The 55,544-nt window shown below is 60.9% G+C and carries 57 protein-coding genes and 1 tRNA gene (2 of these 58 only partly in view); 14 read left to right on the forward strand and 44 right to left on the reverse strand.

The window, feature by feature from the left end; genetic code table 11:
• The 17 genes from fliF to ACODTY_RS06735 form a co-directional block, all read right to left on the reverse strand.
• A protein-coding gene (gene fliF, locus ACODTY_RS06655) for a flagellar basal-body MS-ring/collar protein FliF (RefSeq protein WP_488993506.1) crosses the window boundary here: on the reverse strand, positions 1 to 783 show its 5' end (the start). The gene continues 876 nt to the left of window position 1, outside the view; 783 of the gene's 1,659 nt are visible here — the first part of the coding sequence; its start codon is at positions 781 to 783; the stop codon falls past the left edge of the window.
• A gap of 123 nt (positions 784 to 906) precedes the next feature.
• Positions 907 to 1,977, reverse strand: a complete 1,071-nt coding sequence (locus ACODTY_RS06660; RefSeq protein ID WP_488993507.1) for a flagellin N-terminal helical domain-containing protein — start codon at positions 1,975 to 1,977, stop codon at positions 907 to 909.
• A gap of 257 nt (positions 1,978 to 2,234) precedes the next feature.
• Positions 2,235 to 3,206 carry a flagellin N-terminal helical domain-containing protein gene (locus tag ACODTY_RS06665; RefSeq protein WP_488993508.1) on the reverse strand — a complete coding sequence of 324 codons (972 nt, stop codon included), beginning with the start codon at positions 3,204 to 3,206 and terminating at the stop codon, positions 2,235 to 2,237.
• A 296-nt stretch (positions 3,207 to 3,502) separates the two neighbouring features.
• The gene (locus ACODTY_RS06670) at positions 3,503 to 4,585 is read right to left on the reverse strand and encodes a flagellin N-terminal helical domain-containing protein (protein WP_488993509.1); all 1,083 of its coding nucleotides are present in this window, start codon (positions 4,583 to 4,585) and stop codon (positions 3,503 to 3,505) included.
• A gap of 194 nt (positions 4,586 to 4,779) precedes the next feature.
• Complete coding sequence (gene fliP / locus ACODTY_RS06675; RefSeq protein ID WP_488993510.1) at positions 4,780 to 5,511, reverse strand: flagellar type III secretion system pore protein FliP; 732 nt, start codon at positions 5,509 to 5,511, stop codon at positions 4,780 to 4,782.
• Entirely contained in the window at positions 5,508 to 5,996 is a 489-nt protein-coding gene (locus ACODTY_RS06680; protein ID WP_488993511.1) for a flagellar basal body-associated FliL family protein, read from the reverse strand. Before ACODTY_RS06680 ends, fliP begins: the two co-directional genes overlap by 4 nt.
• Positions 5,997 to 6,017: 21 nt before the next feature.
• Positions 6,018 to 6,722 (reverse strand): flagellar basal body L-ring protein FlgH, encoded by a 705-nt coding sequence (gene flgH, locus ACODTY_RS06685; RefSeq protein ID WP_488993512.1) that lies wholly within the window; start codon positions 6,720 to 6,722, stop codon positions 6,018 to 6,020.
• Positions 6,719 to 7,258, reverse strand: coding sequence for a MotE family protein (locus tag ACODTY_RS06690; RefSeq protein ID WP_488993565.1), 540 nt, complete (start codon positions 7,256 to 7,258; stop codon positions 6,719 to 6,721). Before ACODTY_RS06690 ends, flgH begins: the two co-directional genes overlap by 4 nt.
• Positions 7,259 to 7,309: 51 nt before the next feature.
• The gene (locus ACODTY_RS06695) at positions 7,310 to 8,548 is read right to left on the reverse strand and encodes a flagellar basal body P-ring protein FlgI (RefSeq protein ID WP_488993513.1); all 1,239 of its coding nucleotides are present in this window, start codon (positions 8,546 to 8,548) and stop codon (positions 7,310 to 7,312) included.
• Complete coding sequence (gene flgA / locus ACODTY_RS06700; protein ID WP_488993514.1) at positions 8,545 to 9,015, reverse strand: flagellar basal body P-ring formation chaperone FlgA; 471 nt, start codon at positions 9,013 to 9,015, stop codon at positions 8,545 to 8,547. The genes ACODTY_RS06695 and flgA overlap by 4 nt, the downstream gene beginning before the upstream one ends.
• A 5-nt stretch (positions 9,016 to 9,020) precedes the next feature.
• Positions 9,021 to 9,809, reverse strand: a complete 789-nt coding sequence (flgG, locus tag ACODTY_RS06705; protein ID WP_488993515.1) for a flagellar basal-body rod protein FlgG — start codon at positions 9,807 to 9,809, stop codon at positions 9,021 to 9,023.
• Positions 9,810 to 9,820: 11 nt separating this feature from the next.
• The gene (gene fliE, locus ACODTY_RS06710; RefSeq protein ID WP_488993516.1) at positions 9,821 to 10,147 is read right to left on the reverse strand and encodes a flagellar hook-basal body complex protein FliE; all 327 of its coding nucleotides are present in this window, start codon (positions 10,145 to 10,147) and stop codon (positions 9,821 to 9,823) included.
• Positions 10,148 to 10,149: 2 nt separating this feature from the next.
• Complete coding sequence (gene flgC / locus ACODTY_RS06715) at positions 10,150 to 10,563, reverse strand: flagellar basal body rod protein FlgC (RefSeq protein ID WP_488993517.1); 414 nt, start codon at positions 10,561 to 10,563, stop codon at positions 10,150 to 10,152.
• A gap of 6 nt (positions 10,564 to 10,569) precedes the next feature.
• Positions 10,570 to 10,950: a flagellar basal body rod protein FlgB gene (gene flgB / locus ACODTY_RS06720; protein ID WP_488993518.1), complete on the reverse strand. Its 381-nt coding sequence runs from the start codon at positions 10,948 to 10,950 to the stop codon at positions 10,570 to 10,572.
• 134 nt (positions 10,951 to 11,084) lie between these two features.
• Positions 11,085 to 12,599 carry an L-piperidine-6-carboxylate dehydrogenase gene (amaB, locus tag ACODTY_RS06725; protein WP_488993519.1) on the reverse strand — a complete coding sequence of 505 codons (1,515 nt, stop codon included), beginning with the start codon at positions 12,597 to 12,599 and terminating at the stop codon, positions 11,085 to 11,087.
• Positions 12,600 to 12,766: 167 nt separating this feature from the next.
• Positions 12,767 to 14,047, reverse strand: coding sequence for an RNA polymerase sigma factor (locus tag ACODTY_RS06730; protein WP_488993520.1), 1,281 nt, complete (start codon positions 14,045 to 14,047; stop codon positions 12,767 to 12,769).
• Positions 14,044 to 14,418: a YciI family protein gene (locus tag ACODTY_RS06735; RefSeq protein ID WP_488993521.1), complete on the reverse strand. Its 375-nt coding sequence runs from the start codon at positions 14,416 to 14,418 to the stop codon at positions 14,044 to 14,046. The genes ACODTY_RS06730 and ACODTY_RS06735 overlap by 4 nt, the downstream gene beginning before the upstream one ends.
• A 450-nt stretch (positions 14,419 to 14,868) precedes the next feature.
• Between ACODTY_RS06735 and ACODTY_RS06740 the strand changes: the two genes are divergently transcribed.
• A complete protein-coding gene (locus ACODTY_RS06740) occupies positions 14,869 to 15,579 on the forward strand; it encodes a helix-turn-helix transcriptional regulator (RefSeq protein WP_488993522.1) in 711 nt (236 codons plus the stop codon).
• A gap of 65 nt (positions 15,580 to 15,644) precedes the next feature.
• On the opposite strand, the gene ACODTY_RS06745 is transcribed toward ACODTY_RS06740, so the two are convergent.
• Complete coding sequence (locus tag ACODTY_RS06745) at positions 15,645 to 15,860, reverse strand: hypothetical protein (protein ID WP_488993523.1); 216 nt, start codon at positions 15,858 to 15,860, stop codon at positions 15,645 to 15,647.
• A 54-nt stretch (positions 15,861 to 15,914) separates the two neighbouring features.
• Here ACODTY_RS06745 and ACODTY_RS06750 point away from each other — a divergent pair, with 54 nt between their 5' ends.
• Positions 15,915 to 16,340, forward strand: coding sequence for a helix-turn-helix transcriptional regulator (locus ACODTY_RS06750; RefSeq protein ID WP_488993524.1), 426 nt, complete (start codon positions 15,915 to 15,917; stop codon positions 16,338 to 16,340).
• Here ACODTY_RS06750 and ACODTY_RS06755 read toward each other — a convergent pair.
• Genes ACODTY_RS06755 through motA form a run of 6 tightly spaced genes read right to left on the reverse strand, consistent with a single transcriptional unit; the run spans position 16,330 to position 21,185 of the window.
• Positions 16,330 to 16,770: a hypothetical protein gene (locus ACODTY_RS06755; protein WP_488993525.1), complete on the reverse strand. Its 441-nt coding sequence runs from the start codon at positions 16,768 to 16,770 to the stop codon at positions 16,330 to 16,332. The genes ACODTY_RS06750 and ACODTY_RS06755 overlap by 11 nt on opposite strands.
• Positions 16,767 to 17,849: a flagellar biosynthesis protein FlhB gene (flhB, locus tag ACODTY_RS06760; RefSeq protein WP_488993526.1), complete on the reverse strand. Its 1,083-nt coding sequence runs from the start codon at positions 17,847 to 17,849 to the stop codon at positions 16,767 to 16,769. The genes ACODTY_RS06755 and flhB overlap by 4 nt, the downstream gene beginning before the upstream one ends.
• Before the next feature lie 13 nt (positions 17,850 to 17,862).
• Complete coding sequence (locus ACODTY_RS06765; protein ID WP_488993527.1) at positions 17,863 to 18,879, reverse strand: flagellar motor switch protein FliG; 1,017 nt, start codon at positions 18,877 to 18,879, stop codon at positions 17,863 to 17,865.
• A gap of 46 nt (positions 18,880 to 18,925) precedes the next feature.
• Positions 18,926 to 19,312: a flagellar motor switch protein FliN gene (gene fliN / locus ACODTY_RS06770; protein WP_488993528.1), complete on the reverse strand. Its 387-nt coding sequence runs from the start codon at positions 19,310 to 19,312 to the stop codon at positions 18,926 to 18,928.
• 38 nt (positions 19,313 to 19,350) lie between these two features.
• The gene (locus ACODTY_RS06775; protein ID WP_488993529.1) at positions 19,351 to 20,274 is read right to left on the reverse strand and encodes a FliM/FliN family flagellar motor switch protein; all 924 of its coding nucleotides are present in this window, start codon (positions 20,272 to 20,274) and stop codon (positions 19,351 to 19,353) included.
• A 35-nt stretch (positions 20,275 to 20,309) separates the two neighbouring features.
• A complete protein-coding gene (gene motA / locus ACODTY_RS06780; RefSeq protein ID WP_488993530.1) occupies positions 20,310 to 21,185 on the reverse strand; it encodes a flagellar motor stator protein MotA in 876 nt (291 codons plus the stop codon).
• A gap of 140 nt (positions 21,186 to 21,325) precedes the next feature.
• Here motA and ACODTY_RS06785 point away from each other — a divergent pair, with 140 nt between their 5' ends.
• From ACODTY_RS06785 to ACODTY_RS06800, 4 genes are all read left to right on the forward strand, one after another.
• Positions 21,326 to 23,137, forward strand: a complete 1,812-nt coding sequence (locus ACODTY_RS06785) for a DUF1217 domain-containing protein (RefSeq protein ID WP_488993531.1) — start codon at positions 21,326 to 21,328, stop codon at positions 23,135 to 23,137.
• A 5-nt stretch (positions 23,138 to 23,142) separates the two neighbouring features.
• Positions 23,143 to 23,865 carry a flagellar basal-body rod protein FlgF gene (flgF, locus tag ACODTY_RS06790; protein ID WP_488993532.1) on the forward strand — a complete coding sequence of 241 codons (723 nt, stop codon included), beginning with the start codon at positions 23,143 to 23,145 and terminating at the stop codon, positions 23,863 to 23,865.
• A 13-nt stretch (positions 23,866 to 23,878) separates the two neighbouring features.
• Positions 23,879 to 25,282, forward strand: coding sequence for a flagellar protein export ATPase FliI (fliI, locus tag ACODTY_RS06795; protein ID WP_488993533.1), 1,404 nt, complete (start codon positions 23,879 to 23,881; stop codon positions 25,280 to 25,282).
• 94 nt (positions 25,283 to 25,376) lie between these two features.
• Positions 25,377 to 25,961 carry a hypothetical protein gene (locus ACODTY_RS06800; protein ID WP_488993534.1) on the forward strand — a complete coding sequence of 195 codons (585 nt, stop codon included), beginning with the start codon at positions 25,377 to 25,379 and terminating at the stop codon, positions 25,959 to 25,961.
• A gap of 40 nt (positions 25,962 to 26,001) precedes the next feature.
• Here the strand turns inward: ACODTY_RS06800 and ACODTY_RS06805 are convergent, their stop codons facing one another.
• From ACODTY_RS06805 to ACODTY_RS06820, 4 genes are all read right to left on the reverse strand, one after another.
• Entirely contained in the window at positions 26,002 to 29,151 is a 3,150-nt protein-coding gene (locus tag ACODTY_RS06805) for an efflux RND transporter permease subunit (protein ID WP_488993535.1), read from the reverse strand.
• 34 nt (positions 29,152 to 29,185) lie between these two features.
• Complete coding sequence (locus ACODTY_RS06810) at positions 29,186 to 30,343, reverse strand: efflux RND transporter periplasmic adaptor subunit (RefSeq protein WP_488993536.1); 1,158 nt, start codon at positions 30,341 to 30,343, stop codon at positions 29,186 to 29,188.
• Between the two features lie 48 nt (positions 30,344 to 30,391).
• Complete coding sequence (locus ACODTY_RS06815; RefSeq protein WP_488993537.1) at positions 30,392 to 30,994, reverse strand: TetR/AcrR family transcriptional regulator; 603 nt, start codon at positions 30,992 to 30,994, stop codon at positions 30,392 to 30,394.
• Between the two features lie 514 nt (positions 30,995 to 31,508).
• A tRNA-Met gene (locus ACODTY_RS06820) sits at positions 31,509 to 31,585 on the reverse strand.
• 232 nt (positions 31,586 to 31,817) lie between these two features.
• Between ACODTY_RS06820 and ACODTY_RS06825 the strand changes: the two genes are divergently transcribed.
• Entirely contained in the window at positions 31,818 to 32,783 is a 966-nt protein-coding gene (locus ACODTY_RS06825; RefSeq protein ID WP_488993538.1) for a Gfo/Idh/MocA family protein, read from the forward strand.
• Between the two features lie 9 nt (positions 32,784 to 32,792).
• Here the strand turns inward: ACODTY_RS06825 and mnmA are convergent, their stop codons facing one another.
• Positions 32,793 to 33,983, reverse strand: a complete 1,191-nt coding sequence (mnmA, locus tag ACODTY_RS06830) for a tRNA 2-thiouridine(34) synthase MnmA (protein ID WP_488993539.1) — start codon at positions 33,981 to 33,983, stop codon at positions 32,793 to 32,795.
• Between the two features lie 271 nt (positions 33,984 to 34,254).
• Between mnmA and sciP the strand changes: the two genes are divergently transcribed.
• Both sciP and ACODTY_RS06840 read left to right on the forward strand, forming a co-directional pair.
• A complete protein-coding gene (gene sciP / locus ACODTY_RS06835) occupies positions 34,255 to 34,530 on the forward strand; it encodes a CtrA inhibitor SciP (protein ID WP_013529904.1) in 276 nt (91 codons plus the stop codon).
• 913 nt (positions 34,531 to 35,443) lie between these two features.
• Entirely contained in the window at positions 35,444 to 36,169 is a 726-nt protein-coding gene (locus tag ACODTY_RS06840; RefSeq protein ID WP_488993540.1) for a type 1 glutamine amidotransferase, read from the forward strand.
• A gap of 150 nt (positions 36,170 to 36,319) precedes the next feature.
• Here ACODTY_RS06840 and ACODTY_RS06845 read toward each other — a convergent pair whose 3' ends face one another.
• A complete protein-coding gene (locus ACODTY_RS06845; protein ID WP_488993541.1) occupies positions 36,320 to 36,697 on the reverse strand; it encodes a flagellar export protein FliJ in 378 nt (125 codons plus the stop codon).
• A 451-nt stretch (positions 36,698 to 37,148) separates the two neighbouring features.
• On the opposite strand from ACODTY_RS06845, the gene ctrA reads away from it, so the two are divergent.
• Positions 37,149 to 37,844 carry a response regulator transcription factor CtrA gene (gene ctrA / locus ACODTY_RS06850; RefSeq protein WP_056105582.1) on the forward strand — a complete coding sequence of 232 codons (696 nt, stop codon included), beginning with the start codon at positions 37,149 to 37,151 and terminating at the stop codon, positions 37,842 to 37,844.
• Positions 37,845 to 37,917: 73 nt separating this feature from the next.
• Here ctrA and ACODTY_RS06855 read toward each other — a convergent pair whose 3' ends face one another.
• Both ACODTY_RS06855 and chpT read right to left on the reverse strand, forming a co-directional pair.
• Complete coding sequence (locus ACODTY_RS06855) at positions 37,918 to 38,286, reverse strand: response regulator (RefSeq protein ID WP_488993542.1); 369 nt, start codon at positions 38,284 to 38,286, stop codon at positions 37,918 to 37,920.
• Positions 38,287 to 38,496: 210 nt separating this feature from the next.
• Positions 38,497 to 39,126, reverse strand: coding sequence for a histidine phosphotransferase ChpT (gene chpT, locus ACODTY_RS06860; RefSeq protein WP_488993543.1), 630 nt, complete (start codon positions 39,124 to 39,126; stop codon positions 38,497 to 38,499).
• A gap of 335 nt (positions 39,127 to 39,461) precedes the next feature.
• Between chpT and ACODTY_RS06865 the strand changes: the two genes are divergently transcribed.
• Positions 39,462 to 40,043 carry a DUF1134 domain-containing protein gene (locus tag ACODTY_RS06865; RefSeq protein WP_488993544.1) on the forward strand — a complete coding sequence of 194 codons (582 nt, stop codon included), beginning with the start codon at positions 39,462 to 39,464 and terminating at the stop codon, positions 40,041 to 40,043.
• Between the two features lie 111 nt (positions 40,044 to 40,154).
• Positions 40,155 to 41,384, forward strand: coding sequence for a coiled-coil domain-containing protein (locus ACODTY_RS06870; RefSeq protein WP_488993545.1), 1,230 nt, complete (start codon positions 40,155 to 40,157; stop codon positions 41,382 to 41,384).
• 51 nt (positions 41,385 to 41,435) lie between these two features.
• Here the strand turns inward: ACODTY_RS06870 and ACODTY_RS06875 are convergent, their stop codons facing one another.
• The 6 genes from ACODTY_RS06875 to ACODTY_RS06900 form a co-directional block, all read right to left on the reverse strand.
• Entirely contained in the window at positions 41,436 to 42,239 is an 804-nt protein-coding gene (locus ACODTY_RS06875; RefSeq protein WP_488993546.1) for a TrmH family RNA methyltransferase, read from the reverse strand.
• Between the two features lie 82 nt (positions 42,240 to 42,321).
• Entirely contained in the window at positions 42,322 to 42,657 is a 336-nt protein-coding gene (locus tag ACODTY_RS06880; RefSeq protein WP_488993547.1) for an ArsR/SmtB family transcription factor, read from the reverse strand.
• Between the two features lie 209 nt (positions 42,658 to 42,866).
• The gene (locus ACODTY_RS06885; protein WP_488993548.1) at positions 42,867 to 43,625 is read right to left on the reverse strand and encodes a HugZ family pyridoxamine 5'-phosphate oxidase; all 759 of its coding nucleotides are present in this window, start codon (positions 43,623 to 43,625) and stop codon (positions 42,867 to 42,869) included.
• A gap of 51 nt (positions 43,626 to 43,676) precedes the next feature.
• Entirely contained in the window at positions 43,677 to 44,852 is a 1,176-nt protein-coding gene (locus ACODTY_RS06890; RefSeq protein ID WP_488993549.1) for a CaiB/BaiF CoA transferase family protein, read from the reverse strand.
• A gap of 9 nt (positions 44,853 to 44,861) precedes the next feature.
• Positions 44,862 to 45,623: a 3-hydroxyacyl-CoA dehydrogenase gene (locus ACODTY_RS06895; protein WP_488993550.1), complete on the reverse strand. Its 762-nt coding sequence runs from the start codon at positions 45,621 to 45,623 to the stop codon at positions 44,862 to 44,864.
• Positions 45,624 to 45,805: 182 nt separating this feature from the next.
• Entirely contained in the window at positions 45,806 to 46,324 is a 519-nt protein-coding gene (locus ACODTY_RS06900; RefSeq protein WP_488993551.1) for a GNAT family N-acetyltransferase, read from the reverse strand.
• 408 nt (positions 46,325 to 46,732) lie between these two features.
• On the opposite strand from ACODTY_RS06900, the gene ACODTY_RS06905 reads away from it, so the two are divergent.
• Positions 46,733 to 47,719: a glutathione S-transferase family protein gene (locus tag ACODTY_RS06905; RefSeq protein ID WP_488993552.1), complete on the forward strand. Its 987-nt coding sequence runs from the start codon at positions 46,733 to 46,735 to the stop codon at positions 47,717 to 47,719.
• A gap of 1 nt (position 47,720) precedes the next feature.
• On the opposite strand, the gene ACODTY_RS06910 is transcribed toward ACODTY_RS06905, so the two are convergent.
• The gene (locus tag ACODTY_RS06910) at positions 47,721 to 48,221 is read right to left on the reverse strand and encodes an NUDIX domain-containing protein (RefSeq protein ID WP_488993553.1); all 501 of its coding nucleotides are present in this window, start codon (positions 48,219 to 48,221) and stop codon (positions 47,721 to 47,723) included.
• Between the two features lie 66 nt (positions 48,222 to 48,287).
• Between ACODTY_RS06910 and ACODTY_RS06915 the strand changes: the two genes are divergently transcribed.
• Positions 48,288 to 49,223: a metallophosphoesterase family protein gene (locus ACODTY_RS06915; RefSeq protein WP_488993554.1), complete on the forward strand. Its 936-nt coding sequence runs from the start codon at positions 48,288 to 48,290 to the stop codon at positions 49,221 to 49,223.
• On the opposite strand, the gene ACODTY_RS06920 is transcribed toward ACODTY_RS06915, so the two are convergent.
• The 5 genes from ACODTY_RS06920 to ACODTY_RS06940 form a co-directional block, all read right to left on the reverse strand.
• Positions 49,213 to 49,830, reverse strand: coding sequence for a hypothetical protein (locus ACODTY_RS06920; RefSeq protein ID WP_488993555.1), 618 nt, complete (start codon positions 49,828 to 49,830; stop codon positions 49,213 to 49,215). The genes ACODTY_RS06915 and ACODTY_RS06920 overlap by 11 nt on opposite strands.
• Before the next feature lie 79 nt (positions 49,831 to 49,909).
• Complete coding sequence (locus ACODTY_RS06925) at positions 49,910 to 50,698, reverse strand: alpha/beta fold hydrolase (RefSeq protein ID WP_488993556.1); 789 nt, start codon at positions 50,696 to 50,698, stop codon at positions 49,910 to 49,912.
• A 7-nt stretch (positions 50,699 to 50,705) separates the two neighbouring features.
• Positions 50,706 to 52,421 carry a tetratricopeptide repeat protein gene (locus tag ACODTY_RS06930; protein WP_488993557.1) on the reverse strand — a complete coding sequence of 572 codons (1,716 nt, stop codon included), beginning with the start codon at positions 52,419 to 52,421 and terminating at the stop codon, positions 50,706 to 50,708.
• A gap of 128 nt (positions 52,422 to 52,549) precedes the next feature.
• Positions 52,550 to 54,226: a 2-isopropylmalate synthase gene (gene leuA, locus ACODTY_RS06935; RefSeq protein WP_488993566.1), complete on the reverse strand. Its 1,677-nt coding sequence runs from the start codon at positions 54,224 to 54,226 to the stop codon at positions 52,550 to 52,552.
• A gap of 357 nt (positions 54,227 to 54,583) precedes the next feature.
• On the reverse strand, positions 54,584 to 55,544 hold the 3' portion of the coding sequence (locus tag ACODTY_RS06940; protein WP_488993558.1) for an AbrB family transcriptional regulator. Its footprint extends 128 nt past the window's final position; only the last 961 of its 1,089 coding nucleotides appear in the window; its start codon lies off the right edge, out of view — the gene reads right to left on this strand; it ends in the stop codon at positions 54,584 to 54,586.

A 55,544-nucleotide genomic window follows, 5' to 3' on the forward strand; every position in this document is an offset into this window, starting at 1 on the left:
CTTGACGCTGGCGCGGAAATTGTCGGGACCAAGATACGGGGCGAGAGCGCGGCGGATATTTTCCTCGATCTGTGCTTCCACGGACTGCTCGACGCCGAGGGTTCGGGCGGCGCTGGTGTTGGAGGGATCGTCGCCTGCTGCCAGCAGGTTGCCGGCGGAATCCAGCACCGTGACCTTGTCTGCTCCCAGTCCGGGGACAGCCGCTGCCACGAGGTGACGGATGGACATGGCCGTCTTTTCGCCGTCGATCCCGGCATAGCGGATAACGACGGACGCCGAGGGCTGCTGCTCGTCGCGGCGGAAGTTGGCGCGCTCGGACATGACGATGTGGACGCGCGCGGCCTTGATGCCGGACAGCGACTGAATGGTGCGGGAGATTTCGCCTTCGAGAGCGCGTACGCGGGTGATCTGCTGCATGAACGAAGTCAACCCGAGCGAGCCGACATTGTCGAAAAGCTCGTAGCCGGCATTGGCGCTGGTCGGCAGGCCTTTTTCCGCCAGCAACATGCGCGCTTGCGCCGTGGTACCAGCAGCGACCAGCACGCTGCTGCCATCCGAGCCGACATCGAAACTGATGCCGGCTTCTCCGAGCACCATGCCGATTTGGTTCACGTCGGAACGTTCAAGCCCGACATAGAGCGTCTCATAAGCCGGCCGGTTGAGATAGATCGAAGCGACCGCGATGATGGCCATGACCAGCACGGCTATGCCCGCCAGCATGGCCAGGCGCTTGGCGCCAAACCCCTTGAGGTTGTTGACGATACCCTGAATCTGTTCCGGCACTGCCCCACGGCCCCCGCATAATTGCCCGCTCAGAGTCTAGCTGGCGAAGCTTGTGCGAAAATGAAATCGGGCCGCGTTTTGGCGCGGCCCGATTGGAATTGGCATGGCGTCAGGAGAGGTCGATCAGCCCTTGAACAGTGCCAGGATGTTCTGCGAGTTGGCATTGGCAATCGACAGGGACTGGATGCCGAGTTGCTGCTGAACCTGCAATGCCTGAAGCCGGGTCGATTCCTTGTTCATGTCTGCGTCGACGAGCTGGCCGACACCGCGGTCGATGGAGTCCATCAGCTTGGAGACAAAATCCTTCTGCAGGTCGATCTGCTTCTTGGCGGAGCCGAGGATGGTGGCGGTGTCAGTCAGTTCCTTCATGACATCGTCTACCTTTGAGATCATCTGCGTTATGATGTCGTCAGTGATGCCAGTGGCGGTGATGTCGAGATTGTAGACGGAAATGTTGTCGATCTTGGCTGGAACGGGTGCGGTGACGGCCGCTTGAGCCGCGGTATTGGCGGCAATGTCCGTCGCACCGCCGGCTATCGCTGCCTTGTATGCGGTGTCGTATTCGGACTGCGCCGCCGCCGTTGCGTAGATGGAAGTCTGGCGATCGAGCAGTCCCTGGTTTTTCACGTCGGCTGCGAGGCCAGAATCGAACAGCTTGACGCTTTCGACGTTGATATCGATCGTGCTCAGGATGACCGAGCCGTCCGAGCTGCGGTTGAACGACGAGACGATCTTCACATCCTGCTGGATGCCGTCGTTGGCGGCGCTGACTTGCTTGGAAATCACCGAGAGGAAATTGGTGCCGGAGAAAGTCGCCGCGTCGGCATATGACTTCATCTGGCCCTGAAGTGCCTTGATTTCAGTCTGGATCTTGGCCTTGTCCGAGTCGCTCGCGCCGTAGGCTGCAACCAGTTTCTGCTTGATCTGGTCAACCGTTTCCAGTGCCTTGTTCATGCCGGTGTACGCGGTGTCGACCTTGGAAGCGCCGAGCCCCAACGCATCTTGCACGGTGGACAAGGACTGATTGTCGGAGCGCATCGTGGTGGCGATCGACCAGTAGGCGGCATTGTCTACTGCTTCGGCAACCCGGTAGCCGGTCGAAATCCTGCTCTGGGTCTGCTCCAGCGCCCTGGTGGTTGCGCTCAGACTTTGAAGTGCTGTCAACGCCGAAGCGTTTGTCATGATGCTGGCCAACGAACTCACCCCTCTTAAATTCCGGCCCATACACAGGCTGGATCGACCTTCCAGGTTGGCGGTGACGTGGCACCTGCCAGCCCGCCCTAAAGCTGTGGTTAACCATAACTAGAGCGATATGGTTAATGGCCGATTAAAGAGATTTGTTCTGAAAACCAAATTGGGTGAATGCAGGTGCGCTGCGAGAATATCGTGCACTGGAATGTAAAAAGGGCCGCGCTTTTGGCGCGGCCCCGATTGGTGAAGTTCAGCCTGGTTTAGCGGAACAGCGATAGGATCGACTGCGAGCCAGAGTTGGCGATCGACAGCGCCTGGATGCCGAGCTGCTGCTGAACCTGCAGCGCCTGGAGGCGGGTCGATTCCTTGTTCATGTCGGCGTCGACGAGCTGGCCGACACCGCGGTCAATGGAGTCCATCAGGCTCTGCGTGAAGGTCTTCTGCAGATCGATGCGGCTCTTCGATGCGCCGAGATTGGTCGCAGCAGTGGTCATATCCTTGAGTGCGGCGTCAACGACGTTCATCTGCTGGGCGATCTGGGCATCGCTGTGGCCCTTCACGGTGAGCGACGACAGCGAATAGGTGTCGCCGGCTGCCGGTGCCGCGCCGGCCGTCGGAACCTGTGCAGTTCCTGTGATCGCGCCAGTCGTGCCAAGGCGGGCTGCGTCGAGAATGCCCTTCTTGGTCGGTGCCGCGCCAGCGTCGTAAAGCTTGATGTCGTCCACCTTGATGTCGATGGTGGAGATTGACGCCGCGCCGGCGGAGCTGCGATTGAAGGCAGACACGACCTTGACGTCAGCCGAAGCGCCAGTGGCGTTCGAAACCGACAACATGTTGGTGCCGGAGAAAGTCGCAGCATCGGCATAAGACTTCATCTGCGCCTGAAGCGATGCGATTTCCGTCTGGATCTTTTCCTTGTCGGCGTCGGTTGCACCGTAGGCCGCCACCAGCTTGACCTTGATCTGGTTAACAGTGTCGATGGCTTTGTTCATGCCGGTGTAGGCAGTGTCGACCTTGGAAGCGCCGAGGCCGAGTGCGTCCTGCACCGTCGTCATTGCCTGGTTGTCGGAACGCATCGTGGTGGCGATCGACCAATAAGCGGCGTTGTCGCTGGCGTCGTTGACGCGGTAGCCGGTCGAGATGCGCGACTGGGTCGATTCGAGGTTCTTGTTGGTTGCATTCAGGCTCTGCAGAGCCGTCAACGCCGAAGCGTTGGTCATGATACTGGCCATGTACTCGTACCTTTACACGTATTGCTGTGACATACCGGCTTGTCCGGTATGACGGTACGGCATCATGCCAATGATCGCTCAAACCCGATCACCCGCCATTGCCTGCAACGTGGCAGAGACTTCCTAGGAAACCGATAAGCGCCGTGGTTAACAGTGTGTTTTACGTAACATTGTGCGGTTGAAAATCTGAATCAAGAAGCTGATTTCTTGATTCCAGTAATCCGGTCAAGACTCTGATTTTAAAAAGAAAAGGGCCGCGCTTTTAGCGCGGCCCCAGTTGGCGAAGTTTGGTCGGTTTACCGGAACAGCGACAGGATCGACTGCGAACCAGAGTTGGCGATCGACAGCGCCTGAATGCCGAGCTGCTGCTGAACCTGCAGCGCCTGGAGGCGGGTCGATTCCTTGTTCATGTCGGCATCGACGAGCTGGCCGACACCGCGGTCGATGGAGTCCATCAAGCTCTGCGTAAAGGTCTTCTGCAGGTCGATGCGGCTCTTGGCAGCGCCGAGGTTGGTCGCTGCTGTCGTCATCTGCTTGAGCACCGAGTCGACCTTGCTGAGCATTGCGCCGATCGTGCCATCAGCAGCAGCGGTGATGTCGAGATTGAAAACGGACTTTGTCGCGATGACAGTTGCGGTACCATCTGCTGCCGTGGCCGCAGTCGCCGCAGCCGTCTTGGCTGCCGTGTCGGTAGCGCCGCCGGCAATCTGCGTGGCGAAGGTCGACTCGAAAGCGTCTTGTGCTTTCGCCGTGCTGTAGATGGCCGTTTCCCGATCAAGAACGCCGGCATTCTTGAGGTTCGCGGCCGTGCCGGAATCAAACAGCTTTGTGCCTTCGACCTTGATGTCGATGGTGGAGATCGACGCAGCGCCGGCAGAATTACGATTGAAGGCCGATACGACCTTGACGTCCTGCTGGACGCCCGTGTCGGCCGCGGCAGCCGCACCGGCGGCATCCTTGGTCGATGTCACCGACAACATGTTGGTGCCGGAGAAGGTTGCGGCCTCGGCATAAGACTTCATCTGCGCCTGAAGCGACGCAATTTCGGTCTGGATCTTGGCCTTGTCGGCGTCGGTCGCACCGTAGGCCGCCACCAGCTTGACCTTGATCTGGTTGACGGTGTCGATGGCCTTGTTCATGCCGGTGTAGGCAGTGTCGACCTTGGAAGCGCCGAGGCCGAGTGCATCCTGAACCGTCGTCATGGCCTGATTGTCGGAACGCATCGTGGTGGCGATCGACCAATACGCAGCGTTGTCGCTGGCGTCGTTGACGCGGTAGCCGGTCGAGATGCGCGACTGGGTGGCTTCGAGGTTCTTGTTGGTTGAATTCAGGCTCTGAAGAGCCGTCAACGCCGAGGCGTTGGTCATGATGCTGGCCATGTACTCGTACCTTTACACGTTTACACGCATTACTGTGACATACCGGCTTGCCCGGTATGACGGTACGGCATCATGCCAATGATCGCTCAAACCCAATCACCCGCCATCACCACGACCATGACAGGCAGTCCCTGCAAATTGGATAAGGGTTATGGTTAGCGAAATCTAAATCGTCGTCGATCGACGAATTCTTGTCAGGTGAAGGAGCGCACGAGGCTGCCGACAAGCAGGTTCCAGCCGTCTATCAGGACGAAGAACATGATCTTGAATGGCAACGACACCACTGTCGGCGGCAGCATCATCATGCCCATCGCCATGGTGATGGTGGCAACGATGAGATCGATGACCAGAAATGGCAGCACGATCAGGAAGCCGATCTCGAAACCGCGCCTGATTTCCGAGATCATGAAGGCCGGGACAAGAATGCGCAGGTCCACCGTGTCGCGCGAGACGGTCTGCCCGCGCTCGCGAGCAAGGTCGGCAAACAGGTCGAAATCCTTGTCGCGGACGTTGCGCAGCATGAAGGTCCGGAACGGATCGGCGATCTTTTCCATCGCCTCGGTCTGGTTGATCTGGTTGTCCATCAGCGGCTTTACGCCGTTATTCCATGCCTGATCGAAGGTCGGGGCCATGACGTAGAACGTCATGAACAAGGACAGCGAGATCAGGATCAGGTTCGCAGGCGTCGATTGCAAGCCGATGCCCGCACGCAGGATCGAGAAGGCAATGATGAAGCGCGTGAAGCTCGTCACCATAATCAGCAGGCCGGGCGCCACCGATAGCACGGTGAGAAGGCCGAACATCTGGATGATGTAGCCTACGGTCGTGTTGTTCATCTGGCCGATGCCGCCAAGATCGATCTGCTGGGCAGATGCGGCGGTGACGGTGGCCACAACAATGGCAATTGAGACGAGGAACGCTCTCATTCGTACAACAGCGTCCTGATCAGCACGTCTTTCACGTGCCCGTCGCCGCGCATTGCGGCGCGCTCCTGCAAATCAGCCTTGAGATGAAGGAAGCCGCTTGCGCCCTCGACCTGATGCATCTTCACCGTGCGCATGAAGGTCAGCAGGTCCTGATGGATCGCCTCGACTGTTTCGGTTGGCAGAGGTGCATCGAGCAGAAGGGAAACGTCCATGCGCACCCAGGTTTCCACCGGGGCGGCCAGATTGGTCGTGATCGAGGGAAGTTCCGCCACGACAAAGGCTGCGGCTTCCGGGTTCGATGGTTCGGCCGTGGCGTGCTCGCCGCCTTCAGCGGCAGGACCCTTTGCCGGTGCTTCCGAGCTTTTCAGGTAGGAGCCCGACGCCCAACCGATCCCGAGTGCCGCCACGGTCATCCCAAGCAGCATCGCAGCCTGGATGACCAAGGATGGCCCCTTGACGACTGGGATCTGCTCGGCGTTCGCCATGTAACTCCTCGTTGCGATCGCCTAGAAAGGCAGGACCTTGTCAAGCACCTGTTGGCCATAGGCCGGCTGCTGAATTTCCGAGATGCGGCCGCGTCCGCCGTATGAGATGCGGGCCTCGGCGATGCGCTCGTAAGAGATCGTGTTTTCGGCGCCGATATCGGATGGGCGAACCATGCCGGCGATGTTCAGGACGCGCAGTTCGGCGTTGACGCGCACCTCTTGCGACCCCTTGATCATCAGGTTTCCGTTGGGAAGGACCTCGGTGACCACGGCTGCAACGTTGAGCGCGATGGTTTCCGAGCGCTCGGTTGCACCATCCGCATTGGTTTCGGTCTTGGATTTCAGGCTGCCTTCGCCGGAACCGCCGGTCGAGGCTCCGTCCCAACCGATATCCGCGTCGAAACCCAACGACCTGCTCGCCGTGCGGCTACGGTCATTCTGGTTCTTGAAGCGAGCCTTGTCGTTGATCTTGATGTTGACGGTGAGGATGTCGCCGGCACGCAGCGCGCGCGGGTCCGTGAAAAGGCGGCTCTGCCGGTCGTCCCACAGCGAGAACTGCTTGACCGGCTTGGCTGGTGTTTCGGGATATTGATAGACGGAGGCGCTGCCACCTGCGACGCCCGAGCCAACAGGTGAAAGGGCGGGCTCCTTGCCGACCTCCCTCAGGTCGCTGGCGCAGCCGGCGAGCAGGGTAAAGGCGAGAAGAGTGGTAAGCTTGCGGATCATGACGGGTCCGTTCTGCGGGCTGCGCTCGCCATGATGCCGGTCAGTTTGGCGGCGGCCTTCTGGTCCATCTCGTTCAAGATGACGCCAGCCTTGCGGGATTCGAGTTTCATCAGGATTGCGGCCGCGAGATTGACGTCGACAATGGCCAAGCGTTCGGCGGCGGCATCTGGCTTCATGCCGGCGTAGATATTTACAACGCCTTCTTCGGCGCGGGCTAGGAAGACTTCCCGGCGCTTCAGCCAGGTTTCATACTCGTTGCGCTTTTCCTCCAGAGCCTTGATCCGGTTGTCGACCTCGGTCTGCAACTGCTTCAATTCGGCTGACTGCAGGGCATAGCGCCGGTCGCGGGCGGCATCGGCGATGTTTGAGCAAAAGCGCTCAACCTCGCTTTGACTGCCTGACACGGCTGGTGCCGGCTCGCGCGCCAATTTCTGCGGCTCGGGTGCCGCCGGCGCGCCAGGCAGCACCTGCCTGACCGTTTCGGCGTGGGCGGAAGACAGCACGGCAATACCGCCAATTGCACCGCATGAAATCATGGCGGTTGCGGCGAAAGCAGCGAGATGGCGAGGCTTCAACATCGTCATGACCTATTGCAGAACCAGATCGGCCTGGAGGGCTCCGGCCGACTTGATGCCTTGAAGAATGGCGATGATCCCATCCGGCTTTACACCAAGCCGGTTGAGGCCTGCGACCAGCGTCTCGAGATCTGGCCCGTCGAGCACCGCAACGCGTGCGTCAGGTTGCTTCACGTCAATTGCGGTGTTGGGCTCGACAGCTGTTACGCCCTTCGAGAACGGTTCGGGCTGGACCACGCGCGGAGCTTCGGTGATGCGCACCGTCAAAGTGCCGTGGCTGATGGCGACGCGTGAAATCTTGACCTGATTGCCGATAACAATCGTTCCGGTCCGCTCATCGATCACGACCTTTGCCGGTGTGTCGGACTGGATGACCAGATTTTCGATTTCGGCGTAGAAGCGGGCGGCAGAGATGCTCTTCGGCTTCTTGATTGAAACGGTGCGGGCGTCGCGCTCTGCTGCTACCCGTACGCCAAAGCGCTGGCGCGTGTAGTCGTTGATGGCGTCGGCGATGCGCACGGCGGTGGAGAAATCCGGATTGCGTAGTTGCAGGGTCAGGATCGACTGGTCCCCGAACTCGGCTTCGACTGCGCGTTCGACGATGGCCCCGTTTGGAACCCGGCCTGAAGTTGGCACGCCTTGGGTTACCTGCTCGGCCTGACCCTGAGCATTGAAACCGGACACGATGACCGGGCCTTGACCGACCGCATAAATCTCGCCGTTAGCGGCTTTTAGCGGCGTCATGATGAGCGTGCCGCCGGCCAGCGATGTCGCATCACCCATGGAGGAGACGGTGATGTCGATGCGAGCGCCCGACTGCACGAAGGGCGGCATGTTCGCGGTGACGATGACTGCGGCCACGTTCTTGGCACGGGCGCTGCCGCCTTCGGTGGCGATGCCGAGATTCTCCAGCATGGCGCGGATCGACTGTTCGGTGAACGGCGAATTGCGCAGGCTGTCGCCGGAACCGGACAATCCGATCACAAGGCCGTAGCCGACAAGCTGGTTGTCGCGGGCGCTCTGCAGCTGCGCCACGTCCTTGATGCGTGAAGCGACCTGGCCGGGTGGCAGCGAACTCGGCGCGGATGCCACCTCGAACATGCGCTCGGTGGCAGCCGGGGTGTAGTCTGTATCAGCGACGCCGCCATTCTTGGCCGCGAGCTCGCGCTTTGCCTTGGCCGACAGGCCATCAGCGAGCGCCGGCGGCATCGCAACCGCTGTTGCCAGCAAGAGGAGCATTAGCCGCCTCATGCGCCGACCCTGATGGTGCCGTCTGCCATGACCGTGCCGGAGAAGACCTTGCCGCTGTCGATGTTGCGGACCTTGACGAGGTCGCCTGCCGACCCGGATTGCAGCGTAACGGCGGTCGCAGAAATAGTGAGGCCGCCGGCTGCGAAATAGACCTGGACCGCCGCGCCTTGCTCGACCAGCCAGGCATTCCGGATCGAGTTCACGGTAATGTAGCGGCCGGGAAGGAGCGTGCGCTTGGCCACTTTGCCGTCAAGTTCGTCAAGTTTGGTCGCTGCGGCATCCGGAACTTGCTTGCCGGGCACGAGCGTTACTTGCCGAAGTGCTTCCGGGACGATGGTTTCGCCGGGATAGATGACCCGGTTGGGAATAAGCACGACCTCCTGGGCAAGCGCCGGCGCGCCGCCTGCAAGCAGGGCCAGCGCAACAGTTGCGCCGCGCCAGCCGATGCGGGAGGTCCATGCAAACATCCGTGCTACCTGATGTTCTTCGAGACGACGGCGGCCATTTCGTCTGCCGCCTGGATAACTTTGGAATTCATCTCGTAGGCTCGCTGAGCCGAGATCAGTTCGGTAATTTCCTTGACCGGATCGACGTTGGAGCTTTCGAGATAGCCTTGTTCGACGGTGGCGAAACCGGGATCGCCGGGAACGCCGACGGTTGCCGGACCCGAAGCTGCCGTTTCCTGGAACAGGTTGTCACCCAAGGGAGCAAGGCCTGCTTCATTGGCGAAATTGGCCAGAGTCAGTTGACCGAGGTCCTGTAGCTCGACCTGGCCGTCGATGCGGGCAAAAACCTGTCCGGTCTTGTTGACGATCACTTCCACCGCGTCGGCGGGCACGGTGATCGCGGGAATGACGTTGGCACCGTCCACCGTGACGAGTTGGCCGGTCGCATTGGTATTGAAGGCGCCGGCGCGGCTGTAGAGCGTGCCGCCGTCAGCGCTTTCGATCTGGAACCAGCCTTTGCCAGTCAGCGCGAGATCGAAACTGTTGCCCGTGTTGGTAAGCGAGCCTTGCGTGTGGACATTGCGTACAGCCGTCGTCTTGACGCCAAGACCAACGGAAATGCCTTCCGGCACAATCGAGGCGTTCGAGCGGTTGGGGACGCCCTGCGCGCGGTCAACCTGATAGAGCAGATCGGAGAACTCGGCGCGGGCCCGCTTGTAGCCTGTGGTATTGATGTTGGCGATGTTGTTGGCAATGACTTCCAAATTGGTCTGCTGGGCGTTCATGCCGGTGGCGGCTATGGCGAGTGCTCTCATGATGCGGCTCCTCAGATACTCATACGACTGACTTCGAGATAGGCGCTTACGATCTTGTCGCGAATTGCGACGGCAGCCTGGAGGGTCTGCTGCGCGCTCATCACCGCATCCACGACCTGACGCGTGTCGGCATTGCCCTTGAGCGCTTCTATTGACAGCGTCTCCGCGCTCTCCAGGTTGTTCACTGTCTTCGTCGCGGCCTGGGACAGCGCTTCGGAAAACGAGGTTTCGCCTACGTCCTTGGCACCCGCTATCGCATTGCCTTGAAAAAGTTCAGCGCCCTGTTCAGTGGCACCGACAGAGGGCTTGAAATGGATGGAACCGATCCCGTCGATCATCTTCAGTTCCTCATCAGGTCGATGGTCATCGATATCAGGTCGCGAGCCTGCTTGATGACCTGCAAGTTGGCTTCATAGGAGCGGTTGGCCTCGGACATGTCGGCCATCTCGATCAATACGTTGACGTTCGGCGTCTTGACGTAGCCGTTTTCATCCGCGGCAACATTTCCCGGCTGGAATTCCATTGGAAACGCGGAAGGATCGCGGTCGATCGAGCTTACCTCGACGAGGCTGACGCCGGACGTGCGGTCGAGTTCGGAGGCAAAGCTTATGGTCTTGCGCTGATATGGATCGGCGCCTGCCGCGTTGCCGGTGGATTGCGCGTTGGCGAGGTTTTCCGAGACAACGCGCAGCCGCTCCGACTGTGCGCCGAGACCCGATGCTGCGACTTTGAGTGCGGCTGTGAGGGCGTCCATTGCGCGTCAAGCCTTCGTCACGGTCATCAGCATAGAATGGAATGCCTTGACGATTGCGGTGTTGAGCTCGAACGAACGCCTGACTTCGCCGGCCTTCATCAACTCGTTTTCCATCACCACGGTGTTCTTCGAGGGCATCAGCACGCCGTCGAATTCCTGTGGCTTGGTGGTGAGGCCCGCATTGGTCGCCCCGAAGCCGAGATGGCCTTCTTGCGTGGCGCTCAGCGAAACGGAGGTGCGATCAAGAACCTTGTCGAATGGCTCAACGTCGTTGGCCGTATAGCCGGGCGTGTTGACGTTGGCGATGTTGCCGGCAATAGCCGTCTGGCGCACGGCCAGCCATTGTGACTGTCGCGTCGCAAGATCGAAAAGACTGACGGGCTCCATGAGACTTCTCCGGGCAGGTTTCCAGAGAATAGGCGTCGAGTCTTGCGCGGGCCTTGCGCGAGACGAGGAGCATTATTTGGCTGAAAGGTCGGGCAGCGCGCGCGGGTTACTGTCTCCCGCGCGCGCTGGAATTGTCAGTCGATGTCGAAGCTGACGCCTTGGGCGAGAGGCAAGGCCTTCGAATAGTTCACCGTGTTGGTGGCGCGGCGCATATACGCTTTCCACGCATCAGAGCCGGATTCGCGGCCGCCGCCGGTTTCCTTCTCGCCACCGAAGGCTCCGCCGATCTCAGCGCCTGAGGTCCCGATATTGACGTTGGCGATGCCGCAGTCGGAGCCGTCCGCACCGAGGAAGCGTTCCGATTCCTGCAGGTCGCGCGTGAAAATCGACGACGAAAGGCCGGCGCCGACTGCATTGTGCAGTTCAAGCGCGGTATCGAAGTCGGTGTACTTCATCACGTAAAGGATCGGCGCGAAGGTTTCTTCCGTCACCGGGGCGACCTGTTCAGGCATTTCGACCAGTGCCGGATGCACGTAGTAGGCGTCGGGGTGGCCGTTCTCGACCCGCTTGCCGCCGGTGGTCTTGCCGCCGTGGGCGGCTGCTTCCTTCAGCGCCTTCTGCATGTGATCGAAGGCTGCCTTGTCGATCAGCGGACCGACGAGCGCCTTGCCTTCCAGCGGGTTGCCGACCGATACGCTCTCGTAGGCCTTCTTCAGGCGCGGCACTATCTGGTCGTAGACGCTCTCATGGACGAAAAGGCGGCGCAACGTGGTGCAGCGCTGGCCGGCTGTGCCCATGGCTCCGAAGGCGATGGCACGAAGCGCCATGTCGAGGTCGGCCGAAGGGCAAACGATGCCGGCGTTGTTGCCGCCCAGTTCCAGCACGGCGCGCGCGAAACGCTTGGCAAGGCGCGGTCCGACTTCACGACCCATGCGGGTGGAGCCGGTGGCCGACACCAGCGCCACCTTGGGATGGTCGACAAGAACTTCGCCAACCGCGCGGTCGCCGATCAGGACCTGAAGCAAACCTTGTGGTGCATCAGCGCCGAAGCGTTTGACGGCACGCTCGAAGATGGCTTGGCAGGCGAGCGCGGTAAGCGGGGTCTTTTCAGAGGGTTTCCAAACGACGGAATCGCCGCAAACCAGCGCCAGCGCCGAATTCCACGACCAGACTGCGACCGGGAAATTGAAAGCCGAGATGACGCCGACGACGCCCAGCGGATGCCAGGTTTCCATCATGCGGTGGCCGGGACGCTCAGTGGCGATAGTAAGACCATAAAGCTGCCGCGAAAGACCGACTGCGAAGTCGCAAATGTCGATCATTTCCTGCACTTCGCCCAGCCCCTCGGACGGGATCTTGCCAACCTCGATCGACACCAGCCGGCCAAGCTCGGCCTTGTGGGCGCGCAATTCCTCGCCGAGCAGCCGGACCAGTTCGCCGCGGCGCGGCCCGGGCACCAGACGCCATGCCTGGAATGCGGTGTGAGCGGCCTCTATCGCCTTGCCGGCATCGGCCGGCGAAATCTGCTTCAGTGCTGCTACCTGTTCGCCGGTCACGGGGCTGCGAACAGTCAGATCGCCACCCGACAATGCGCCCTTGGCAACGCCCAGTTTCGAAAGAAGCTCGGCGGTCTCGTTCGATATCGACATCTATCTTCCCTTTCGGAATCGAGTGCCGGCGGCGGCATGGGTCGCGCCAGGTTCTCGTGTGCGAGGTTTGACGATGCCTTACCCTTTTCGGCAGCCGACCGCCACCCCGGCATGGCCCCAGCGAACCCTGGTCGATTGAACCAGATATAGACGTTTTGATGTGAAAATCAGTGTGGAACGGCGGAATGCTGAACGCGATGGGCGTCCGCTTCCTTCGTCAACCTGTCGATGTGCTGGCGAATGTGCGCTGCTTCGGCAGCGGTGTTGGCAAGCGCAATCGCCTGGTCGAATGCCGTGTGCGCTTCTTCGCTGCGGCCAAGCTGCATCAACAGGCCACCCTTGAGGCCGAAGAAATGGAAGTAACCGGACAGGCGCTCTTCCAGCGGTTCGATCACGCTAAGTGCCGCTTCCGGCCCTCGCACCTTGGCCACGGCCACGGCCCTGTTCAGCGTCACCACGGGTGAAGGCTGCATCCGTTCGAGCATCGCATAGAGGAGCTCGATTTCCTGCCAGTCAGTGTCCTCGGCTCTTGCCGCGCGGGCGTGAAGGGCAGCAATCGCTGCCTGCACCTGGTAGGGTCCGGGCTTGCGATGCCTCAGTGCCTTGTCCACAAGCGCCAGTCCCTCATCGATCATCTTGCGGCTCCACAGGGTTCGATCCTGATCTTCCAGCAGCACGATCTCGCCATCGGCATCGAAGCGGGCCGGGGCGCGGGCGTGTTGCAGCAGCATCAGGGCGGTCAGGCCCATGATTTCCGGTTCGGTCTGGAACAGCCGCAGCAGCAATCTTGCCAGCCTGATCGCCTCGTCGCAAAGAGGGCCCCGGGCCACAGCTTCACTGGTCGTGGTCGAGTAGCCTTCGTTGAAGACGAGGTAGAGCATGGCGGCAACCGCGGCGAGCCGCTCCGACCGTTCGACCGGTCCCGGTGTCTCGAATGGCACGCCGGCATTGGCAATGCGTGCCTTGGCGCGGGTGATGCGCTGTTCCATGGCGCTTTCGCCGACCAGAAAGGCGCGGGCAATCTGCTTGACGCTGAGACCCGACACGATGCGCAGCGCAAGTGCGATCTGCTGCGTTGCGGGCAAATCGGGATGGCAGCAAACGAACAGCAGCCGCAGGATGTCGTCGCGGTAGTGAGCACCGTCGAGCCGGTCTGCGATATCGCCCTCGACATCTTCAAGATCGGAAATCTGGTCTTCGTCCGGCATCGCCGTTTGCCGGCTGCGTTTTCGTACGGCATCGATGCCGCTGTTGCGCCCGACAAAGATCAGCCATGCCGCCGGATCTCGCGGTGGGCCGTTCTGCGGCCAGTTCTTCAGGGCCCGCAGGCACGCATCCTGAAACGCCTCTTCCGCGGTATCGAGGTCGCGGAAGTAGCGCAGCAGCGCGCCCATTGCCTGGGGACGCGCGGCATTCAACGCAGAACTGATCCAGGCAGGATCGGTCATATGGTTGCCTTCACCGGGTTGAGGACGCCGACAGGACGGATTTCATACGAGCCGCCACTCGGATTCACGTCGGAAAGCTCGCGCGCGAACTGGACGGCTTCGTCCAGATCGGTGCAATCGACCGTGTAGAAGCCGAGAAATTGCTCCTTCGTCTCGGCGAAAGGGCCGTCGATCACGAGCGACTCGCCCTTGACCCTGCGCAAGGTTGTCGCGGCCGTTGTTGGCAACAGCCGTGCTACGGGGCCAAGCTTACCGGCCTTGGCGTATTTTTCCTGCACGGCGGCGAGCTTGCCCATCACGGCATCGTCCTGTTCCTTGGTCCAGGACGAGACGACGTCTTCCGAGGCGTAGCATAGGATGGCGTAGAGCATGAGTACCCTTTCTTGTCACTTCCAAGGACGGAAAAGGTAGGGTGGCGCCGACATCGCGTCGACAAAATTATTTCAGCCCCAAGCCGAAAAGAGACCTGCCGCTGTTAGGCCAACTTCGCGGGGTTTTGACAATCGCAAGAAGGTCTCGTGCGAGTCGCCAGACGGACTCCAATCTCAGATTTTGTCAATTCGCGTTTGATGTCGGATTCGACAGCGGTTAAATTGAACCCGAATCAGCTGATCCCTTGGGGGGCGAGGCGGGCATTCTCAAGTCAGACGCTCCGGTTTTGGCCGGCGTATGACAGGATGGCTTTGACGTTCCCCAACGGATCGTCCGATCCGGCGCTTGTCTGCGCCGAGTGAGTTCCAACGTGAAAGTGATGCGTATCGAACCAGCCGCTGGCCGAGCCGGCGATGGTACGTGGATCGATTCTGACCAAAAAGAACACGATGACCGCTTCCGCAGCGCTTCTCAGGGCCGATACAGTAAGCACGAGGCTTGCCTCGCGAGGTGATCTTACCAGCTTTCTCATGGAGCTTACGGCCGAAGTCGGCGGCGACAGCTACATGCTTGTCGCGATCGGGCACGGCGAAGTGAAGAACGATGCCCGCATCGTTGCCTCAAACTGGATATTCGACGCCATCGAACTTATCGGCAGGCGCCTGATCGCTTCATTGGCGCAAGGCCCGCTCACTGCTGTTCCGGGTAGCCGCCCATCGGCCTTGGTTACCGGCGAAGCGCCTTGCGCGCGTGACTTCCTGAGTGGTGAAGAAGCGACCCTGCTGGATGTGCTTGGCCACGGCGAGATCTACTCGCTGGCCCTGAACGTCGGGCGGCAGCGCTTTTTCATTTTGATGTCGGCAAGCCAGGCCGGCCAAATCGAGCAATCGGCGCTGATGAAGGCGCAGTTGAAATGCTGCTATGCCCTTTGTCAGGTTCCCCAACTCCTGGCAGACACGGCAGCCCAAGACCCGCTCTCCGATAGGGAGCGGGAGTGTCTGTTCTGGGTTTCTGAAGGCAAGACCACCGATGAAGTGGCCGTCATCCTTGGCGTGTCGTCCAATACGGTCAACAGCTACATTACCCATGCCATCCAGAAATTCTCGGCCAGCAACAGGGCCATGGCAATCGCGACAGCGATCAGGAGCGGCATAATTTGACGCGCCCCGCCGCCAGACAAGACGACGAAGCTTCCGTCAATGACCAACGGAACCCATTCGGGTCATCAACTGCTGGAGTGGAGGCGCGACAGGCGGTTTCCATCGCAGATGCCGTGCGACGCTGCCGGTGGATCGCTATCGATCTCAACGCAGCGTCTTTCGGACTTTTCATGGTCGGGCCTTCGCCGGATCGTCTCGTTCCATGTTTCGATTCCGCCTATCCAGATTTCGGCATTGGCAAGCTCATAGCGGCGCGCGATTGCGAAGAGATTGTTCGCCATGTCCGTTTGTCGACCCAGCCGCGCTGGTGGGTGAACGATTGCGGCGATGGGGCCATGCGCGCGAGGTTTGAAGCGCTTTCCTGGGCGGCGTCTACTGCACCTCTCGTGGATGCCAGTACGGGCCTTGCGTTTCCGGTTCATGCCGAGCGTGGACGTTGCGGACTGGTGGTATTTACGGGCGGCGAAATGACCTTGGAGCAGGACGCGCTCTACGACATCCACGCCCGCTGCTTTTCGTTGTTTTCCGCCGTTTCCCGCATTCGCCCCGGTGACACCGGTCTGACGCGTGCGATCTCCAGACGTGAGCTCGAATGTCTCAAATTGACGGCGAACGGATACACCAGTGAAGAGATCGCGGGGTTGCTGAAGCTTTCCGTGCATACCGCCAACCAGTATCTTACGCAGTCCGCGCAAAAATTGAATGCCGTCAGCCGCATGCAGGCGGTTGCCAAGGCCCTGAGGTTGGGACTTATCGAGTGATGGCGACTGCGGCGGTTCGCCGGATTCTCGCCTGATCGATTGCCGCTTGCAGCAAATCGGTATTGCGCCGCGGGTCCTCGTGGGGCTTCTCGAACGAAACGTAGTTCACGACCACTGAAGCTTCGTTTTCCATCAGCGTGAGTTGGAAATATATCGTTGCCCCCCGTGGGCGAAGTTCGAGATCCAGCACGATGCGTGGGCAGCCGCCCCAGTCGACATGTGCTTCCCCGCCATGGCCAAGCTTTAGCGTTCCCGGCATGAAGTAAAGTTCGGCCGCTGAATCCACCAGATCGGAAAGGCAGGCAAAGTGCTCGAGCCGGATGAATGCGATGTAGTCCGCAACGTCAACGAGCCTCAGTTCGCCAACCACCTCGCCAATTGCGTTGGCGACGATGCTTTCGCGGGTATCTGCATGCGGTTGCCTGTTCATGACACCTGCCGGCGCGAAGCCTTGTTCGAGTATACGATCCGCACCAACTCGGCGACGGCCTGATAGAATTGCGACGGGATCACGCTATCGACTGAAACTTGCTTGTACATGGAGCGCGCGAGCGCGACGTCCTCAAAGACTGGAATGTTGTGCTCGCGGGCGATCTCGCGGATGCGAAGCGCGACCAGATCCTGGCCCTTGGCCAGCACGACGGGCGCGGAATCCTCCTCGCGGACATATCTGAGCGCGATGGAAAAGTGCGTCGGGTTGGCGATGATCAGCGTTGCCTGCGGAACCGCCGCCATCATGCGCCGCCGCGCCCTGTCGCGCGCCACCGACCGGATGCGGGATTTGACAATCGGATCGCCTTCCGACTGCTTCATCTCGTCCTTCACTTCCTGCTTGCTCATCCTCAAGTCCTGCTTCCAGTGGAAGCGGGACCAGACGATGTCCGCTGCGGCGATGGCGCCCATGACGAAGACGATGGCAACCAGAATGTCGATGGTGAAGCTGCGGATGACCAGCCCGAACTGAACGGGGTTGGTGAACATGCCTTCCAATAGCCTTCGCGCGTCGTCGGACAGGGCGAGGACGAGCACCAGTATGGCGACGCCCACCTTGGCCAGCGATTTCAGGAATTCCACGAAACCCTGAACGCCAAACAGCCGCTTCCAACCTTGGGTGATCGAAATGCGTGACAGTTGCGGTGTGATCCGCTCGCCCACGAACTGGGGCATGTTCTGGAAAACCGAGGCGCCTACGCCGGCGACAACCAGAAGCACCAGCAGGCTGACGACAGCCCGGCCAATCTCCATCATCACGTCCTTGTAGAGCGCAATGACGTCGGCCTCGGTATTCATCGGCCATGCTTCGGGCTTTTCCAGGAACATCGACAGGAATACGCCCAGATCGACGACCGCGTCTTTTGCATAGAAGACGACATAAGCGAGAATGGCGACGAAGGAGGTGAAGATCGCGGTTTCCCTCGAGTGGGGCAGCTTGCCCTTTTCGACGGTGTCGCGGATCTTCTTCTCAGTAGCCTCTTCTGTTTTGGACTCTTTGTCCGGTGCGTCGGCCATGGCGGCTCAACCGTCAGGCAGCTTCGGCCGTCTGCGCTCCAGGAAGGTCGAACGCGCCTTCGCGAGACAACCGCACGGTAGAAGACGAAATCGACTTGCGTGCATCCAGGATGTCGGCCAGCGCGATGCCTTCCGATCCTTGCGCAAGTTCCGACTCGATCATGCGGCGTGCGCGTGCGCCGATTGAAGACAGGACGGACTCCGTGAGATCTGCGGGGGCGCCGCGCAGCGCCATGGTTATCAGCTCGGTCGACAGGCCGTCAAAAATGAGCACGCGCGCTTTTTGGGTGAGAAGCGGGATGTCGTCGAACGAGAAGACGCGGGCCTTGACGCCGGCGAGATCGGGTGTGCCGGCTGCTTCCAGGTCCTGCATGATTTCATCGAGCTGGGACTTGTCCATCTCGTTAAGGACGCTGGCGACGCGAGCCTGTCCTGCCGACGTGTCCTTTGTCGCGGAACTGTCGAGCAGCCGGTTGCGAAGCTGGTTCTCGATGATCCTCGTTGCCATGGGCGGTGCGCTCGACATGGTGACCATGCGCTTCATGATTTCGCTGCGCAGCGGCTTTTCCAGTGTCAGAAGCACGTTGGCCGCTGTCTGCGGCGACAGTTTCGCCAACACCATTGCCGATGTCTGGGCATGCTCGCCCGAAAGGAAGGTGCCAAGCCGCTGCGGCTCCAGCTTCTCGACTTCCGGCCAGATCGGAAGCGGAGCGTCTTCGGCGACTTCTTCCTGCCTGCCGTTCATGATGGCGCTGACTTCTTCCGGCGAGAGGGATTCGCTCAAGATGGTGTCCATCTTGTCGGCTGAATCCAGGAGGCCGGCTCCCTCGGTGAACTCGGCCTCGAACTCGGCGACGATACGCTCCAGGTCGGCTTGCGGAATTGTGCGCAGCAGGCGAGCCGCCTCGATCAGGGCCTTGAGCTCTTCCTGCTTGAAGAATTTGAGCAGCCGACTGGCCGATGGCTTGCCCATGGCGACGAGGATCGCGGCAGCCTTTTGCGGGCGCGTCAGCGTCATTGCCGTCGTCATGGCCTATCTCCCTTGCCGCGAACTGTGCCGGCGACGACTATAGCCATCAGGCGCTCTTGGTGGTTGCGATTATTTCGGTGAGGCGAATGCCGAAGCGCGAGGAATCGCTTTCCAGGACGGTGATTTCGCCCCGCGCGATCTTTCGTCCATTGACGACGACGTCGACCGGTTCGCCGATGCGGCGATCCAGCGCCACGGTGGAGCCTTTCTGCAGAGCCATGAGTTCGGACACGGGCATTTCCGTCGTTCCGAGCACGATCTGAACATCGACTGGAATGTCCATGATGATGTTCGTATTGGCGCCACCCGTATGCTGTGGCGCACCGCTTGGTCGCTTCTCTTCCTGCTGGAGGACGCCGCGCAATTCCTCGATGGCGCGGTCGAGCTCTTCGTTCGGCTGATCGGCTTGAATTTCCGCGTTTGCCTGGCTCATTGCCTCGTCTCCCAAAATTCTATGAATGCCAGCGGCGATCAGCCCGGCATAAGTCCGTCGATGAAATCCTGGCCGGCGTCGTAAGTGTGCTTGACGCGGACCGTGTAGTTGTTTCCCAGCTTGCCGAATTCGCAGACGAACAGTGTCTTGTCGCGTGCCGACAGCTTCGCATGTGCCTGTGCGGTTTCCTCGATCTCAAGAACGTCACCTGTGCGCAGGCCCGCAAGTTGGCCAAGAGTCAGCTTGGCCAAGGGCATTGTAGCCTCCAGCGAAATCGTCGAGCGCATCACTTCGTCTGAGAAATGGGCATGCCACTCCGATACGTCGCCGGCCTCGATATCCGCGCTGTTTCGGGCCAGAAGCACACGTTGCGGAATGATGACTGTTACGGTGCCGGTATCCGTTGGGGTTGAAAGGCCAAATACGATCCCTACGGCAGCGCCATCACGCAGAACCCGCCGCTTGGCCTCCAGGCCTGCCATGGCCCGGGGTACGGGAAGCCGCAGATCGAGCGAACGCCTGCCTGTCCCGTTGAGGATCTGGGCGATTTCCTGGAACACCAGCGTGGCGACCTCGATCTCGATCTCGGAGAGGTCACGATCGATTGGTGATACGGATTCATCGGGGTCGCCTCCGAAAAGGGAGCAGACCATGACTGTAACCGCTGAGCCATCCATGACCATGGTCATCGCGTCAGACGAAATCGACGAGGCGACGACCGTCATGGCGAAAGTGTCGCCGACGCCTGATCGTGCATCGGCAACTCGTGCGACTTCGACTGCCTGAAGGTCTGCGGTAACGGGAGCGCCAATCTCGCCGGCAAGGCGCTTGTTGATCAGGGGCAGGGCGCGCTCGGCCATGGAGCGTCCGGCGCCGATCACCTGCGAACTGTCGCCGCTGTCACCGACAAGACGCTCGATAATCAGGGAGCGGGCTTCAGCCGGCGTGCCCGGACTGGTCATGAGGCCACCTCGCTCACCGTCATGGCTCGCATCGCTCAGGCTGCCTTCTTGTCTGCCGCGCCGGCGTTCATCGTGCTTTGCTCGACTGCATCGATGGAAGGCCGGTCGTGCGACGAGATGGTCTTGCGGCCGAATTCGATGGCTACCTGCGGCAACGACCCGTTCATGTAGGCCAGCAAGGTCTGTTTGACGATGACGTAGAGACGGTTCTTCTTTTCGCGGACAGTCTTGATCTTGGTCGCGATCGGTCCAACCACGGCATAGGAAAGGAAGATGCCAAGGAAGGTTCCGACGAGCGCGGCGCCAATAAGGCCGCCTAGAATTTCCGGCGACTGGTCAAGAGCACCCATGGCCTTGACGACGCCCAGCACGGCCGCGACGATGCCCAGCGCAGGCAGCCCGTCACCCACCGCCACCATGGCATGATAGGCCTTGAGCTTGTCGGCGCGAATGGTGTGGATTTCCTCATCCATCAATGCCTCGATCTCGTGCGAGCGGGCATTGCCGATGATGATGATGCGGCAGTAGTCGCAGATGAAGTTGGTCAAGTCCTTGTTCTTCAGAACGGTCGGGAAAGCCTGGAAGATGGCGGACTCGCCCGGATTGTCGATATGAGCCTCGACCTCGCTGCGCGACTTCGAGCGCAGTTCGCGCATCAGGCTGTGCAACACGCCGAGCGTCTCGAGGTAATCGCGTTCCTTCGGAACGGCCTGCTTGAATGCTTCGACGATGCCCTTGCCGGTATCCTTGACGGTTTTCATCGGATTGGCGACGAGGAAGGTGCCAAGCGCAGCACCGCCAATGATGACCAGTTCCCAAGGTTGCATGAGTACATGCAGGTGACCGCCCATGGCCATGAAGCCGCCGAGGACACAACCCAGCGTGACCACCAATCCGATCAGAATTCCCACGGTCAGTCCTTCCGCACATCACATCAGACACACCAGATAGCGCGCGTGGCTTGTGTGAAGCTTTCAGCGTTGGAGGGTGATTCAGTTTCGCGCAAGGAAACAACGCTATCTTGGGTGATAGCTTCGGCTGGAGGCCTGTCGTGTTAAGCACTTTTGTCAGCTACCAGCTGATCGCGCGAGATATTCCCAAGGCGATCGACCAGATCGAGCGCCAGCCCGTGGTGGATCGCGAAACCAAGTACTATCTCGACAATATCACCAAGGTGAAATCGATCGACGAGTTCGTAAAGAACGATCGTCTGTTCAAATACGCCATGAAGGCATTCGGCCTGAAGGACATGGACTACGCCAAGGCCTTCATGGTCAAGGCGCTGAAAGAGGGTGTCACCGACCCTGACAGCTTCGCCAACAAGCTCACCGACAAGCGCTACGCGGACTTCGTCAACGCCTTCAATTTTGCCAAGCTTGGCGATACCGCCACCATCTACAACAAGGCGCAGCAGGCGACCACCGGCAACTACATCCTGCAGATCCAGATCGGCCCATCGCAGGATGGTGTCAGCTACTACAAGTCCGAAACGTCCTACTACCTCTCCAATATCTCGAACGTGAAATCGGTCGATGATCTGATGGCGGACGACCGGCTGCTGACCTATGCGATGGCAGCTTTCGGGCTGGACGCGGAAACCGAACCACCGGCGCGCATTCGCCAGATGCTGGAGGGTGGGGTGACCGATCCCAACAGCCCCGCCAATACATTTCCAAACAAGAAATATGCGGACTTCGTGTCGGCGTTCGATTTCGTGAAATATGGCGACCAGGCGACCTCGCGCGATCCGGTCCAGAAGGCTGTTCCCGCTGACTATATGGCAGGTACGGGCCTGGCGCTGATAAAGCCGAACTCTGACTACATCAGTGCAGAGGTCAAGTATTACAACGACAACATTTCGCAGGTGAAGTCGATCGATGACCTCTTGGCCAACAAGCGGCTCTTGACTGTGGCGCTCGCCGCATACGGTCTCGATGCAGCCAGTGAAACGCCTGCCCGTATCAAGGAAATGTTGCAAGGTGGCGTGAGCGATCCCAATAGCCCCGCGAACAAGCTGACAGACAAGAGCTATGCCGCCTTCGTCTCGGCTTTCGATTTTGCAGAATACGGCACCTCGACCACGTCCCGGGCGGAAGTGAAGCAGCAAACGCCAAACTTCTATTCGGTCAAATCCGGGTTGGGGCTCGTCCCGCCTACGGTCGAATATGTGAAGAACGAAACCGCCTACTATCTCGCCAACATCGGGTCCGTGCGTTCCATCGACGATCTGATGGCGAACTCCCGGCTCTACAACTACGCGCTGGCTTCCTACGGGCTCGACCCGTCGACCCAGGACAAGGATACGATCCGCAAGGTTCTGGAAGGCGGCGTCAGCGATCCGCAAAGCCTTGCCAACACCATGGAAGACAAGCGCTACGCAGCCTTTGCCACGGCCTTCGATTTTGAAGCTTATGGCGAGAACGCGACGACCTACAATTCCGCCCAGCAACCGGTCGTCGACAAATATATGCGGCAGACGCTGGAAGAGGACGCAGGCAAGAACAATGAGGGTGTGCGGCTGGCGCTTTATTTCCAGCGCAAGGCGCCAACATTGACTAACTGGTATGAGGTGCTTGCCGACAAGGCCTTGGCCAGTGTGGTGCGCACCGCCTTTTCGCTGCCGGATTCATTTGCGTCGGCGGATATCGACAAACAGGTGAAGCTGTTTGAATCCAAGTTCGATATCGCGGACTTTGCCGATCCGGCCAAGTTGGCCAAGTTCATCACCCGTTTCACCAGCATGTATGAAATCGCCAATCCGACGTCGAGTGCGCAGAGCTCTGTCGGCGTGCTCTTTGCCCAACCGACAACCATCGGCGTCTCTACCGATCTGCTGATGGCCATGCAAAAGCTGAGGTACTAAAGGCCGTGCAGGATAGCCTCTACGTCGCCCTTTCATCACAGATTGCGCTCGAACGGCGATTGAACACCATTGCCGACAATGTCGCCAATGCCTCGACATTGGGTTTCCGCGCTACAGGCGTGAAGTTCGAGGATGTGGTTTCGGGAGCCGGGGCCAAGTCGGTGTCGTTTACGTCGCCGGGGGATACATTTCTTTCGGGCGCGCATGGCGGCGTCCAGCAGACCGGCAATCCGTTCGACTTTGCCATTCAAGGCGATGCCTGGTTTGGTATCGAAACGCCCGCCGGAACGGTCATGACCCGTGACGGTCGCTTTTCGATGAACGACCTTGGTGAACTTGTTTCAGTTGAAGGCTATCCTGTGCTTGATGCCGGCGGCGCGCCGATCCAGCTCGACCCGCGCGGCGGGCCGCCAAAGGCGGGTGCCGACGGCTCGCTGCGGCAAGGCGAACAACTTGCCGGAGCCATTGGCCTGTTTAGCTTCGATCCCGGGCCGAATTTCGTTCGCTACGGCAATTCCGGCGTGGTGCCGCCGGTGCCGCCGCAGCCGGTGACCGATCGCCGCGATGTTGGCGTCGCGCAAGGCTATGTCGAGCAGTCCAACGTCAATCCCGTGCTGGAAATGACCCGGCTGATCCAGGTTCAGCGCGCCTTCGAAAACATTTCGGCCATGATGCGCCAGAACAGTTCGTCGATGGATGAAGCGATCAAGACCCTCGGCTCGAAATAGCAAGCCAATCTGAATGTCGCATGAGCAACACATGATCAGGGTTTCGGAGCAGGTGCCGGGACCGGCGCATGAGACCTCCCTGGTGGTGCTCGAACGCATTTGGCAACGCTTCAGCGATGAGCAGTCCATGCTCAAGCGTGGCGGCAGGATCGCCGAGGTGTCCGCGACCCACTACAAGGTGCGGGGACTTTCCAATACGGCCCGATTGGGTGACCTCGTAGAGCATCGCGGCAGGTCGGGCAACAGCCGTGGCGAGATCGTGCATATTGCGCATGATGAAGTGGTGGTTGCCCCGTTTGACCGCAGCGTCGATGCCGGCATCGGGGACGCCGTGTTCCGGCGTGGCCCTTTGACGGTCGTGCCGCATCCGTCGTGGCGGGGCAGGGCGATCGATGCCCTGGCGCGGCCGATCGACGGTGGGCCTTTCCTTCTACGGGGCAGCGGCGAAACCGGGCGAACAGACAAGACGCCGAGTGCGATGGCACGTCAGCGTGTCGGCACAAGCTTCCACACCGGCGTCAAGGTGATCGACATCTTCACGCCGCTCTGCTTCGGGCAACGCCTTGGCGTCTTTGCCGGATCGGGCGTTGGCAAGTCGACGCTGCTGGCGATGCTGGCAGGCGCGGATGCCTTCGATACGGTCGTGGTTGCCCTTGTCGGCGAGCGTGGTCGCGAAGTTCGCGAGTTTCTCGAAGACACCATCGGTGCGAGTATGGCCAAGACGGTCGCGGTTGTCGCTACCAGCGACGAAAGCGCGATGATGCGCCGCCGTGCTCCTGATACTGCCATGCGCGTCGCCGAGCATTTCCGTGACCAGGGCGACCGGGTTCTGCTCATCCTCGATTCCATCACCCGATTTGCCCACGCCCTGCGCGAAGTGGCAACGGGAACCGGCGAACCTCCGGTTGCGCGCGGATATCCGGCTTCTGTGTTTACCGATCTGCCGAAACTCCTTGAACGGGCGGGGCCGGGGCTGGAAGGCGCTGGCTCGATTACGGCCGTCATTTCCGTGCTTGTCGATGGCGACGACCACAACGACCCTGTCGCGGATTCGGTCCGTGGCATTCTTGACGGCCATGTCGTGCTCGACCGCACCATAGCCGAACAGGGACGTTACCCTCCCGTCAATCCGCTCGCCTCGATCTCGCGCCTGGCCGGCAAGGCATGGAGCGCGGAACAGCGCGCGCTGGTGACGCAATTGAAAGTAATGATCTCGCGCTTTGAAGATACGCGCGATATCCGATTGCTTGGCGCATACCAGGGCGGGGCAGATGCAGAACTAGACATGGCCGTTCGGCAGGTGCCTCTCATCTATCAGGCGTTGACGCAGTCACCGTTGGACAGAGCCTCGCCCGATGCCTTCGCCGATCTCGCACGTCACCTGAAGGTCAGCCAGAATGTCGAACCCGCCAACTGAGCGGCAGCAAACCGAGACCCTGCTGAACAACCTTCTGGCCAAGGCGCGGGCAGAGGAGGAAGCGGAGGCTGCTCGAAATTCCCTGCTGTCGGGATTGTTCAACAAGCCGAAAGCAAGCCCGGCCAAGAGCAAGCTCGCTGCGTCAGGAAATGTCGAGTGGCCAGCACCGCCGCAAGCACCGTTTCCCAGAATTGAAAAGGCGGATCGCCGCAGCGATTTTGTCGTGGCGGCGCTTGGCGTAACGCTAAGCCTCATCTGCGCGCTGTTTCCCTGGTATATCTTTTTCAACCAGGAACAATTTGGTGTCCAAGCCATCAAGTTTGGCGGCAAGGGAGAGAATGCCGGGCGACTGGTTACGGAATCAATTTCCGGTTCTGACCTGACCCCGATTGGTATCCGGGAAATGTCCAAGAACCTCGATCTTTTTACAACGGGCAACGTTCCCGACGAGATGCAAAAAGAGGCTCCGGGTGCCCAGCCGTTTCCGGGAGACGCGATTGCCTTCAGGCTGATACATATTGCCAATGGTAGGGCGATGATCGAGGACAATACCGGCCTTTGGATCGTTCAGAACGGCTCCAAATTGCCGGATTCAAGCCGGGTAGCGTCCATCGAGCAGCGCAGCGGCAAGTGGGTGCTGGTTACCAGCACCAACAAGGTGTTCGAGATTTCCAACTGAGACGAAACGCTGGTGCAACCTCGCTCAGTGGCAGACAAACCTACTCTGCAGCCACTGCAAGAGGATGGCTGACCTCGGCGCTACCCGGTTCGAGCGTTTCGTTGTCCGCTTTGGCCAAACGGTTCTTCGGTTCGCGACCGAAGAACAGCGCATAGCCTGCGGGCAGGACGAGGATGGTCAGAACTGTCGCAACCAGAATGCCGCCCATCATTGAGTAGGCCAGCGGCCCCCAGAACACGCCGCGCGAGATCGGGATCAATGCCAGCACCGCCGTCATGGCCGTCAGCATGATCGGCCGGAAGCGGCTGACTGCCGCGCCGATGATCGCTTCCTTGCGCTCAATGCCGGCGGCGATGTTCTGGTCGATCTGGTCGACGAGGATAATCGAGTTGCGCATGATGATGCCGAGCAATGCGATGACGCCGAGGATAGCGACGAAGCCGAAGGGCGCGCCGCTGATCAACAGCGCCACCGCCGCGCCGATGATGCCGAGCGGACCGGTTGCCAGCACCAGCATCGACTTGCCGAAGTGCTGGAGCTGCACCATCAGCAACAGCACAATGATGACCAGCATGATCGGCGCCTTGGCTGCGATCGAGGCTTGGCTCTCGGCTGAATCCTCGGCACCGCCCTGTATCTCGATCTTGTAACCCGTTGGCAGGCCGGCGCGAAGGTCGGTCATTTCGCTGTACAGCTTTGTGACGACATCATTCGACTGAACGCCGTCCGGCAGCGTCGCCCGCACCGATATCGTCGGCAGTCGGTCGCGCCGCCATTCGATGCCTTGCTCGAGGACAGGTTCGACCTTGGCGATCTGCGAGACGGGCACGAAGCCGCCGAAATCGGTCGGCACATATACGGAGTTGACGGCTGACAGGAGCGAACGGTTGCCGTCCGGCTCTCGTGCCACAATCGACACTGTTTCTTCGCCGTCGCGGAAGCTATCCAGCGGCGCGCCCGACATGGCGGCTTGCAGCATCTGGCGCACGCGCTGTGAGGTCACGCCGAGCGCCCGAGCCCGGTCCTGATCTATGACCAGCTTCATCGCCGGGACCGGTTCCAGCCAGTCGTCGTGAACTGCGCTGAGCAGCGGATCGGCTGCAAAGCGCGCTTTGACCTGATCGGCGATGCGGCGCACTTCCTGCCGGTCCGGCCCCATCACGCGCATCTGCACCGGCCAGCCGGTCGGCGGGCCGAGGAATAACCTGTCGACCTTGGCGCGGATCGCCGGGAAATCCTCCGCGAGAATGGTGCGGAGTTTGACAATTAACCGTTCGCGTGCTGGCTCGTCATTGGCCATGACGAGAAGCTGCGCGAAATTCGGGTTTGCAAGTTGCTGGTCGAGCGGCAGGAAGAAGCGCGGCGCGCCTTCACCGATATAGGTGGCGATGAACTTCTTGTCGGGGTCGTCCATCATCTTCGCTTCGAGCGCCTTGGCCTCTTTCTCGACCTCCTTGATGGAGGTGCCTTCCGGCAGCCACAGGTCGACGAGGATTTCCGGGCGTTCGGACTGCGGGAAGAAGTTCTGCGGGATGAACTGGAACGACCACAGGCTGGCGGCGAATGTTACCAGCGTCAGCACCAGCACCATGATGCGGTGGCGCACCGCCCAACCGATGGTCGATCTGAGGCGGCGGTAGAAGCTGGTGTCGAAGACATCGTGATGCTCGCCGCCGGCATGACGGCGCTGCTTCAGGATCATGTAGCCCAGCCAGGGCGTAAAATAGACGGCCACGAACCATGACACGACCAGCGCGATGCCGACCACGTAAAACAGCGAGCGGACATATTCGCCGGCAGCAGAGGCGGCGAAACCGACGGGAATAAAGCCGGCGGTGGTGATGAGCGTGCCGGTCAGCATCGGAAAGGCGGTGGAGCTATAGGCAAAGCTCGCGGCATCGAGCTTTTCCAGCCCTTCTTCCAACTTGCGCTCCATCAGTTCAACCACGATCATCGCATCGTCGACCAAAAGGCCAAGCGCGATGATGAGAGCACCAAGCGAGATGCGCTGGAGGTCGATGCCAAGCTCGTACATGATGGCGAAGGTGGCGGCGAGCACCAGCGGAATGGCAATAGCGATAACGAGGCCCGAGCGCCAGCCGATGGACAGGAAAGAGACTGCGAGCACGATGACCAGTGCCTCACCTAGTGCGCGCATGAACTCGCCGATGGCGTCCGTCACCACATGCGGCTGGTTGGCGATCTGGTCCACCGCGACACCATAGGGCAGGGCGGCCTCGAAACGCTGGTAGGTTTCCTCGATCGCAGTTCCGACGTCGGTGACCTTGAAACCCTTCGCCATGACGACGCCGATCTGCACGCTGTCATGCCCGTCGAAGCGGAATTTTCGCTGTTCGGGGTCCTGCAGGCCGGTCGTGACGGCTGCGATGTCGCCCAGCCGGGTAACCTGATTGCCGGTGCGCAGACGCAATTCCTTGATGTCTTCGGCACGCTTGACGTCGCCCTCGACTGAAATGCGCACCGAGCGGGTGCCGGTATCGACGGCGCCGGCCGGATCGACGGTGTTCTGGCCCTTGAGGGCATTCTGCAAATCAACCAGCGTCAGCCCGCGTTCCGCGAGCGCCTTGGACGACACGTCGATGTAGATGACCTGCGGTTGGTCACCAATGATGACGGCCTTTTCGACGCCAGGCGTCGTCAACAGCATGTCGCGCGCCTGAATGGCGAATTGTTTGAGCTCGGGATAGCTGTAGCCGTCACCGCTGATGGAATGCAGGGTGATGAAGGTGTCGCCGAATTCATCGTTGAAGAAGGGGCCGAGCAGGCCCGACGGCAACTCGCTCCTGATATCACTGACCTTCTTGCGCACCTGGTAGAAGGCGTCCGCGACTTGTGCCGCGTCGGTATCGCCCTTGACCTGCACCATGATGATGGCGCTGCCGGCGCGTGAATAGGACTTCACGAAATCGAGGTGCGGCGTCTCTTGCAGCTTGCGCTCGATTTTGTTGACGACCTGGTCTTCCATGTCGGTCAGCGAAGCGCCGGGCCACACAGCCTGCACCACCATGACGCGGAAGGTGAAGTCCGGGTCCTCGCGCTGGCCCATGCGCATCAGGCCGAGCGCGCCGGCAACGATGATCAATCCAACCAGGAAGCGTGCGATGCTGGGATGGCCGATCGCCCAACGGGAAAGGTTGAACGGCTTCTTTTCGTCAGTCGAGGTCGTCATGACCGCCTCTTTTTATTGGTCGGTGAGGATGGGGTCAGCGCAGAGCGCTGGTTGCCTGCATGGCGACGGGTTGTTCCGTTTGCGAGACAGCCGCGTCCGGCAGCTTCACCTTCAGGCTCTCGGTCATGAACTGCGTACCGGCCGAGACGACGAGGTCACCCGGCTGCAATCCATCGGCAACACGCACACCGTCGGGCGTGAAGTCGGCAACGGTAATGGCGCGTGCATGCACGGTCGACGTATCGCGGTCAGCCACCCAGACGATAGGCTTGCCGTCCTTCTCGGCCAGCGCCTGCAGCGGAACAGATGCCAGCGGTTGCGCGGTGGCCACCGCTGCCTTGACAGTTGCCGTCATGCCGAGCAGCACGTTCGGATCGTCGGCAAGGCTGATGCGGACGGAGAAGGTCCGCGATTGCGGGTCTGCGCTGCCGGCAACTTCGCGTACCTTGCCGGCGAGCTGTAGTTGATCGTCGGTCCAGAAGCCGACCTTGACGGCCTGACCCTGCTTGAAATGAGAGATGTCGGTTTCCGGCACGGCGATCTGGATTTCCTTTTCGCCGTCAACGGCAACGGACGCGACCGGCGTGCCGGCACCCACGACTTGGCCGGTGTCGGCGGAAATCGCGGTGACGATGCCCTTCCTGTCGGCTTTCAGTTCGGTGTAGGCAACCTGGTTTTTCGCCTGCTGCAACGAAGAGGCAGCGGCATCGCGGGCGGCGATTGCCTGCTGGTATCCGAGCTGGGCTTCATCGACCTGTGCCTGCGAGGCAAACTTCTTGCCGAACAGTTCCTGCGCGCGGCCCTGCGTCAGCCGCACCGTCTCGACCTGCTTTTCGGCGGCCATCAGGTTGGCCTCGGCGGCGGTGACCCCAAGCGCGTAGTCGGTCGCATCGAGGCGCGCCAGCACATCGCCCGGATTCACCCTGTCGCCGACGTCGACGAGCCGCTCGACGATCTTGCCGGCGACGCGGAAACCCTGGTTCATCTCGGTGCGAGCCTTGACCGATCCCGAGTACTGCAGTTCGCGGGCGGCGTCTGCCTTGGCGATTTCCACCACCTTGACGGGGCGGACCGTGGCGACGGGTTCCGTCTTGGCCTCGCTGCAGGCAGACACCGAAAGGGCCGTAAGACCGAGCAGGCCGAGTGCCGCGAGAGAACGGGCAATGCTTCTGGATTCCTTGAACGAAAACATCGTTCACGCTCCTGCGTAGAGTTGATTTGGGTGAGGGCCGAGGCCGCTCTATTTCAAGGCCTTGATCGCGAAATCGACCAACTGTTCAGGGGTCGCGCGATTGTCTTTCATCAGGCACTGCGCCACCAGTTGCGGGTGGCAGAGCGTGGCAGTGCTGGCGCCAAAACAGCGTGCGGCTATTGCCGAATCCTGCTTGGCGAACTCACCTGCCTTGATGCCATCCTCGATGATATCGGCGTGGATTAGGTTCAGCTCGTCGATGTATTTGTCGATCACATGCCAATCACGCTCGATGGCAACGATCACCATCTCATGCACCTTCTGCTGATCCAGCATGGTTTCCACCGTCACCTTGTGCTGCTCCAGGATGCAGCGGCGCAGGCGCTCGGCAGCGGGCAGCGGCAGTGCGGCTATCGCGCGATGGAGGCTGATGGCTGCTGCCAACATGCGCCCGGCAATGGCCTGGTGGATTTGCTCCTTGGACGCAAAGAAACGGTAGACGTTGGCGGGCGACATGCCGAGATCGCGGGCGATGTCGGCGACGGTGGTCTTGCCGTAACCGTAGTGGCGAAACAGCCGCTCGGCCGCTTCGAGAATGCGCTCGACATTCTCCTGGCGCGTTGCATCCAGTGTGATTTCTTCCACGCTCATCGCCGACTATCCGAGTTTTGTAATCACTGACGATTTTCAATTTTCGTCATAATTAATTCGAAACTCGTTTCTCGTCAAGCCTTACCGGGAGGAACATGTTGGCAGACAACGCCAGCGCAGCCGCACGTTGTTGGAAGCTGCGGAACGCTAGTCGCTCGCAAAATGTGACGATTGCCGCAGGTGGGTGCTCTCCGCCTTTTCGCAGCACAAGCCGGAACTATGTTTGCGCGTGCAAGGTGCGGACAGGATGACCAACGGAGTTAGCCCGCGGGTAGCAGCTAAAAAACTCTCTGCGAGGCGATCCTTGCGCAACAATCGGGCGAAGCTGGAAACGGTCCCGCACGTGTTGGATGATATTACGGGCTTGGCTCCACCATGCCGGTTTGATGTTCTTGACCGCGCTCTTCAATGCAAAGTCGATGAGACAAAGACGATGGTCGTGCCAAGATCAAGGTCGAGGCTAGCCTGGCCCAATTTCTGCAAGAACACCGTAAGCCGCTAGGGGCTGCCGTGATGGTAGCGGAGGAGGGATTTGAACCCCCGACACAAGGATTATGATTCCTCTGCTCTAACCAACTGAGCTACTCCGCCCCGGTGCTCGACGTTCAAAAACTCACCAAAGCAGTGCTATTTTCGAACCCTTAGCCAAGGTCGCGCGGATATAAGGTTGCCATGCCGACCGTGTCAAGCGCGTAGGTGTTCGGTTTCCGTGGAAGCTGGCCGCGTTAATAGGGCATAGCGTTGACGCAGGCATTTCGTCGGGGTTGAGTTCGCAAAGACGCGCCGCTATGTGTCAGCCACGAAATTTTCGAGTCCACAATTGATGAAACCGCGTATTGCCGTCCTTGGATGCGGATACTGGGGCAGTAACCATATCCGCACTCTCAAGAGCCTCGGCGCGCTCTATGCTGTCTCCGATGTCAACGCCGCTCGTGCGGAAGGCTTTGCCAGCGAACAGGAATGCCTGGCGCTTGCGCCGGATGCGCTGTTCGAGCGAGAGGATATCGATGCCATCGTCATGGCTTTGCCGCCGCAGTTCCATGCCGAACTCTCCATCCGAGCGGTGCAGGCCGGCAAGGACGTGCTGGTCGAAAAGCCGATAGCGCTTACCGTTGCCGATGCCGAGCGCTCGGTGCAAGCGGCAAAGGACAACAAGCGCGTTTTCATGGTCGGACATGTGCTGCGTTTCCACCCCGCCTTCGAGAAGCTCAAGGCGCTTGTCGATGAAGGCGAACTGGGCGAGGTGCGCTATATCCATTCGCACCGCCTCGGGCTTGGCAAATTCCACACCGAGAACGATGCGCTCTGGGATCTTGCGCCGCATGACCTCTCGATGATCCTGGCCATCACCGGGGCCGAACCGGTGGAGGTTCATGGCGAGGGGGCTGCGACGCTCGATCACCTCAGCGACTTTGCCCACCTGCATATGCGCTTTCCGGGAAACCTGCGCGGCCACCTGTTTGCCTCTCGCCTGAATCCTTACCGGGAGAGGCGGCTGACGGTGGTCGGAACCAAGGCGATGGCTGTGTTCGACGATGTCGAACCATGGGAGCGCAAGCTTGCCGTCTATCATCATGCGGTCTGGCAGGACAGCGGACACTGGGCATTCACCGCCGACGAGCCGTCCTACGTGCCGGTCGGGCAGGGGATGCCGCTGACGCGCGAGCTGGAACATTTCATCCAGTGCATCGAGACGCGGGCCGAGCCGCGCACGGACGGCGAGGAAGCGATCAGGGTGCTGCGCGTCTTGACCGCCGGCACCGTGACCCACGGCCTGAAAGTCATTTAGCCGCTGAAATCAGCCTGCTGAAACGGGGGCGGTGCGTGCGCCGAGGCGCGACAGCATGGCTTCGGCTTCGGCACCGCGCTCCGAGCGGCCGATGAAGCCGCCGCCGAACACGCGCGCCTCATTGCCTTCGTCGGAATAAAGCACGCAGGCCTGGCCCGGTGCGACGCCGGACTCGCCGTCCACCAGTTCAACGAAGGTCGTGCCGTCCTTGTGGTGAAGCACCGCGGGGCGGGGCGGGCGCGTCGAGCGCACCTTGGCAAACAGTTCGAGGCCCTCCGGCGGGATATCGGCGAGTTCGCCGTCGCCGAGCCAGTTCATGTTGCGCAGATAGATCTTGTGCGTCTCCAGCGCCTCGCGCGGGCCGACGATGACGCGCGAGCGCTCGGCGTCGAGATAGACGACATAAAGCGGCTCGCCGGAGGCGACGCCGATGCCGCGGCGCTGGCCGATCGTGTAGCGCAATATGCCTTCATGGCGGCCCAGGATGCGGCCATCGATATGGACGATGTCGCCGGGGCTGGCGGCCGTCGGCTTCAGCTTTGCGATGATGTCGGAATATTTACCCTGCGGCACGAAGCAGATGTCCTGGCTGTCATGCTTGGCGGCAACCGTCAGGTTCATCTCCTCCGCCATCGCGCGCACGGCAGGCTTGGGCAGGCCGCCAAGGGGGAAGCGAAGATAATCGATCTGCGCCTGCGTGGTGGCGAACAGGAAATAGCTCTGGTCGCGGTCGGCATCAACAGGCCGGTAGAGCGCGCGGTGGGCGCCGTTGGCGCGGGAGCGGATGTAGTGGCCGGTGGCAAGCGCGTCGGCACCCAGTTCCTTGGCGGTGGCCAGAAGGTCGGCGAATTTCACCGTCTGATTGCACGACACGCAAGGGATCGGGGTCTCGCCGTGGACGTAGCTTTCCGCGAAGGGATCGATCACCGCCTTGCGGAAACGCTCCTCATAGTCGAGCACATAGTGCGGAATTCCGAGCGTTTCCGAGACGCGGCGCGCATCGTCGATGTCCTGGCCGGCGCAGCAGGAGCCTGCGCGGTGGACGGCTGCGCCATGGTCGTAGAGCTGCAGCGTCACGCCGACGACGTCATAGCCCTCGCGTTTCAGCAACCCGGCCACGACTGAGGAGTCGACGCCGCCTGACATGGCAACGACGACGCGCGTATCCTGCGGGCGTCCGGGAAGGTCCAGGCTGTTCATTCGATCATTCCAATTCATCCCGTGCCGGATATCGCGGCCGGGCCAATGCTGACAATATAGGTCAAGCTTTCGGGCAGCGCCAGATTCATGATTTCGGCGCGCAAATTCGGCTTCAAACCGGTTGTCGGGCATTTGAAACAAATGCCGGCGCAAAGCCTAACGCGACGTTCACGAACCTTACCTATCCATTAGGGACCGCTTAGGCAATTTTTAAAGCTGTGGCGGTACTGTGGCGGCGATTGGTTCTTTTGTGTTATTTGTAGAGAGTATGATGACCGATCTGGTTAGACCGCGAGTCAAATACGTTATCGGGCCTGATGGCAGCCCGCTTACAATTGCCGATCTGCCGCCGACGAATACGCGTCGCTGGGTTATCCGGCGCAAGGCGGAAGTTGTTGCAGCCGTTCGTGGTGGACTTCTGAGCCTCGACGAGGCGTGCCAGCGTTACAAGCTGACCACAGAGGAATTCCTTTCCTGGCAAGCATCGATTGACGAGTACGGGCTTGCAGGCCTGCGCACCACGCGCATCCAACAATACCGCCACTAAGCACCTTTCTTCATCGTCCTATTCGGCTGTCGTGCCTCGGGCTTGTTCTGCCCCGCCAATTTGTTGCCTGCAGGCAACGGAATGGATCCCGGACAGCATCGCCATCGCTTTGCTCGGCTCGCTTCCGGGATGACGAAGAGGTGGGTGTGCTTGTTCATTGCCACGCTGCCTTTCGGCCCTGGCCATTGTCAAAGAACTGACCTTTGCTTGTGAAGCGTAGGTCGGGAGGACGGGCGGCCGTTCGGTCGCTCGTTTAGTAAGTAGTGCGGCCTTGCGGCCGCCCGTCCGGTGGTCTTGCCTCACCGGGGGCAGCACTCACGCCGAAGGCCCCGATCAAGGCCCGGACTTGGGGGCTCATCACCCAGCCGCACACCGTCATGCGACCAATCCGGCACCGACGCCCTTCCCTGATACCCGGTGCGCACCAGGTCTCCCGCAAGGGCGATGGGACTGAGTATGGGGGAGACGGAGAGTGAGTGGATAAGTGGGGCAAATGTTTTTGTGAGAGGCGAGTGGGAACAAGGGGCTGGGCGGAGATTAGCCCGAGTTCGATCCACGTTCAGCGACGTCTGCGCTGCCCCTCACCTGCCTGCCGGCATCCTCTCCCCGTGAACAGGAGAGGAGCGCAGCTTCTGGACCGCCTGAGCACTGCCGCACCGTCACGGAATGGATCCCGGACATTCCTTTCTCGCTCCGCTCGAAAGCGAATTCCGGGATGACGAAGTGTAGGGTTGCGCTCTCGCTTCAGGTGACGAAGCGGAGAGGTTGCGCTTAGGGTCAGACATGGTGGCATGGAAAAGGTGCGTGCGCGCGTTGTTTCCTTGGTCCAGTCGATAGATGGAATTGGCGGAAGTGAAGGACGGCGGTTCCTGCTGTTGTTCTCGTTCGACCCGACGCCCGCGAGGAGAGTTGCATGAAAATTCTGGTTTTCCAGCATCTTGCAGTCGAGCATCCCGGATCTTTCGGGGATTTATGGCGCCGGGACGGCCATGAACTGAAGACAGTCGAACTCGATGAAGGCGAATCCATCCCCGATCTCGATGGTTTCGATCTGCTCGCCGTCATGGGCGGGCCGATGGACACTTGGCAGGAAGATATCCATCCCTGGCTGACCACCGAGAAAGCGGCGATCCGGCGCTGGGTCAAGGAAATGGGGCGGCCCTATCTCGGCATTTGCCTTGGGCACCAGCTTCTTGCCGACGCGCTCGGCGGCAAGGTTTCATTGATGGCGCGCCCGGAAGTGGGGCTGGCCAAGGTCGAGCTTACCAAGGCCGGCCGCGAAGACCGGCTTTTCCAAGGCGTCGATCCCGTTTTCGAAACCTTGCAATGGCATGGGGCCGAGGTTTCGGTGTTGCCGGAGCATGGCGAAATCCTTGCCGCCAATGCGGCCTGTCCGGTCCAGGCCATGAAATGGGGCCGCCATGCCTATGGTTTCCAGTATCACATGGAAATCACCGACCGCACCGTGGCGGACTGGAAGGTTATTCCGGAATACTGCGCCAGTCTGGAACAGGCCTTGGGGGCCGAGCGGGCGGAACGTCTGGCGGGGGAAGTTGCGCCGCATCTTTCCGCTTTCCAGCGCGCGGCAGGCAGAATCAATGACAATTTCCTTGCCGTGGTAGGGCGGCAGACGGCTTAAGGTCGTACTTTCGGAGAAATTCGCCGGAAACGGCGGCCGGCTGCTGCTGGGCCTAAAGCGTGTCGCGATCTTCCAGATTCGCTAGATGCGCCTTAGCTCCTTGATTTTATGCATATTCCGAAACCGGTACCCGCTTTCGGGAGACATGCGTTAACCGATCATGACGTTGCGGATGCCGACATCGGCGTCGCGGGTCTTGGTGTCGCGCATCTCCAGCATTTCCGCCTTGGAAAGCTCCGCTTCAGCTTCGGAGAGTAATGATTCGGCAGCGCTTCGCTGTTTGGCGAGGTCGGACTGGGAATCCCGGAGATTGTCGCGGCGCAGACGGGCCGCCTTGGCGAAGGTCGGATAGGCGAAATGGTTGATATCGGTGATCCCGGCCTTCTTTTCCTCGGCGGAGATCTGCAATTCCAGCTCGCTGGCCATGCGTTCGAATTCAGCGATCATCATGTCGAGTTGCATCAACTGCCGCCGCTTCTCATTAACCTGAAACTGCTTCAGGCGAACGAGGTTCTCACGTGACTTCATGACTCGATACTCCCGCAATAACTCATACGCACATACAGTTTCCTCGCCCTCGCGAGGCTCCGTCGGTACCCGTATCCCCCGGACTTCCCGAACCTATGGGAAACAAAGTCCTAAAGTTTTTTTCGCCCGGTAACCATTCGTTTACGGGCATTGTTAATCATACGGGTCAGGACTTAAGGCCGGGTAAAAATTCCAGCGGTGGGTTGGCTTCCGGAGAATGAGTCGATTGAGTCGGTTACGTCGGTTTTTTGATGCCCCAGATGAAGAACTTAATTCTGTGATTCATCTTTGGATTCAATAGAGTGTGGAAATAGGTTAAAAAATCTGGTACGGTTTCGGACACGAAATTAGGATTTGTTAACCATTCGATGGCAGCTTTCGGTTCAGGCAATCGCTGCTCCGGGCCAGGACGGGTCGCAAAGCGGGTTCGGCGGCAGAAAAGGGGAATGAGATGCGCGTTCTGCTGATAGAAGATGACAGTGCAACAGCACAGAGCATCGAACTTATGCTGAAGTCCGAAAGCTTCAACGTCTATACCACCGATCTAGGTGAGGAAGGCGTCGATCTCGGCAAGCTCTACGACTACGACATTATTCTTCTCGACCTCAATCTTCCCGACATGTCGGGATACGAAGTCTTGAGAACACTTCGCCTCTCGAAGGTGAAGACACCAATTCTCATTCTTTCCGGCATGGCCGGTATCGAAGACAAGGTGCGCGGCCTCGGCTTCGGCGCCGACGACTATATGACCAAGCCGTTCCACAAGGACGAGCTGGTTGCCCGCATCCACGCCATCGTGCGCCGCTCGAAGGGCCACGCCCAGTCGGTCATCACCACCGGCGACCTGGTGGTCAACCTCGACGCCAAGACGGTGGAAGTTGCCGGCCAGCGCGTGCACCTCACCGGCAAGGAATACCAGATGCTGGAGTTGCTCTCGCTGCGCAAGGGCACCACGCTCACCAAGGAAATGTTCCTCAACCACCTTTATGGCGGCATGGACGAGCCGGAACTGAAGATCATCGACGTGTTCATCTGCAAGCTCAGAAAGAAGCTCGACGCTTCTTCCGGCGGCCAGAACTACATCGAAACGGTGTGGGGCCGCGGCTATGTGCTGCGCGAGCCGGAAGATATCCGCGAAAGCGCCTGATCGGATCAGCATACAAACAAAAAGCCCGGCCTAAGTGCCGGGCTTTTTGATTCTGGCTGCTTGAGGATGCCGATCAGGCGGCGATCTGAAGAGTGCGGAAGCGTTCGATCAACTGGGAACGGTTGAACGGCTTCAAGAGGTAGCCCTGTGCGCCGGCCCGCTTGGCGCGCATGATTGCGCCGATATCGACTTCGACCAGCGAAATCAGTATCTGGGGCGCCACGGGCGTTATGATGCCGCGGATCTGGCGGATGAGGTCGGCCGCCTGCATGTCCGGCAGCGTTCCGTCGATGACGATGATGTCGGGCATATCGGCCGCGCACATTTCCAGCGCTTCGGCCCCGGAGCCGCAGTCAACCACGATCATGTCGGAACTGCTCAGGATGCGCTTGGCAACTTTACGGATGACGCTTGAGCCATCGACGAACATACAGCGTTTCATTTTCATGTCCTTTCGGCCCGCGGCTTTGCGAGAAGCCTCGGGCAACCGGAAAGGATTTTAGGACGAGCCGGTAAAAAAGCTGAAAATGGCTTAGGTAAAAATATCCTCAAGATCGGGCGCGGGCGGAAGCCGGATGGCGGGCCTCCCGCGTGGACGATCTTGATGGATCGCCGGGCTCCGGCATGATGCCGCAGCAACCGCTCACATTGGTCAGGCCGCGGTGAGGGTGATTTCCTCGGAGGTGGCGTGGATGGAGATGGTCATACCGGCCTCGCGGGCCAAAAGCAGTGTGTAGTAAGGCTGCACGGCGTGGGCGTCGATGGCTTCCTCCGGCTTGTGACCGGAGTGAAGTTCGAGGAACTTTGGCGGAACGCGCAGCATCGGGCCGCTAGAAGACAGCGTGAAACGCGGCTCGGTCTCGAGGTTTTCCAGGGTTACCGTGATGCGGCCGCCACGCGGAATGGCTGCATTGGCAACGAGGATGAGGTTGAGCAGCAGCTTCACCTTGTTCTTAGGCAAGAGCGCGCGCGGGCCGGTCCAGACCAATTCCGGCTTTTCGTTCTTGAGGAAGGAAGTGGCGACGGCCTCGGCATCGCCGGTGTCGATCAGCATGCCGGCCGAACCTGCCGCGCCAAAGGCGATGCGCGCGAACTGGAGGCGCGCGGAGGCGTTGCGCGCGCTCTGGCGGATCAGGTTCATGGCGTCTTCGTCGGCGCCGCCTTCGTCCAGCAATTCAAGGCCGTTGTTGATGGCGCCCACCGGCGAAATGATGTCGTGACAGACGCGGCTGCAGAGGAGGGCCGCAAGATCGGGGGCGGAAAGAGTGAATATGTCAGTCATTAACGCGGTCCTTGCAAAAATCGGATGCTGTCAAAATGGATTTCGCCCAACGCGCCACGCAAACCGAATCACTTTTTCCTCCACGGCAATGAATATCGCGCGAGGTATCGCGCGCCAATTCAAAACCGTACTTGTCTTCGGGTACGTTCCTGCAGGACGCCGATAAAAGTGTCCCCAAAACGGCGCCGGCCCTCGAAAGGCCATCTTCTTCATGTGAAAGCTTAATGGTTGAAAAAGGATTACGGCATAGGTTGCCGTGATGACACCAAAGCGGCCGTTCAAGAGCCGTGGGGTTCGAGGCGCAGGCAAAGTGCTCCGTGACGGAGATTGGCTGCATGTTTTCCCGATTCTGCGACCGGGGTCTTTTCCGGGTCATCGCTATGACGATCGTCTTGGCGAGCGCATTTGCCCTTTCGATTTCGGCTTCCCGTGCCCAGGAATACACGGCCCAGGAGATCATCGATTCGGGCCACAAGTTCTTTGGCGCGACCTCCGGCGGTCTGGCCAGCGTTGTCGAGAAGATCTTCTCGTCCTATGGCCTGCCCAACGGCTATGTGCTGGGCGAGGAAGGGTCCGGCGCGTTCATCGGCGGCCTGACCTATGGCGAAGGCACACTCTATACCAAGAATGCCGGCGATCATAAGGTGTTCTGGCAGGGACCTTCGCTTGGCTGGGATTTTGGCGGCGAGGGATCTCGGGTCATGGTGCTGGTGTACAACCTTGACGACGTGAACAACCTCTACAACCGCTTCGGCGGCGTGGCGGGCTCGGCCTATGTCGTTGCCGGCGTCGGCTTCAACGTGCTCAAGAACAACCAGATGCTTCTGGTGCCGATCCGCACCGGCGTGGGCGCAAGGCTCGGCATTAACATGGGTTATCTGAAGCTGACCAACAAGGCGACCTGGAACCCGTTCTAGGCGACCATACGCCTTAAAACGCCTTTGCCGGAGCGATCGGCTCTTGCCGTCGCTCCGGTTTTGCGTCATGCGATGGCTCGCCCCCACAGGTTGCGCAACCATAACGGGTAAATGAACGTGGTTCAGTCGATCCTGTTTTTCATTCTCGGTTTTCTGTGCGCCGGTTTCCTGGCGTTGCTGGTTGCACCGTCGATCTGGCGACGCGCAGTCGCACTGACGCGCAGGCGTATCGAAGGCTCGATCCCGCTCACCCAGGCCGAGATCTCGGCGGAGAAGGACCAGTTGCGCGCGGGCTTCGCCATGGAGGCGCGACGGCTGGAAATGACGATCGCCGGCCTGCAGCAGAAGGCGGCGGGGCAGGCGGTCGATATCGGCCGGGTTCGCGAGCAACTGACCGTAGCGCAGTCAGAGGGCGTCCAGAAGAACGACGCGATTGCGGCGCTGGAAGGCCGGGTCTCGGCGCTCGATGCCGAGATCGGCGAGCGCGACCAGAAGATCGGGCAACTGGTGGCCAATCTTGCCGAGGCCGAGAAGCTGATCGACCGGCGGGCCGAAGACATGGAAAAGCTCGGCCAATTGTATGACGAGGCGAGCTTCCTTTCCAGCAATCGCCAGATCGAGCTGGTGGCGCGCGAATCCGAGATCGATAAACTGGCGAGCGACATGCTGGCGATGCGCAACCAGCGCAAGGAAATCGAGGCGCAGAGCCAGGCGATCGTCGCCGAAAGCAAGACGGCGCGCGAGGCATTGCGGGTCGAGCAGAAACGTGTCGCAGACCTCGACAAGCGGATCGAGCGGTTGTTGAGCGTGGTTGCCGACCGCGAAGACAAGCTGGAGCGCCGGGAAAAGGAGCTCGCGAGATTGCGCGAAAAACTCAAGGGCGGCGGCACAGTTGCGAGAAGCGCAGCGGAGCCGGCGAAGCGCCCGGCGCCGGCGGTGCGAGTTGATGCGGTTGCGCCGGCACAGAGCGCGGCTGCGATACCTGCGGGCGCGATCGACAAGGCGGTGGCGAAGGTCAATTCCGACCGCGAGCGGCTGGAAGAGCGGCTCGCGCGCTTCGGCGTCCAGAGCCGCAAAGCGACGGGCGGTGCGGCCGGCGAAATGGCTCGCAACGGGCTCGCCAACGGCAACAGGCAGGAGAGCGCTGAGCTTCGCGAGCAGATGGCCGATCTGGCCGCCGAAGTCGTCCACCTGACCGGGATGCGCGACGGACCATCCTCGCCGATCGCGAAGGCTTTGGCGCGGGACGAAGGCCAAGCGGCCACAGGCGAGGGCAGGGGCCGCGCGACCAGCCTTGCAGACCGCGTGCGCGCCTTGCAGAAAACCACGCCTGCCGGCTGATCTGCGGCTTAAATATCGGAGTTGCTACCCGGCTGGCAGTTCGGGCGACGGCTAGAACTTGCCAGACGAAAAGTGATGCAGGGCAATCGCGGACGCCGCTGCGACGTTGAGCGAGTCGAAATCCCGGCTCATGGCAATGCGCGCAGTGGTCAGGCGCGACAACAGCGCTAGCGGCAAACCTTCACCCTCGCTGCCGAGGTAGAGCGCCAGACGCTTGGCCCGCTTGATGGCGCGGATGTCTGTCTTGCCGTTCGGCGACAGCGCCAGTTGGGCAAAGCCCTGATCGTCGAGCATCTGGGCCAGTTCGGCCGTATCGGCAAAGGTCGCGAACGGCACTTTCAGTGCTGCTCCGACCGAAACGCGGATTGCCTTGCGGTAGAGCGGGTCGCAACTGGTGTCGTCGAGCAGCACCGCTGACGCGCCGAAGGCTGCGGCATTGCGGAAGATCGAGCCGACATTGTCGTGATTGGCAATGCCGACGAGCACGACGACGAGGGCTTCGACCGGTAGCGCTTTGACCAACGCGCTTGCGTTTTCGGGTGCACCCTTATGGCCGATCGCCAGAATGCCGCGATGCATGTGAAAGCCCGCGATGCGGTCCATCGTTTCGCTGGATGCTACATAGACCGGAACACCCGCCGGAGCCTTGGCCAGAACCTGTTCCAATCCGGCAAGCCTGTTTTCCAACACCAGTATGGATTCAGTCGCGAAGCGCCGTGCGCTCAAGAGCACGTCCAGCACGACCTTGCCTTCGGCCACGAAGCGGCCCTGCCTGCCGACAAGGTCGCGCTCGCGGATGTCGAGATAGGCCGCAACCCGCGCATCTTGCGGGTCATCTATGCGGACAAGTTCCATATTGCTTCCAGCCACCATTGATCGGCTGGGATAAAAACGCGCAGGAAGCGATGGTCAAGTGCCGCCAGTCAGGAACGGCCGGTCAAGTGCCGGTCTTGCGCAGGCGAACCGGGGGCACGTCCTTGTCTTCGCCGCTGAAAATCTGGTCGACCAGAAGCAGCAATTGACGGACGGCATCGGACCGGCACGAATAGTAGATCGTCTGGCGGTCGCGCCTCGTCTGGACCAGATCGAAGGCGCGCAGCTTGGCGAGATGCTGGGAGAGGGCAGACTGGCTCAGGTCGACTTTATCGGCAATGGTGCCGACCGACAGTTCAGCGTCGATCAGATGGCTCATGATAGCCAAGCGCTTTTCATTCCCCATCAAGGTGAGGAACGCGGCAGCGTCGGCGCTCGCGAGTGACTTTGACGTTTCCATAGGCCCCCATTCCGCTACAGAAACCCGCAACGCCATGGGGGCAAATGGCGCGGGGGTAGTGGCACTCAAATCAAGGCGCTGCTTGCGCAGCGCAATAGCTAATCTCTCTAGAAGTTAAGGTATTCCGGCCAAATCTCAAGGACTATCTACAGTTGAGCCAAAAAGGCGCAGGCTGTGGCCGCAATCCGCCGGCCCAGCCTCGTTTCGAGCTAGTTTTGGCCGGCTTCCGCCGCGCGCCCTGTCTTGGCCATTTCAACCAATGCGATGCGCAGGTCCTGTGCCGCTTTCAACGGTTGCGGGAAAAACACGCGTCTGGTGTCGTCGCCCGACACCAGATCCATACCGTCGGCATCGAACCCGGACAGCGTCCAGTTGTCGCCCGATGCCTTGGCAAAATGCCTGGCATAGATTGCAATCGCGTCGAGATGGTCTTCGTTCATGTGGTCGAGCGCGGACTGTTCGCTTGCCGCCAGTTCATCGTTGACCGCGTCCTCGATGATCAGGTCGCCGTGCGCGAGCAGGAATGCCTTGCCGAAGCCGCCGTTCAGGCTGGCACGCTCGACTTCAAGGCGGAAGAAGGCGAAATCACCAAGGTCGGCGTAGAGCTTTCCCTTCGGGTTGTGGTTCAGGTAGCGGCGCTTGGCGCGGTCGCTGTCGGGCGTGCCGCGTTCCAGCCGTGTTGCCTTGCATATCAGCGTCAAGCGCGGATATGCCAATGCGTCGCCCTTGCCCGGCTCGCCGACCAGCAACGAACAGCGCGGATCGGCGGCGATTGCCTGCGTGTGCGCAGCGAGGCCGGAAATCAGGATAAGCGGCGTGCCGTCGATGTCGGTTGCAACACCCACCCGGCTGGCCAGCGGCGCGCTCGTTCCAGTTTCCAGCACGGCAATCGCGCCAAACCGGGCGCTTCTCACCAATGTCTTGGCAAGCCGGATCGCCTCGGCGTCCGTCGGGCGGATAACTTCCATCTTCCGCTCTTCCAAGGTGGCAGCTCCCATAAGATGACTGATGTTGTCCAGTTATTGGCCAACAATTCCGGATTTGACAAGAGCTTCGGCTTCGCTTTCGGAAACGCCGAAGCGCGCAAGTATCGCGGAAGGGTCCAACGCGGTCTTGTCGGGTGGCGCGGCCACCGCAAGTTGCGAAGCCGAAAAGCGTGGCGATGGGGCAGGGCGCTCGAATTGCCCAACCTTGACGAAGGCCTGTCGCGCTACTGCGTGGGGATGTTGCTTTGCTTCGGCAAACGAAAGCACGGGGCTTACGCAGGCGTCGCTTCCGGCGAAGATTTCCGCCCACTGATAGCGGGTTTTCTGACGGAATTTTGCGGCGATCTCCTCGCGCATTTGCGGCCACAGCTTGTCGTCGTATTGGGCGTCAATGAAACGCGCGTCGAGGGCAAGCAGGCGTGCAAATTCAGCGAAGAACTGCGGTTCGAGGCAACCAACGGCCATGTGGCGGCCATCGGCGGTTTCATAGGTGTCGTAAAACGGCGTGCCGGAATCGAGCAGGTTCTGTCCGCGTCGATCGTTCCACAGCCCTGCCGCCATGAAGGCATGGATCGGGGCGGCGAGCATCGAAGCGCCTTCCACCATGGATGCGTCGATGACCTGGCCCTTGCCGGTTCTGGTGCGCTGGAAAAGGGCCGCCAGCAAACCTGCAATCAGCATCATCGTGCCTCCGGCGTAGTCTCCTACCAGGTTGAGCGGTGGTACCGGCTTTCCCTCACCGGGGCCAATCGCATGGAGGATGCCGGACAGGGCAAGATAGGTGATGTCGTGGCCGGCGCGACCGGCGAGCGGCCCGTCTTGGCCAAAGCCAGTCATGCGCCCGTAGATGAGCGCCGGATTTCGTTTCAGGACCTTGTCCGGGCCAAGGCCGAGCCGTTCCATGACGCCGGGGCGGAAACCTTCGACAAAAGCATCTGCTTTTTCCGCGAGCCGCAACACGAGTTCAACGCCTTGCGGATGCTTTAGATCGAGCTTGAGGATCGAGCGGCCATGGCGGTCGAGATTATAGTCGTCGGGCAGTTGCAGGAATGGCCGGTCCGAACTCTGGCGCTCGATGCGCAAGACATCGGCACCCATTTCGGAGAGCATGAGACCCGCCAGCGGCACTGGCCCCAAGCCTGCCATTTCGACCACGGTCACGCCGGCCAAGGGGCCGGGCTTTGGTGCAGGCGAAAGACTGCCGTTCATTGCGGTGGTCTATTTGGGCGCCATGCGAATGGCGCCGTCGAGGCGGATCGTCTCGCCGTTCAGCATCTGGTTTTCGATGATGTGCAGCGCAAGCGCGCCGTATTCGGAAGGCTCGCCAAGGCGCGGCGGGAAGGGCACGGCTGCGCCGAGCGAATCCTGCACATCCTGCGGCATGCCCGCCATCATCGGCGTCTTGAAGATTCCGGGCGCGATGGTGCAGACGCGGATGCCCGAGCGGGCAAGGTCGCGCGCCACCGGCAGGGTCATGCCGACGATGCCGCCCTTGGACGAAGAATAGGCCGCCTGGCCGATCTGGCCGTCATAGGCGGCAACAGAGGCCGTATTGATGATGACGCCGCGTTCGCCGCCCTGCAAGGCTTCTAGCTTGCCGGCCTGGTCGGCAAAGAGGCGGATCATGTTGAATGAGCCGATCAGGTTGATCTCGATCACCCGGCGGTACTGGTCGAGCGGATGCGGGCCGTCCTTGCCGACGGTCTTCACACCGATGGCGATGCCGGCGCAGTTGACGAGGATGCGGGCAGGGCCGAGCTTTGCGGTGGCCTCGGCAATCGCTGCGACGCCGCTCTCGGCGCTGCTGACATCGCATTTGACGGCAACGCCGCCAATGTCTGCCGCAACCTTTTCGGCGCGGTCCATGCCGACGTCGAAGATCGCCACGCGCGCGCCCTTGGCGGCCAAGGCACGAGCCGTGGCCTCGCCAAGCCCCGAACCGCCTCCCGTCACGATTGCAATCTGGCCGTTGAGGTTCATGGCAGTCTCCGCATTATCTGGAAATTCCAGTTAGATCGCCGTGCATCTTGGCGGATGCGTTATGGCGATCTATCTTTTTGTTTACGCATCGGATTTTCCGAAAACCGCATTACACTTTTCGGTCCGATGCTTTTATACGAAGCCCGGCCAAGCTGTGCAACCGCGCCGAAAGTCGTCCGTCGTCAGGCGGGAACCGCGAGCTGGTCGGCGTGACAAACCTCGCCAACGAGCTTTGCCACCGAGCCGGCGACGATTTCATGCGCTAGCAGGCGGTCGAGGTCGACGGGGCGCGGCATCGAGATTTGCCCGCGCGGGATACGCTTGAAGCCGAGTGGACCGTAATAGGGTTCGTCGCCGACGAGGATCACGGCAGGCGAGCGGGCCTTCGCGGCAGCGTCAAGCGCCATCGCCACCAGCTTGCGGCCGATGCCGAGGTTCTTGTGGGTGGGCCTGACGGCAAGCGGGCCGAGCATCAGGGCGCGACCCTTGCCGGCGGCGATGCGGGTCATGCGCACCGAGGCGATGACCTTGCTGCCATCCATGGCAACGAAGGAAAGGGCGCGCTCGTGCGGGCCGCCTTCGCGGATCTTGTAGGCGGCGCGCGAAAAGCGTCCGGGCCCGAAGGCTTCTTCGTTGATTAGGTCGATTTCGGGATCATGCGCCGGGGTTTCCGGCAGGTAAGTGACGTCGGCAAGGCTCATGGTCTTTGCATTCCGGTGCAAGGAAAGGGTGCTGCATGCGGCAGCGTTCGCCAGTCAGCGCTTCAGGCGCGGGCGTCCTTTCGTCGTCGGTCGAACCGGATGGTTGCAAAGAAATCCAACATCGGCGCTCCGCTAGCATCAAAATCCCGCCTCTGCAATCGACCTTTGGGGATTCCGGTGATGGTGGCCTGCAAATGGCGGGTTTCTGCGCTTCCGGTGCTCACGTACTTAAATGTACGCTCCGCTCCGGTTCTCGAAACCCGCCATTTTCAGCTCACCCTGACCGGAATCCATCCGTCCAGCGGCCACCGCGCGTTGCGTAAGGCGTTGACGGATTGTTCAGGAGATGAGGGTCCCCGAAACTCGCTTTCCGTCCTACATGAGGCGCAATGACGGAAAGGACGCATCATGGGACTACTGGTTGACGGCAAGTGGCAGGACCGCTGGTATGACACCAAGGCAAGCGGCGGCAGGTTTGAGCGCTCGCAGGCGCAGTGGCGCGACTTCGTGACGGCGGACGGCAAGCCGGCAGAGGGGCGCACGCGCGGTTTCAAGGCGGAGCCCGGCCGCTACCATCTCTATGTGTCGCTTGCCTGTCCGTGGGCGCACCGCACGCTGATCTTCCGGGCGTTGAAGAAGCTGGAAGGCATCATCTCTGTGTCGGTGGTCCACCCCTATATGGGTGCGGACGGCTGGACGTTCCGCGCCGAGGACGGCGCTACCGGCGATGCGCTCTACGGGTTCGATTTCCTGCACCAGATCTACACCAAGGCAGACCCCGCCTATTCAGGCCGGGTGACCGTTCCGGTGCTGTGGGACAAGAAGGAAGAGACGATCGTCTCCAACGAGTCGTCCGAGATCATCCGCATGTTCAACGCGGCCTTCGACGAATGGGGCGATGCCAGCGTCGATTTCTACCCGCAAGCGCTGCGCGCCGAAATCGACGACGTCAACGCGCTGGTCTATCCGGAGATCAACAACGGCGTCTACCGGGCCGGTTTCGCCACGACGCAGGAAGCCTATGAAGAGGCGTTCAACGACTTGTTCGCAGCACTTGATGGGCTGGAGGAGCGGCTTGGACGGCAGCGTTATCTGGTCGGCAACCGCATCACCGAAGCCGACTGGCGGCTGTTCACCACGCTGGTGCGCTTCGATCCGGTCTATGTCGGCCATTTCAAGTGCAATCTGAGGCGGATCGCCGATTATCCCAACCTGTCGAACTATGTTCGCGAACTCTACCAGGTGCCGGGCGTGGCCGGGACCGTCAATCTCGATCACATCAAGGCGCACTACTACGGCAGCCACAAGACCATCAACCCAACGGGGATCATTCCGGTCGGGCCGGAGGTGGACTACTTAGAGCCGCATAACCGGGCGAAGCTGGTGGCGGCCTGAGCTACCAATAGGGCGAAGGCGCGGCTTGTCCGAACACCTCGGCGAGCCTGCGCCGGGTCGCGGGTGTCGTCGCTTCCGGCAGGTCGTCCAGCCTGAAGAAGCCGGCCTCGGCGATCTCGTGGTCCGGCAATTTCGGCGCGGACTGGGCAAAATGCTCGATGAGGTAAAGGCCGACATGGTCGCGGCGGCTGGCTTGCCGGTTGAAGTGCATCGACTTCAGCACCGGCGCGGCGGTTACCGCGATGTTGCCTTCCTCGGCCAGTTCACGCCGCAGCGCCTCCTCCATGGTCTCGCCCTGCTCAACGCCGCCGCCCGGCAACTGCCAGCCGGGAACGTATGTGTGGCGGATCAAAAAGACGCTTTGGTCGGCCGGGTTGTAGACCAGACCGCGCACGCCGAGCGTCATTGGTCGCCGCAGTAAGAAGAACAGGTGGAACAGCCGCGCCCTGACGCCCGGCCAGCCCGTCTGGCGAAACGCTCTCTCCTGATCGCTATCATTCATGGGAATTTCTGCCTGTTGTGCTGGCAAAGGTGGAAAGCGGCGCGCGCCTCCCGTAAGAGTTAAGCCATGTTCAGGCTTGCGCACATGTCGGACGTCCATCTGGGACCGTTGCCCGATGTATCCTATCGCGACCTCGCCTCCAAGCGGGTGGTTGGCTACATCAACTGGCAGCGCAATCGACGCCGCCACATGCACGATGCCGTCATCGACACCATCGTCGCCGATATGAAGGCGCAGGCGCCGGACCACGTCGCAGTGACAGGCGACCTCGTCAACCTTGCGCTGGACGGCGAGATCGAGATGGCGCGGCTGTGGCTGGAGACGCTCGGGTCGCCGCAGGATGTCTCTGTCGTTCCGGGCAATCATGACGCCTATGTGCCGGGTGCTTTCGGCAAGGTCTGCCGGTCATGGGCGCCGTGGATGAATGGCGACGGCATCAACCATCCGATCGATCGCAACAGCTTTCCCTATCTGCGCGTGCGCAGCGACATCGCGCTGATCGGCGTGTCGACGGCACGCGCCACGGCACCTTTCATGGCCAACGGTTTCTTTCGCGAGGGGCAGGCCAAGAGACTGGCAAGGCTGCTCACCGAAACCGGCAAGCTCGGACTGTTTCGGGTGGTGATGATCCACCACCCGCCGGTGCGGGCCGCGGTTTCGCAGCACAAGCGCCTGTTCGGTATCCGCCGTTTCCAGAAGATCGTCGCGCGCCATGGCGCGGAGCTTGTGCTGCACGGTCATTCGCATGAGCCGTCGCTCTATTTCATTGGCGGTGGCGAGGGCCGCATTCCGGTGGTCGGCGTTGCCGCGGCGGGGCAGTCGCCGGGCGGCTCGCATCCGGCAGCGCAGTACAATCTCATCGATATCGGCGGCGAGCCGGGGAACTGGCAGATCAGCCTGACCCGGCGGGGCCTTACGGGGCCGTCAATCCCGCCGGCCGATCTTGAAACGATAGACCTGACAACAGTTCCGGATACCCGGAAGCGCCTGGTCAGAACGTAATCTTCATTGCCAGGATGCGATCCCAAAATAGAATGATCGCAAAAATCAGGCCTCCCAGCGCTCCGCCCACGACGATGGCAAGGCTCGTCAGCAGCGCCGAAAAGAGCTTGCTACCCGGCGCTGCTTCCAGCGCATGTTCCATCTTCGAGCCGGCCCGCTCGGCAAATCCGGGAGCAATTTCGACCTCGTTGCCGTCCATCATGCGCTGGTGCTCGATGATGCGTTCGGCGACGTAGCGGGTGACCTGCCCGGCCACGGTTTTCAGGTCGGTGGACTCGGCAAGCACGACGCGCCCGAGGCGGGTATCCCTGACGAAGCGGAACGTGCGGCGGTCCCGCCCCATGGCGACGTGGCTGACGGCATCGATCCAGAGCCTCGGTTGCAAGCCGGACGAAATGGCGAAATCGAAATTGTCCATGTCGGATGGAACGTCGGCAAATACCGGCGCAAGCTCAGCCGCCATCAGCTCGAGCCGCATGCGGTGGGCTTCGCGCAAATCGACGACGACGTCATCGCGGTCGGCAAAGCCGTTCTTCACGTCCCGTATCGCATTGGACAGCGCGCTCGATACCTCGCTCGGCGGCACGTTTTCGCTGGCATCCTTCATCGCGCAAGGGTCTCACGGTTGGTTAAGCCAAGGTTAACATAGCCTTTGGCGAAAAACAGCCGGATGACGGGATGTTGCTCTAACGCGATGATCTGCCGGCAAGCTGGGCATGGATGAGCGCTGCGACTTCCGCAGGCGCTTCGCCAATCAGCATGTGACCGGCACCGGGCAAGACCCGAACGTTGAATGATGCGGGCAGCCACTGCGCCTGGCTGACCGGAAGCACCGGATCGGCGTCTCCCCACAAAACGGAGACGGGCATTGCCAGCGTGGCAAGCATCTCGCGCGGGATTTCACCCTGCCGTTCACCTTTGGTGATCAGTGCTGCAATCTCTTCCAGCTTCGCGGTTTGACCCCGCTGGCCGCGCATTTTTCTGTAGGCACCGAGCGATGCGTCGGAAACGGTTGCTTGCGGTCCCGACATCGCGGCGAGGCAATCGCGAATTTCGCTTGCCTCGACCGCCGCGCCATAGCGGCGCAGCAGCGGCCCGTTGATTTCAGGGCCGAAACCGCCCGGTGCGAGCAGTGTCAGCGACGCGATGCGCTCGGGTGCCATCAAGCCGATCAGCACCGCAATCGCGCCGCCCATCGAGTGCCCGACGACATGCGCCTTGCCGATCCCGCGTTCAGTTAGATCGGCAAGTATGGCCCGAGCCGCGAGCTTTGGCGGGCCGGCATCGGGGAAGGCCAGCGAGCCGCCATGGCCCGGCAAATCGTAGGCAATGGTGCGCGTGGTTTCGGAAAACTCGGCAACGACATCATTCCAGACGGCGTGGCTGGCTCCAAAACCATGCAGGAGAACCAGCGCCGAAGGGTTGCCGGTCTCGGTCGAGGCGTCGCTATCGGATACGTAAAGGGAAACGGTCATGCGTTGCTCAGGTGGAATTTCCCAATCCCGCCGCCCGCAGGGCTTCCACAAGACGGTCAGTCAGGTCGGCCGGGTACTTGCGCTGCTCGAAGGTCTTGCGCGGATCGGCGGCGAACTTTGGGAAATCCGTCAAAAGCTCGTCGAGGCGTTCCTTCTTGGCTCGAGCGTCGCCAATCTGATCTGCGGCAATCAGCCTGGCGGCCAGATAGTGGGATTTCTTTGCCGTGGGATTGAGTGCTGCCGTTGCACGCGCGGCCTCCTTCATGTCGCCAAGCATGAACTCACCGAGAAACAGTCCGAAGTCCCACCATGGCGGATGCGCGCTGGTCGACTCGACGGCCCGCGCGATGATCGGTGTGCCTTCCTCATAGTGGCCGGCAAAGATCAGGCCGTATCCGTATGCGGCGGCCATGGTCAGGTCGTAGGTGTTGAGTTCGTAAGCCTTGCGCGTCCAGCGGATCGATTCTTCCGAATTGCCGAGGCGCGAATGCATATAGCCATAGGCGCGATGGGCGTAAGGGCTGGTTGCCGCCATCTGCACGGCCTTGTGGGCCATTGCCATCGCCTTGTCGCGCGAAGCTTCCGGCGGATAGGCATAACGGTCGGTCACCGCTTCAAGATGCAGCGCCGAAAGCTCGGAGTAGATGAGCGCGGACTTTGCCTTCAGCGCCAGCAACTGCTCAAAGCAGCGATAGGCGCTTTCATGCGTCTGGGCATTGGGGTCCTGGTAGTAGTCGTCGTTCAGAAGCAGGCAGCGCGTCAGGCCAACCTGCGTGCCCTCCTGCTCGATATAGGCGTAGATGGTGCCCGAGGCGGTCGTCGTCGTCGTCAGCAGGCCGGCGATCTGGTCTTCGATTTCCTGGGGCTCGGTTTCCGAGCGGGAAAGTGTGCGCGATAGCAAGACGCGACCGCTTGCCAGGCTCTGCAACTCGACGGTGACGCTTCCGGCGGTCGAGCCGGGCATCAGCCTGAAGATGAAGTTCAGGGTTTTGAACTGTGGATTTGTATCTCCCTCGATATCGCGGCCGATGAAATCCACCGTGTCGAAACCCGAAAGGCCCCGGCGCAAGGTTGCCGCCACAGCGGCAACTTCCGGGGTTTCGTCCTTGGCCGAGAGATAGATCGTTGGCAGCGTGTCCGGCTGGGTCAAGTCGATGCTGCTTGTCGTTGCCGGTGCTTCGGGCGCAGTCGTGATGGCTTCTGCCGTTGCGGACAGGATATTGGACTGGCGCAGCAGCATGAAACTGAGCACCATGACCACAACGCCGATGGCGATCCACATGAATGCGAGCTGGCGGCCAAGCGAAGGCAAAGGCAGCGCGCCGGTTGGAATGGAAGCCGGCTTGGCTTCTACCTGCGGCTGTTCGGGTTGCTTGTCGGCACCCAGGATTTTGTAGGTGGGAATGTAACTGCCGCGCGGAATTGAGATGCGCAGCGGCTCGGAAGCACCTTCGGTGGCGAAATATTGCTGAAGCAGGTCGCGCAGGCGACCCGCCTGCACCCTCACCACCGCATCGGTGGACGGGTCGAAGTCGGCATCCTTGCCGAACACGTCAACGGCAATGGAAAAGCCCTTTAGCCGGTCGGCTTCGCCCGCCAGTTCGCGCTCGACAAGATACTGAAGCAGGCCCCGCGCTCGTTCCGATCTGCTGAAGGTTTCGCTGACGAGCAGCCGCTTCAGCGTTTCGCGCACTGCGGGGGCGGCAGGCGGGTTATGCTGCAAGTGTCGGACCTTTCAAGTCGGCACAAGTTAGACGTCAATCATATATGGCTTATGCCACTAAACAAGCAGTCCTGCTTTGGTAGCAAGCCGGTTCGCCGAAATAATTCGGCGAACCGGGTATTTGGCCGTTAGCGGGTTTTTTTACCGAGGATACGGTTGGCCGCGGACACGATCGCTTCGAGCGATGCGGCGGAAATGTTGGTGTTGATGCCGGCGCCGAAGATCTTGCCGCCGGGGTACTCCATTTCCATGTAGCAGATGGCAGCAGCGTTGGAGCCGCGCTGCATGGAATGCTCGGAGTAGTCGGCCACCGACATCTCAACGCCGATGTGCCGCGAAAGCGCATCGACGAAGCCGTCGATGGGGCCGGTGCCGCTGCCGGTGATCTTCACTTCCTTGCCCTTGTCGAGGATCGTCGCCTCGATAAGCCGCCTGCCTTTCACTTCCGTGTCGGGATAGGTGTGGTGGTCAACGAATTTCAGCCGTGCGCGCGGCTGATCGACATAGGCTTCGAGGAAGCGCTCATAGATGCGCTTTACCGGAACTTCCTTGCCTTCCGCGTCGGTGATGGCCTGGATGTCCTGACTGAACTCGATCTGCAGGTTGCGCGGCAGGTTGAGGCCGTAGTCGGCCTGCAGGACATAGGCGATGCCGCCCTTGCCGGACTGCGAGTTGATGCGGATGATCGCCTCATAGCTGCGGCCGACGTCCTGCGGGTCGATCGGCAGGTAAGGGACTTCCCAGAGCTCCTTGTTGGCCTTCTTCAAGGCCTTCATGCCCTTGTTGATGGCGTCCTGGTGCGAGCCGGAAAAAGCCGTGTAGACCAGTTCGCCGACATAAGGGTGGCGCTCCGGGATCTTGAGCTGGTTCGAATATTCGTAGACGGCCTTCATGCGCGGAATATCCGAGCAGTCGAGTTCGGGATCGACGCCTTGCGTGTACATATTGAGCGCCAGCGTGACGATATCGACGTTGCCGGTGCGCTCGCCATTGCCGAACAGCGTACCCTCGACTCGGTCGGCGCCAGCCATCAGGCCGAGCTCCGTCGTGGCGATGCCGGTGCCGCGGTCATTGTGCGGATGCAGCGAGATGATGAGGTTCTCGCGGTTGTCGAGATGGCGGATCATCCATTCGATGCGGTCCGCATAGATGTTGGGCGTCGACATCTCGACCGTAGACGGCAGGTTGACGATGAGCTTGTTGTCGGGCGTCGGCTTCACGATCTCGGTGACCGCGTTGCAGATTTCCAGCGCGACTTCGAGTTCGGTGCCGGTGAAGCTTTCCGGCGAATACTGGAAGCGATAGCCTCCACCCGCCTTGGCCGCCATGTCGGTGATCATCTTGGCAGCGTCGGTGGCGATCCGCTTGATGCCCGGCACGTCCTTTTCGAACACCACGCGGCGCTGCAATTCGCTGGTGGAGTTGTAGAAGTGGACGATGGGCCGTGTCGCGCCCTGCAAGGCCTCGAAGGTGCGGGCGATGAGTTCGGGACGGCATTGCACCAGCACCTGTAAGGAGACGTCGGAAGGGACGTTGCCTTCCTCGATGCACCAGCGGGCGAAGTCGAAATCGGTCTGCGAAGCCGAAGGGAAGCCGACTTCGATTTCCTTGAAGCCCATGTCGAGCAAGAGCTGGAACATGCGCGCCTTGCGGTCATGGCCCATCGGATCGATCAGCGCCTGGTTGCCGTCGCGCAGATCGACGGAGCACCAGATCGGTGCCTTTTCAATGATCTTGGATGGCCAGGTCCGGTCGGGGAGCCCGACGGTCGGATAGGGTTGGTATTTGCGGGGCGCATCCGGCATGCCCTTGTGGGGCTGCGCGTGGACTTGTTCTCGTGCGTTCATCGTCTTTGTCTCCCGCCGCTTGCCGGACCTGCATTTCATGCAGTTACAACGGACAGGCGGCGCCTCTAACAGAATTCGGTTGCTGTCAATATGTTTGCCAAGGAGCAGGGTGCCAAGCGGCGGTTATCGACCGCCGGGCGCTCCTTCAGCGAGCCCGGCGATCGCCGATAAGGCCGAGAAGCAGCAGGGTAGAGGCGAGCGCGCGCAACGTCTCGCCGGAAAAACCGGTCGGACGGGGTGCATTCGATGCGAGGCGCATGTTCATGATGCCGTCTCTTACAGGAGCGCCGTCAGCGAGGCAAGTGCTGGTCCCGGTCATTCCCTGACGGTCCGCGCCACCAGCCGCGCGAGGCTCGGACCGAGCAGCAGCACGATCATGAAGCGCATCATCTGCAAGGCCATGACAAACGAGATGTCGACGTTGTCGGTGGCGGCTGCGATGATGGCGATGGAGTCCATGCCGCCGGGGCTGGTGGCGAGATAGGCGGTCAGCGGATCGATGCCGAGAAGCCGGCTTACCAGCCAGCCGAGGCTGCCGCAAAACGCGATCAGGATGAGGATGGCGCATGTCACCTGCGGCAAGGCCTTGGCGGCGCTGCGCAGGATCGGCCTGGTGAAATTGAGGCCGATGGTCCAGCCGATCAGCGCATAGCTCAACCCCAGCAGCCATTCCGGCAGCTGGTAGTCGATGCCGAAGCCGAGATGAAGCGCAAGGCCGAGGATCATGGTGCCGAGGAAGTAGGGCGAGGGCAGCCGGCAGAGCTTGCCGACCGTCGCGCCGATGGCCGCGACCGCCACTGTGGCCGTCATTCCGAGCGGTTCGATGGGCGGGAACCAGACGACGGCAGGGGCCTCGACGCCGGATGTATCGACCCAGAGCTTGGCGACGAAAGCGGCGGCGATGGAGACCATCATGACCCGCAGATACTGCATGAAGGCGACGAGCCGCTGGTCCGCTCCGAATGCGCCCGCCATCAGCACCATTGGCGTCGCGGCACCGGGCGCCGACCCCCACACGGCGGTCGTTCCGGGCAGGATGCGCCAATAGCTGATCAGCCAGCCGAGGAGGCTCGATGCGGTGATCGTCGAGACGACGATTGCGAGGAAGAGCGGCCATTCGGCATAGACGGTGCTGAAAATTGCGGGCTCGATGGAATTGGCGATGAGGCAGCCGATGACGGCCTGCGATGCGGCGAAGGCCTTGTTGGGTACGCGCACCGTGGTGCCGTTGGTGCCCGCAACGATGCCTGCAAGCATGGGGCCGATCAAAAGCGCG

This window comes from Mesorhizobium sp. FG116 (genome assembly GCF_057809835.1).

Coding starts and splice junctions, on each gene's coding strand:
- ACODTY_RS06665 (WP_488993508.1), bottom strand. CDS start 3,206: ATGGCCAGTATCATGACCAACGCTTCGGCGTTGACGGCTCTGCAGAGC.
- ACODTY_RS06670 (WP_488993509.1), bottom strand. CDS start 4,585: ATGGCCAGCATCATGACCAACGCCTCGGCGTTGACGGCTCTTCAGAGC.
- fliP (WP_488993510.1), bottom strand. CDS start 5,511: ATGAGAGCGTTCCTCGTCTCAATTGCCATTGTTGTGGCCACCGTCACC.
- ACODTY_RS06680 (WP_488993511.1), bottom strand. CDS start 5,996: ATGGCGAACGCCGAGCAGATCCCAGTCGTCAAGGGGCCATCCTTGGTC.
- flgH (WP_488993512.1), bottom strand. CDS start 6,722: ATGATCCGCAAGCTTACCACTCTTCTCGCCTTTACCCTGCTCGCCGGC.
- ACODTY_RS06690 (WP_488993565.1), bottom strand. CDS start 7,258: ATGATTTCATGCGGTGCAATTGGCGGTATTGCCGTGCTGTCTTCCGCC.
- ACODTY_RS06695 (WP_488993513.1), bottom strand. CDS start 8,548: ATGAGGCGGCTAATGCTCCTCTTGCTGGCAACAGCGGTTGCGATGCCG.
- flgA (WP_488993514.1), bottom strand. CDS start 9,015: ATGTTTGCATGGACCTCCCGCATCGGCTGGCGCGGCGCAACTGTTGCG.
- flgG (WP_488993515.1), bottom strand. CDS start 9,809: ATGAGAGCACTCGCCATAGCCGCCACCGGCATGAACGCCCAGCAGACC.
- fliE (WP_488993516.1), bottom strand. CDS start 10,147: ATGATCGACGGGATCGGTTCCATCCATTTCAAGCCCTCTGTCGGTGCC.
- flgC (WP_488993517.1), bottom strand. CDS start 10,563: ATGGACGCCCTCACAGCCGCACTCAAAGTCGCAGCATCGGGTCTCGGC.
- flgB (WP_488993518.1), bottom strand. CDS start 10,950: ATGGAGCCCGTCAGTCTTTTCGATCTTGCGACGCGACAGTCACAATGG.
- amaB (WP_488993519.1), bottom strand. CDS start 12,599: ATGTCGATATCGAACGAGACCGCCGAGCTTCTTTCGAAACTGGGCGTT.
- ACODTY_RS06730 (WP_488993520.1), bottom strand. CDS start 14,047: ATGACCGATCCTGCCTGGATCAGTTCTGCGTTGAATGCCGCGCGTCCC.
- ACODTY_RS06735 (WP_488993521.1), bottom strand. CDS start 14,418: ATGCTCTACGCCATCCTATGCTACGCCTCGGAAGACGTCGTCTCGTCC.
- ACODTY_RS06740 (WP_488993522.1), top strand. CDS start 14,869: ATGACCGCTTCCGCAGCGCTTCTCAGGGCCGATACAGTAAGCACGAGG.
- ACODTY_RS06745 (WP_488993523.1), bottom strand. CDS start 15,860: ATGGCGAACAATCTCTTCGCAATCGCGCGCCGCTATGAGCTTGCCAAT.
- ACODTY_RS06750 (WP_488993524.1), top strand. CDS start 15,915: ATGCGCGCGAGGTTTGAAGCGCTTTCCTGGGCGGCGTCTACTGCACCT.
- ACODTY_RS06755 (WP_488993525.1), bottom strand. CDS start 16,770: ATGAACAGGCAACCGCATGCAGATACCCGCGAAAGCATCGTCGCCAAC.
- flhB (WP_488993526.1), bottom strand. CDS start 17,849: ATGGCCGACGCACCGGACAAAGAGTCCAAAACAGAAGAGGCTACTGAG.
- ACODTY_RS06765 (WP_488993527.1), bottom strand. CDS start 18,879: ATGACGACGGCAATGACGCTGACGCGCCCGCAAAAGGCTGCCGCGATC.
- fliN (WP_488993528.1), bottom strand. CDS start 19,312: ATGAGCCAGGCAAACGCGGAAATTCAAGCCGATCAGCCGAACGAAGAG.
- ACODTY_RS06775 (WP_488993529.1), bottom strand. CDS start 20,274: ATGACCAGTCCGGGCACGCCGGCTGAAGCCCGCTCCCTGATTATCGAG.
- fliI (WP_488993533.1), top strand. CDS start 23,879: ATGTCGCATGAGCAACACATGATCAGGGTTTCGGAGCAGGTGCCGGGA.
- ACODTY_RS06805 (WP_488993535.1), bottom strand. CDS start 29,151: ATGACGACCTCGACTGACGAAAAGAAGCCGTTCAACCTTTCCCGTTGG.
- ACODTY_RS06810 (WP_488993536.1), bottom strand. CDS start 30,343: ATGTTTTCGTTCAAGGAATCCAGAAGCATTGCCCGTTCTCTCGCGGCA.
- ACODTY_RS06815 (WP_488993537.1), bottom strand. CDS start 30,994: ATGAGCGTGGAAGAAATCACACTGGATGCAACGCGCCAGGAGAATGTC.
- ACODTY_RS06825 (WP_488993538.1), top strand. CDS start 31,818: ATGAAACCGCGTATTGCCGTCCTTGGATGCGGATACTGGGGCAGTAAC.
- mnmA (WP_488993539.1), bottom strand. CDS start 33,983: ATGAACAGCCTGGACCTTCCCGGACGCCCGCAGGATACGCGCGTCGTC.
- sciP (WP_013529904.1), top strand. CDS start 34,255: ATGACCGATCTGGTTAGACCGCGAGTCAAATACGTTATCGGGCCTGAT.
- ACODTY_RS06840 (WP_488993540.1), top strand. CDS start 35,444: ATGAAAATTCTGGTTTTCCAGCATCTTGCAGTCGAGCATCCCGGATCT.
- ACODTY_RS06845 (WP_488993541.1), bottom strand. CDS start 36,697: ATGAAGTCACGTGAGAACCTCGTTCGCCTGAAGCAGTTTCAGGTTAAT.
- ctrA (WP_056105582.1), top strand. CDS start 37,149: ATGCGCGTTCTGCTGATAGAAGATGACAGTGCAACAGCACAGAGCATC.
- ACODTY_RS06855 (WP_488993542.1), bottom strand. CDS start 38,286: ATGAAACGCTGTATGTTCGTCGATGGCTCAAGCGTCATCCGTAAAGTT.
- chpT (WP_488993543.1), bottom strand. CDS start 39,126: ATGACTGACATATTCACTCTTTCCGCCCCCGATCTTGCGGCCCTCCTC.
- ACODTY_RS06865 (WP_488993544.1), top strand. CDS start 39,462: ATGTTTTCCCGATTCTGCGACCGGGGTCTTTTCCGGGTCATCGCTATG.
- ACODTY_RS06870 (WP_488993545.1), top strand. CDS start 40,155: ATGAACGTGGTTCAGTCGATCCTGTTTTTCATTCTCGGTTTTCTGTGC.
- ACODTY_RS06875 (WP_488993546.1), bottom strand. CDS start 42,239: ATGGAACTTGTCCGCATAGATGACCCGCAAGATGCGCGGGTTGCGGCC.
- ACODTY_RS06880 (WP_488993547.1), bottom strand. CDS start 42,657: ATGGAAACGTCAAAGTCACTCGCGAGCGCCGACGCTGCCGCGTTCCTC.
- ACODTY_RS06885 (WP_488993548.1), bottom strand. CDS start 43,625: ATGGAAGTTATCCGCCCGACGGACGCCGAGGCGATCCGGCTTGCCAAG.
- ACODTY_RS06890 (WP_488993549.1), bottom strand. CDS start 44,852: ATGAACGGCAGTCTTTCGCCTGCACCAAAGCCCGGCCCCTTGGCCGGC.
- ACODTY_RS06895 (WP_488993550.1), bottom strand. CDS start 45,623: ATGAACCTCAACGGCCAGATTGCAATCGTGACGGGAGGCGGTTCGGGG.
- ACODTY_RS06900 (WP_488993551.1), bottom strand. CDS start 46,324: ATGAGCCTTGCCGACGTCACTTACCTGCCGGAAACCCCGGCGCATGAT.
- ACODTY_RS06905 (WP_488993552.1), top strand. CDS start 46,733: ATGGGACTACTGGTTGACGGCAAGTGGCAGGACCGCTGGTATGACACC.
- ACODTY_RS06910 (WP_488993553.1), bottom strand. CDS start 48,221: ATGAATGATAGCGATCAGGAGAGAGCGTTTCGCCAGACGGGCTGGCCG.
- ACODTY_RS06915 (WP_488993554.1), top strand. CDS start 48,288: ATGTTCAGGCTTGCGCACATGTCGGACGTCCATCTGGGACCGTTGCCC.
- ACODTY_RS06920 (WP_488993555.1), bottom strand. CDS start 49,830: ATGAAGGATGCCAGCGAAAACGTGCCGCCGAGCGAGGTATCGAGCGCG.
- ACODTY_RS06925 (WP_488993556.1), bottom strand. CDS start 50,698: ATGACCGTTTCCCTTTACGTATCCGATAGCGACGCCTCGACCGAGACC.
- leuA (WP_488993566.1), bottom strand. CDS start 54,226: ATGCCGGATGCGCCCCGCAAATACCAACCCTATCCGACCGTCGGGCTC.